Here is a 54,148-nt window from a genome sequence, read left to right as displayed (position 1 = left end):
GGAGCAACAGGAGTAACCGGAGCGACAGGAGTAACAGGAGCGACAGGAGTAACAGGAGCAACCGGAATAACTGGGCCGTTGAGTACAGGGAATAATGCTCAATTTATAACTGCAGTTTCACAACAATTAGCGGATAACGATTATGTTGAGTTAGTTAATTCTGTGATAAATGGTTCTAATATTACCCATGTAAATGGAACAACAGATATAATATTACAAGGAGTTCACACTTACTATGTATCATGGGAGATTATTGCAATTGTGTCAGTTGCAGCAAGTGTATTTGATGGAATACTTGAGCTTAATGATCAAATAATATCAGGTAGTTTAGGTAGCTCAGGTACTATACAGCTTATTGGAAATGAAGGTGCTGCTAGCGGAAGTGCAGTATTTGTAGCTACAAAAGTTGGAGATAATGTGTTGAGATTACAATATATGACATCTGATGGAGGTATCAATACTATTACTTCAGCATCTGTATCAGTTATAGAGTTAGCATAGAAATAAGGGCTATTCACTTTTTTTGAATAGCCTGTTTTTAGATTAATATAAGTTTAAACTTTCTTCGGGAAGTTCCTTTAAAATTCTATTTATTATTTCAATACCGTTTCTAGCATTAAGATTAGGAGGTGACAAAAGCTGTTTAAATAATTTACTTCCTTTTTCACCTAAAAATAAAGATTGTATAGGATTAAGTAGTGCATAGGAGCTGGTGCCTATCAAGAGTTCTTTTTCAACATAGGGTAAGTAAGCTTCTAATATAGATTTTCTAGTGATGTTGCTCGCAATTCCTGTAGAAAGTTCATCAAATTTACTAAGCAAGTAACAATTTTCATAGGATGCTCTACCAATCATAACTCCGTCTACATAAGTCAACTGTTCTTTTATATCAGAAATAGTTTTAAATCCACCATTAATTTCTATATTTAAATAAGGAAAATCTTTTTTTAATTTATGGACTAAAGTATAGTCTAAAGGTGGTATTTCCCTATTTTCTTTAGGACTTAGGCCTTTTAAAATAGCTGAACGAGCATGAATAGTATATCTATCAGGCCTTGCCTTTGAAATAGCTTCTAAAAACTCTAATAAATCTTCATAACCTTCTAAAATTATTTTGCTGTTTTTAGGATTTAAAATGTCCTCACCGTTAATTCCTATTCTATGTTTTATGGTAATAGGTTTTTTAGTAGCTTCTTTCATAGCAATAAGAATTTCAAAAACTAACTTTTTATCAGCCATTAAAGCAGCACCCATTAAATTACCAGATACCCTATCAGATGGACATCCACAATTAAGGTTTATTTCATCATAATCATAATTTTCAGCAATTTTCACAGCTTTAAATGCATCTTCTGGATTACAAGCTGCTATTTGAAGTGCCACAGAACCTTCATCTTTTTTATTAAAAAATAAATGCTTATCAGTATCAGTATTTATTATAGATTGTGCAGAAATCATTTCCGTATATAAAAGGGTGTTTTTTGTAAGTATTCTAGAGAAGGCTCTGAAATGCCTATGAGTTTTATCGACCATAGGAGCTATACTTACTTTTGGAGTTTGTATTTGAGAAATATATTTTTCCATAATTTCTCCTTTCTTTTGTTTTGGCATATGAATGAAAACATTAAATTAAAGATTTCAAGTACAAATCAAAGTAAGTGACTATACTAGATCATTATTTTTTAAATATGCCTTAGATTTAAATATATTATACAAGAGATTAAATAATATATGAAGAGGAACTTTAAAAACTGAAAATGTATAAATATAAAGCAAAACTAAAAAGTGTGCATAAATATAAAATGTTTAAAATAATTAATTTAAAAATAAAATATAATAATTAAAACAATAAAGTAAAGGTTTTTATTTTTCAAATTTATAAAAGTTACAAACTATGTTGTTAAAAATGTAATAATATGCTATATTCATTTCAGTTATAGTTACATAGCTATCCGAATAATTATAATTCTATTTAATAAAACTTCTTATTGGCTAAAGGTGGTCATTAGGGGTTTTTTGTTTTTTAATTTTAAAATAAAAAGGAGTTGTTAAGGTGTGACAGGAGATGTTTTTCTTAGCTTAAAAAATGTTTGTAAAAGTTTTGATGGAAACCTAGTGTTAAAAGGATCTAATTTAGAAATAAGGCAAGGTGAATTCCTAACGCTTTTAGGGCCTAGTGGGTGTGGTAAAACAACAACACTTAGAATGATAGCTGGTTTTGAGATTCCAAGTAGTGGAGAAATAATAATAGATGGTGAGAATGTAACAAATGTTCCAGCCTATGAAAGATGTGTAAATACTGTATTTCAAAATTATGCACTTTTTCCGCATATGAATATTTTTGATAATATTAGCTTTGGACTTAGAATGAAAAAAGTTAGTAAAAATGAAATTTCAAAAAGAGTAACTGAAATTTTAAAAATAGTTCAGTTAGAAGGCTATGAAAGTAGATTACCTTTCCAATTAAGTGGAGGTCAAATGCAACGTGTTGCAATAGGGAGAGCACTTATAAATAACCCAAAGGTATTATTACTTGATGAACCGTTAGGAGCTTTAGATTTAAAACTTCGCAAACAGATGCAACTAGAGCTTAAGCATCTTCAACGAAAGCTTGGTATAACCTTTATTTTTGTAACACATGATCAAGAGGAAGCACTAACTATGTCAGATAGAATAGTAGTTATGAATAAAGGTGAAATAGAACAAGTAGGTACACCTGAAGAAGTATATGAAAGACCAGCTACAAGATTTGTAGCAGATTTTTTAGGTGAAACAAACCTTTTAGAGGGAGAAACTATTAAAATTAAAACTGATGAAGTTCTTTTAAATTTAGAAGAAGAGGATGACATTATAAGAATTCCTAATTTAGATTATAAAATAGGAGATAAATTTTTAGTATCTGTTAGACCTGAAAGGATAAAAATAAAATCCAAAATAGATGAAGGAGATGTATGGCTTACAGCCAGGTTTAAAGAGCGTATTTATGTTGGAGCAATAATAAAAACTGTATTACAACTTAAGAATGGAAAAGATATAATAGTTAATGAAATAATAGATGATAGTTATGATTTTGAAAATTCAGGTGATACAGTATATGTAACTTGGAAATCTAATCATACAGTAGTAATAAAGGGGTAGGAGGGTATAAAAATGATTCAAAAATCCTACGTTAGTAATAATAAAATCACTTTGAAAGCAAGAAATATTAATTATATAAATAATAAGATAAAAAAATTAACAGGACCTGCTGCATTTTTACTACCAGTTTCACTGTGGATGTTAGCTTTTTTCTTAATACCTATTATAATAATATTAATTGTAAGTTTTTGTACAAGAGGAGAATTTGGTGATATAAAATATACACTTACATTTTCAAATTATTTAAGACTTGCGAATCCGCTTTATATTGATATATTTATAAAATCTTTAGGGATAGCAGTATTGACAACAATAATATGTTTAGTATTTGGTTATCCGTTTGCATTTATAATAGCAAAAGCACAAAAAAAGATTAAACCAATACTATTGTTATTAGTAATTTTACCATTTTGGACAAATTCCTTGGTTAGAAGTTATGCTATGATTATTATACTAAGAACAGAAGGATTACTTAATATGTTACTTTTGAAGTTTAATATAATAGCATCACCTATGCATATTATGTATACAGATATTGCAGTCATGATAGGAATGCTTTATATGATGTTTCCATTTATGGTTTTACCCCTTTATGCAGCTATCGAAAAGCTTGATATGAGGATATTAGAAGCTGCTGATGATTTAGGTGCTACGCCTATACAAAAATTTATTAATATTACTTTGCCACTTACAAAATCAGGTATACTTTCAGGTTCATTACTAGTTTTTGTGCCAACATTAGGTTTGTTTTTTATAACAGATTTAATGGGAGGAAGTAAGGTAGTACTTATGAGTAATCTTATAAAAAATCAATTTTTAACAGCTAGAGATTGGCCTTTTGGAGCTGCTATATCCGTAATTTTAATGATTGTAATGATAATATTTATATTAATATATACTAAGCTTGGTGGAAAAACGGATAAAGGAGGCTTAGTATAATTATGAAAAAGGGTGCTAAATATGTATATGCGTTTTTAATATTTATGTTTCTTTATATACCTATAATGGTACTTATAGCTTTTAGTTTTAATAAATCAAAATTAAATGTTATGTGGACTGGTTTTACATTTGATTGGTATAAAAGTTTATTTTCAAATGTAGGTATATTAGAGGCGGTAAAAAATTCATTTGAAGTTGCAGTCATATCTACTATTATATCTGTAATAATAGGAACTTTAGCAGCGATAGGACTTTATAGATATAATTTTAAAGGTAAGAAACTTTTAGATACAGTATTATATTTACCATTAGTTATACCAGAGATAGTTATGGGTATATCTTTGCTAGCCTTTTTTTCACTTATAAATGTGCCGCTTGGAAAAATTTCTTTAGTTATAGCACATGTTACTTTTAGTATAGCTTATGTGATAGCTGTAGTTAAAACAAGGTTAGATGGTTTTGATAAATCAGTGGAAGAAGCAGCTATGGATTTAGGGGCTAATCCTTTTAAAACATTAATTTATGTAACATTACCGATAATAATGCCAGGTGTAATAGCAGGAGGTTTATTAGCATTTACCCTTTCCTTAGATGATGTAATAATAAGTTTCTTTGTATCAGGACCTAATAGTACAACATTACCATTAAAGGTGTTTTCTATGGTTAAGTTTGGAGTTACCCCAGAAATAAATGCTTTATCTACTATAATATTAATATTTACAGTTATAATATTGATATTATCTGCAAAGCTTACTAAAATACATCTAACAATGAAAAGGGTAGGAATTATATTAATAACAATGTTCATTCTAGTTGGTTCTTTAGGTTATGGAATTTTTGGAATGACTAAAGTTCAAGCTAAAACGCAGGAGGAACTTAATGTATTTAATTGGTCAGAATATCTTCCGCCAGAAGTTATAGAAAAGTTTGAAAAAACTTATAACATAAAGGTTAATTATTCTACTTTTTCATCTAATGAAGAAATGCTAGCAAAGCTTATGGCAGGTGGTGGAGACTATGATATTGCTGTTGCTAGTGATTTTATGGTAGAAATTCTTAAAAAACAAGAACTTATACAAGAAATAAATAAAAATGATATAAGTAATATGAGTAATTTAAGTGAAGATTTTTTAAATTTACCATTTGATAAAGGAAACAATTATAGCATTCCATATATGTGGCTTGCTGGCATTATAGGGTATGACAAAACAAAAGTAAAGTTAGGAGAAATAACAGGATACGCTGATTTATGGAAAAGTGATTTTAAAAATTCTATAACATTATTAGATGATGAAAGAGTTATTATAGGTATTACTCTTAAAAAATTAGGATATTCAATAAATGAAACAGATCCTATCGCTTTAGAAAAAGCTAGGGAAGAGCTTAAGAAGTTGCAAACAAATGTAAAGTCTTATGATAGTGATAGTCCCAAAACTAGTCTTATAAATGGAGAGTCTAAAATCATATTTGCTTGGGGGGCAGAGGCAAGTCTTGCAAAAAGAGAAAATAAAAATATAGAATATGTAATACCTAAGGAAGGACTGTTTCTTCAACAAGATAACTTTGTAATACCAAAAGGAGCTAAGAATACAAAGGCAGCAGAAAAATTCATAGATTTTATTTTACAACCAGAGATAAGTGCAGAAATATCTAAAAAATTTCCTTATGGAAATCCTAATAAAGAAGCTTATAAATATATAGATAAAAAGATAATGGAAGATAAAGCTGTTTATCCTGATAATATATATTTAAAAAGAGGAGAATACCTTAAGGATATAGGAGATAAAGTTAAGGATTTTGATGAAATTTGGTCAAAAGTAAAACAATAAATATATACAATTAAAGTCTAGGTATTAGCCTAGACTTTAATTGTTTTGGATTCTATTATTTATATTAAGTAAATGTAACTTTAAGCCGATGTTGAATTTGATTTTGAAGTTTTTCTTTGACATATAGAATTATTAAAATGATCGCAGGTTGTACAATCGTTCTTACATGATTCTAAGTGGATTAGTACTTCAGTATTTGCAAGAGAATTTTGAAGAGCTGTTTCTATATTACAAGCTAAATTATAAGCTTCTTCTACTGTTAAATGTTTTGGCATAACTAGGTGTAAGTCAATATATTTTTTACTACCAGCTTTTCTTGTTCTTAAGTTATGAAAATTACAATAAACTGAATTATAGCTATTTATAAGTTTTTCGATAGCTTCTATTTCTGCATCAGATATTTTAGTGTCTAAAAGGGGAGAAAAAGCATTCATAAATAATTCTATAGATTCTTTAATTATGAAACAGGAAACAAGTATTGCTATTAATGGATCTAAAAATGTTATCTTAGTAAAGAAGATAAGCATTAAACCAAGTGCTACGCCTAAAGAAGTATATACATCTGCCTTTAAGTGTAAAGCATCTGCTTCTAGGGCTATGGAATCATTTTCCTTAGCTACTATATAAAGCTTTCTAGATACTAAAAAGTTTACGAAAGAGGAAATCGCCATAACTAAAAATCCAATACCAGGAGATGATATTTCATGAGGTATAAAAAGTTTCTTAAAAGCTTCTACTATTATCCATATAGCAGGTAGAAGTATTAATAGGGCTTCTATAACTCCAGATATATTTTCATATTTTCCGTGACCATAAGGGTGTTCTTTATCAGCAGGCTTGTCAGAAAACTTAACAGATATAAATGTTATAAGAGAAGCTAGTAAGTCCACTGTGGAATGGATTGCTTCTGAAAAAATACTCATAGAGCCAGTTATTATAGATACTATAACTTTTAATATTATTAATAATGTATTTGAGAATATAGATAAACGAGCAATTTTTATTTTACTATTCAAAATAAGACCTCCATTTTAAAATTAATTAAAAAACTAAATGATAATTAAGATTCAATATCAAATTCTATGCATTCTCAATTAAAACTCAAATGATAATAAAATCATTATAAAATAAAATTTAGAACAATTCAATAAAGAAATGAAAATATATAGTATAAAATTAAGTCAAAATTCGACAAAAAAGAGGTTAGGGAAAAGAGTGTATATTCATGATTTATTTATGAATTTGAATTTTGTAATAAAATATGGTACAATAGCCGAGTGAGAAAAATATTAATCTTAAAGAGCCATAAATTATGGACTCGGATTGTAATTACTTGCTAAATATTATAGTATGAGTTACAATAGCATTAAGTGATTTTGATTTTCCAAAAAATACTAAAGAGTATAACCGGTCAGTGTAAAATCCTTTCTGACAAAAATAAATAAAAGTAAAAGTAGATTGTATCCAAGCAATAAAGTTTAACGGAATAGATAAAAGCTTTATATGAATGGGTAATGAACTAATACTAAGATAAGATTACAGAATTTATCTAAGTGTTAAGTTTCACTTAATCTGATATGCTTTTGCCAGAGAAGGAGGGCGTTAATTAATGCTTAAAAATATTAAAGATAAGCTAACCAAGAGCTTTTCAAGAGGAAAGAAGGCACAATTATTAGGTATAGTAGTAATTGTATCACTAATAGTTACAATATACTGCTTAAGAAAAACAGTAACTGTGAATATAGACGGACAGGAAAGTAAAATAGTAACCTATAAGGGTACTGTACAAGGGGCTTTACACGATAATAACATAGTTTTAGGTAAAAAAGACAAAGTTGAACCGGGTATTGAAAAAGATATTTCTAATAATGGAACTATAAAAATTAAAAGAGCTGTTAATGTAAAAGTTAAAGTTGATGACAAAGAATTAACTATTGAAACAGCAGAGGATAACATCGCTTCAATGTTAAAAGCAGAAGGTATAAATATTAAAGATGAAGATAAGGTTTTACCTTCAAAAGATACAAAGATAAATAAAGATCTTAATGTAGAAATAGTAAGAGTTGAGATTAAAGACGTTATAGATAAAAAGGACTTAGCTTTTGATGTAAATGTAAAGAAAGATGATAGTCTTGCAAATAGCTATTCAAAAGTTATTCAAGAAGGACAGAATGGAGAAAAAGAAATCACCACTAGAATAGTATATGAAAATGGTAAGGAAATTGACAGAAAGACTATTAAAGAAGCTATAACTAAAGAACCGGTAACAAAACAAATGGTTCAAGGAACGCTAAAAACTTTAGCTTTATCTAGAGGTGGAGAATTAACTTATCTGAGGACAGTTTCAGCAAAAGCAACTGCGTATTCAGGTGGAGGCTATACTGCAACTGGAAAATCAGTTTCTAGAAATTCAGAAGGGTATAGCACAATAGCAGTAGATCCTTCAGTAATACCACTAGGAACAAAGGTTTATATACCAGGGTATGGTTATGCTGTAGCTTGTGATACTGGTGGAGCTATAAAAGGAAATAGAATAGATTTATATTTTTCAAGTTCATCTGAGGCCTCTAACTGGGGTGTTAGAAATGTTACTGTATATCTTATAAAATAATTATTTTAGCCAGCAATTTTATTGCTGGTTTTTTTTATTTAATTATAAAGTTTATGATGGTTTTTAATATATATGTTCTAATTGATATTATACATAAAAACAAATTTATTAATAAATAATAACAACTAAATATTTTTAGTTTAAAATAGCTAATTTAGAATTATATATAATCTATTTTATAGTATGTGTTAATTTAAAACTTTCAAACTATGTTGCTTTAAATGCCTGTTGAATTTATTAGACATAATGAAAAAATATATAATTATAATTTTATTATTTAAGTGTAAAATGAGAAAAAGTAATATATCCCTATAAGTAGATGTTATTATATTTTAAGGAATTGAATATCCTAATTATTAGGATGAATAATTAAAGAGGTAATAACTATGTACCTGTCAATACCAGCCGTTTTCTTTGTGCCAGTTTATTATGAGAAGGAAAATATGCTAAATATAATAATAGGAGAATTCAATTTAAATAACGAGTTTTCTGATAGAAAGGATATAACCATAGGAATATCTTTGCCTACTCAAAGAGAAGAGAAGTGGATTAGAGAAAAAGACTATATGGAAGAGTATTCTAAGAATAAAGGTGTTAAAGTCATTATAGAAAATGCTGATACTGATTCAAATAAACAAGCTCTACAAGTAGATAACTTAATTTCACAGGGAATAGATATATTAATATTAGCACCAGTAGATTCAGTAGCTGCAAAGGATATTGTTGAAAAAGCACATAAAGCAGGAATTAAGGTAATAGATTATGATAGGCTTATAAAAAACAGTGATGTAGACTTATTAGTTAATTTTAATAAAACTAGGATTGGAGAGCTTCAAGGTAAATTTGTTACTCAAAATGTTCCTAAGGGAAATTATATTATTATGTCAGGCGATCCAAGAGATGATAATTCTTATTATATTAAGAATGGAGCAATGGCATATATAAAACCTTTAGCAGATAAGGGAGAAATAAACATAATTGCAGATAAGGCAGTTGATAATTGGGAGCCCCAAAATGCCTTTAAGATAGTAGAAGAAGCATTAAGAAATAATAATAATAAGGTTGATGCTATAGTGGCTCCAAATGATGCAACGGCAGGTGCTGCTATTGAAGCATTGAAAAAGCAAGGTTTGGATGGTAAAGTTGTGGTAACAGGACAAGATGGAGATTTAGCTGCAATTCAAAGAATAATCAAAAGGACTCAATCTATGACAGTTTTAAAAGATACTAGAGAAATAGTAGCTGCAGCTATAGATGCTGCCATAAAGTTGGTTAGAGGAGAGGCAGTGGATACAAATGCTAAGGTGAATAATGGTAAAATAGATGTACCTGCTATTATTATTGCACCAATATCTATAGATAAGAATAATTTAAAGAGTGTTCTAATAGATAGTGGATATTTAAAGCAAAATGAAGTTTTTGAAGTTTATAGATAAATCTTTAAAATTTTTGAGTTTAAAGTATTCAGAGGTAGGAATACAAAATAGACAAGGAAAATTTTTCTTTAAGACAAAATTGAAGCGTTGGCTGAGAAATGGTTAGAATAATGGTAGAGAGTTATGAGCAAGGAGTAAAATAATAAAAATAGTTATAAATGCACTAAGATTAATCTTAGTGCATTTATTTTAATACATTTATATATGAAATTTTGAAGTCATAAGATTAGCTCAATTGAGACTTTAAAATTATATTATAATTTTTGTTGTTTTATTATAAATGGAACAGATATAACAGCTATATTTTTTCTCTTAAGTAAAGTTCTTTTCATAAATACTGCTGTTTGATTATGAAGTAAATTTCCCCACCATTTTTCTGTAACAAATTGAGGTATAACCACAGTAATCATATCTTGTTTTTTTGATGCAAATTCTTCAGAATCAATGAATTTTAATAAAGGATTTAAAACATCTCTATACTCATCTTTTTTTATTATAAGAGGTATATCGATATTATGTTTTTCCCATTTTACTTTTAATTTTTCAGTTTCAGCATCATCTGTAGAAATATGAAAAGCTGTTATGTCATTAGAAAGACATTTGGCGTAGTTTATAGTTTTTATAACAGCTTCATTAAGGGAAGCAACAGGAACTATAAATCTTTTAGCTTCAGTTTCATTAAACTGTGGAAAATAATTGTTGTCTAAACTTAATTGGGCAGCAACCTTTTTATAATGTCTATTTATTCTTTTCATTAGAAGAATAACAGCAGGAACTAATATAAATACAATCCAAGCTCCATCTTTGAATTTATTAATAGATACTACTATAGCAGTTACAAAGGTTATTGTTGCTCCAATTCCATTAATCATTGCTTTATGAATCCAACCGTTTGTTTTTTGTTTATACCATTTAACTACCATCCCGCTTTGAGATAATGTGAATGATATAAATACTCCTACTGAATATAGTGGGATTAGAAGGTGGTTTTCGCCTCTAAATATTATTACAAGTACAATAGCTGCAAGTGATAAGAATAGAATTCCATTTGAAAAACTAAGCCTGTCCCCTCTTTTAGCAAATTGTCTTGGTGCATATCCATCTTTTGAAATAAAAGAAAGTAATAATGGAAAATCTGAAAATGCAGTATTAGCAGCCATTATAAGTATTAAAGTAGTTGAAAATTGCATAACCAGAAATAGTAAACTTCCTTTACCAAACACTTGCTCTGCAATTTGAGATACAACTGTTTTATCTAATGTAGGAAATGCATGATATATAGTTGCTAAATATGAAATACCTCCAAATATAATAAAAACTATAAGAAACATTAAATAAAGGACTTGTTTTGCATGCTTTGGTGCTGGATCCTTAAAGTTTGCAACACCATCACTTACAGCTTCTATACCAGTTAATGCTGAACATCCTGATGAGAAGGCTTTTAAAAATAAGAAGATAGTTAAATCCCCAATTTGATGTGTTATTTCAGGATTAGGTACAGGTTGTATACCAAGTATAAAATATTTAAATAATCCAGTACCAACCATGATTATACATATAACTAAAAAGAAATATGTTGGTAAACTAAAAATTTTAGCTGAATCACGAATTCCTCTTAAATTTCCTATTGCCATAGTTAAAATTATAATTATTGTAAGTTCTAATTTAAATCTTAGTAAAATAGGAAATGCAGACGTTATTGCTGCAACTCCAGCTGTAGTGCTTACTGCCACAGTAAGGATATAGTCTATAGTTAGTGAGGCACCAGCAACCAAACTTGGAATTTCACCTAAGTTTTCTTTAGATACTATGTAAGAACCTCCACCTTTTGGATAACTATTTATCGTTTGTCTATAGGAGAATATTAGAATAGATAATAGTCCTAATATGGCCAGAGTAACATATCCTAAATACTTAAAAGATGCTAAACCTATTACAGGTATCAATACCCATAGAATTTCTTCTACTGCGTAGGCTACTGAAGATATAGCATCAGAGGATAAAATAGGTAATCCTCTGAATACACTAAGTTTTTCATGGTGTATATCAGATGATTTTAATGGTTTTCCTACTAAAAATGTTTTTAGCTTTGACATAGTTTTGCATCGTCATCTAATAATGAAATTATATATGATAATATTAGATGACTCCTCCTTAATATTAATTTTTATTTTCAAATCATACCACAAAGTTACATTAAAGTGAATATATTAAATTAAATTTTTTAATGAATTTAATAAGTTGAAAAATTCAATTAATTTTAAAAATTATTTGCAGAAAAAAGTTATTGAATTACTAATATAGATATTTTTAGGAAGGGGAAGAGAAAAGCATTAGAATTAAAATATGAAATCAAATTTAAGCTAGAATTAGATCCAATTTTTAAAATAAGATCTAACCCCTTGATTTTAAACATATTATAAAATATAATAATACTGTAAAATTTCATAGAGACAGTTCGTGAGCCTCCTGTCTTAAAATAAAACTACGGTTATTAGATTTTGTATATTAAAATTCAGTTTTTCTTTTAGTGAGGAATATTAAATTTTTATATGCTTAATTTTGTCTGTAATACCGTAGAGTTTTCTACGGTTTTTTTATTTTGAATTTAACAGGCTTCTATAAAATTACAAAAATAAGGGGAGAAGTTAAAATGAAAAATAACAAGGTTAGAAAATTAGCTTATTCAGGAATTATAGCAGCTTTATATGCTGTATTAACAGTTGCAATAGCACCGTTATCTTATGGTGGTATGCAATTTAGAGTTTCGGAATTACTTGTTTTATTTGCATTTATAGATCCAATATATATAATTGGATTAACACTTGGTTGTTTTATAGCCAATATATTTAGTCCAGGTGGTGTTATGGATATGATATTTGGAACTATGGCTACGTTTTTAAGTGTAGGATGTATAACTCTTACCAGAAATATATTGAAGAATAATTTAAGAAGTTTAATAATAGCTTCATTATGGCCAACTATTTTTAATGCTATTATAGTAGGGTATGAATTACATATGGTATTCGGTGTTCCACTTTTATTAACTATGGGACAGGTTGCTTTTTCGGAATTTGTAATAATAACAATAATAGGAGTGCCTTTATTCAGAGCAATACCTGAAAGCCTAAAACAAAAATTTTCATTAGTTAATTATAAATAATATTAAAGAAATAACTATACCATCAAAGATGGTATAGTTATTTTTATTTTAAAGTATATTAAAATTTTTTCATAGTTTGTAGGGTAAGTTTATTAAGTTGCTGTGATTTGGAGCGATAGTGATGGGGAAAGACTAATAAACTTTACTCTCTTGCAGTACGCTTAATCTAAAGCTTTTCTAATTTTTTAGTGAATGAACAGGTGCCGGAATTCTACCACCTCTATTAACAAACAGAGAAGAATCACCGTCATTTACTTTCATTATAGGGGCAGTACCTAAAAGTCCCCCAAATTCTACACTTTCACCTACATCTTTATTTGGAACAGGAATTATTCTCACAGCTGTAGTTTTAGCGTTTATCATTCCTATGGCAGCTTCATCAGCTATAATTGCAGAAATTGTTTCAGCTGAAGTTTTCCCAGGGATAGCGATCATATCAAGACCAACAGAACATACACAAGTCATAGCTTCAAGCTTTTCTAAGGTTAAAAAACCACCTTTAACAGCTTCTATCATTCCTTCATCTTCAGATACAGGAATAAAAGCACCACTTAAACCTCCAACATAGGAAGATGCCATAAGGCCACCTTTTTTAACAGCATCATTTAAAAGTGCCAAAGCAGCTGTAGTTCCATGAGTACCACAATTAGAAAGACCCATTTCTTCTATTATTCTTGCAACAGAATCACCTACGGCAGGAGTAGGTGCTAAAGAAAGATCTACTATTCCAAAAGGAATATTAAGCCTTCTAGAAGCTTCTTTTGCAACTAGTTGTCCCATTCTAGTTACCTTAAAAGAAGTCTTTTTTATAGTCTCAGCAACTTGTTCAAAGCTTTGGCCTCTGACATCTTCTAAGGCTCTTTTAACTACGCCAGGACCGCTAACACCAACATTTATAACTTTTTCGGCTTCACCTATACCATGAAAAGCACCAGCCATAAAAGGATTATCCTCTACTGCATTACAAAATACAACTAATTTAGCACAACCAAATCCATCTGGAGTAATATTTGCAGTTTTCTTTATAATATCACCCATAAGGCGGACACCGTCCATGTTTATACCATAACGAGTAGAACCTATATTTACAGATGAACAAACAATATCTGTTGTGGATAAAGCTTCAGGTATTGAATTTATAAGAGTTAAATCACTATTTGTAAAGCCTTTTTGAACTAAAGCAGAGAAACCACCTATAAAATTCACACCAACTTCTTTTGCTGCTTTATCTAAGGTTTTAGCTATTTTTACATAAGAATTTGCATTAGTAGGGGCTGCTACTATAGAAATAGGAGTTACGGATATTCTTTTGTTTATTATTGGAATTCCAAATTCCTTCTCTATAGCTTCACCTGTTCGTACTAAATTTTTGGCTGTTTTAGTTATTTTGTCATAAATATTATTACAAAGAATATCGATATCAGGAGAACTACAATCCATTAGGGAAAGCCCTAGAGTTATAGTCCTAACATCTAAATTTTGTTCTTTTATCATAGATAGTGTTTCAAGTATTTCAAAATCAGTTAACATAGTACCTCCTTAAATCTTATGCATAGAATTGAAAATATCTTCGTGCTGTACCTTGACGTCAAGATTAGAATTTTTTGAAAATTTGTCAAAGATGTCTTTAATTTCAGAAATATTTTTAGTTGAATTATCTATTTCAGTAATCATAATCATAGTAAAATAACCATCCATTATAGTTTGGCTTATGTTTATAATATTAATATCACTTTCAGCTAATATTTTAGAAACATCATAGATTATACCAACTCGATCCTTTCCTATTACCGTAACAACTGCTTTCATAAAATACCTCCATAATATAGTAATTATTAAAATTATAGCATAACAAACCATAAAAATGTATAATTATAAGGTAAATGGTATAAAATTTAATCAGTTTATTCTTATAACTTAAATATTATTAAAGACAAAAATAAAGAAAGTTGATATAATAACATAAGAAAACCAAAGTAGGATGAGGTGATTTATGTGAGCGACATCGCTGGAAGTGGATGTGATATTTTAATACCATTTAATGAAAGAAAGCCACTAGCTGATATAGAAAGAAGTTTAGTTAAAACATATAGAAAACGTATTTGGTCAAAATTTATAAAAGCAATTAAGGATTACAAACTTATAGAAGAGGGAGATAAAATAGGTGTTGCTATATCTGGGGGGAAAGACTCTTTAATAATGGCAAAGTTATTTCAAGAATTAAAAAAACATGGACAAATGAATTTTGAACTTGAATTTATAGCCATGGATCCTGGATATCATCCTCAAGTTAAGGAATTGCTTATAGATAATTGTAATTATTTAAATATACCAATACATCTTTATGATTCAGGAATTTTTCAAGTTGTGAATAAAATCGCTAAAGATTACCCATGTTATATGTGTGCTAGAATGAGAAGAGGTTCTTTATATTCAAAAGCAAAGGAACTTGGGTGTAATAAGTTAGCTTTAGGTCATCATTTTAATGATGTTATAGAAACTACTATGCTTAATGTGCTTTACGCAGGTAATTTCAAAACCATGTTACCTAAATTAAAAGCTTCAAATTTTGAAGGAATAGAACTTATAAGACCTTTATATTACATAGAAGAAAAAGATATTAGGCTATTTACTCAAAATGCAGGAATATGGCCACTTAATTGTGCTTGTATGGTTGCAGCTAAAAAGGTTGGAAATACAAGATTTGAGATAAAAGATTTGATAGAGCAGTTTAAAACAAAATTTTCAGATGTTGATAAATCAATATTTAAATCGGCTCAGAATGTTTCAGTTGATTCTATACTGGGCTTTCAAATAGATGGTAAGGATTATTCTTATTTAGATTTTTATGAAGAGGAATCTTTATTAGAAAGCGTAGCAGAATTAAAACAGCAAAAACTTGCAAAAGAAGCAGCTATGATAGAAAAGAAAAAGATAGCTGCAGCACTTTTAGATGTTTTAGAATTAGAGGTAATAGCTGAAAAGACAGGTTTATCAGTAGATGAAGTAAAGTCATTAAAGTCGTAATTATGGGAGGGGTACAATATGTTTTTAAATGAATTAAACAGAGATGAATCATTAGCTTTTATAAATTTGGTTACAGAGCTTGCTTTAGCTAATGATGTTTTAGAAAAAGAACAAGAGGAATTAATGGAAAGTTTTTGTGATGAAATGGGACTTGGAACTGAAGATATTAAAGAAATGAATTATGAAACAGCTTTAGAAATAATAAAGAAATCTTCTAAGAGAATAATAAATATAATGTATTTTGAAATGATAAGAGTTGGTCTTGTAGATGGAGAATGTGAATTTGAAGAAATAGAATTCTTAGAAAAAGTAGAAGATGAACTTAATATATCAAGAGCAGAAAGAATAAAGTTTGCTAACTATTTTTATAATTTTCCAGAGATAACACCTGAAAATGAAGAAGAAGCAAGAGAAGTTGCAAAAGTTTTATTATAATTAAATATAGTTTTTTATAAAGATGTCTTCCTACGAATTTCGTAGAAAGACATTTTTTATTTATAGGTAGAAGTTGCAGTAATAATTTTTATAAGAATAAATAAAGAAAAAAATAAAATTTAAAAGTAAACAATTACAAAATTCATCTTTTCTAAATAAAATGTATATATTATGGTATGGATATCATTTGAAGGTACTTTCACTTATGAAATGCATAGGTGACTGTACCTTAAACTTAAGTAAGCATCCAAATCTTAGATTTGGCTAATGCGAACTTACTCATACGAACGATAGTGAGTAGGAGTTTCATATACTCATCCAAATCTTAGATTTGGCTAATGCGAACTTACTCATACGAACGATAGTGAGTAGGAGTTTCATATATAAACTCAATAAATAGATACAAAACTGTACTAGTACAGTTTGCATATATTCTGATTGAAACCGTTTCTTTCTATAACTTATAATTAAGACATAGAAAGAAATTTTTTTATTTGGGAGGTAATTTTCTATGAAAGGTTTAAAAATTGTTACTATAGGTGGAGGTTCAAGTTATACTCCAGAATTAATTGAAGGATTTATTAAAAGACATGATGAATTACCTGTAAGAGAAATATGGCTTGTTGATATAGAGGCAGGAAGAGAAAAACTTGAGATAAATACAGCGCTTGCAAAAAGAATGGTAGAAAAAGCAGGTGTTCCTATGGAGGTTCATTCAACTTTAGATAGACGTGAAGCTCTTAAGGATGCAGACTTTGTTACAACACAATTTAGAGTAGGATTACTTGATGCAAGAGTAAAAGATGAAAGAATTCCTCTTAGTCATGGATATATTGGACAAGAAACAAATGGAGCTGGAGGAATGTTTAAAGCATTAAGAACAATTCCAGTAATTTTAGATATTGATAAAGATATGAGTGAACTTTGCCCTAATGCTTGGTTAATAAACTTTACAAATCCGGCAGGAATAATTACAGAAACTCTTTTAAGATATGGTAAAAATAAAAAGGTTATTGGATTATGTAATGTTCCTATAGGAATGGAAAGAGCTATTTCAAAAATGTTAGAAGTAGAACCAAGTAGAGTTAGGATTGATTTTGCAGGATTAAATCATATGGTTTTTGGACTTAATATATATTTAGATGGTAAAAATATAACACAAGAAGTTTTAAATGGTATAGCTGAAGGTAAAATGGGTGGCATAGTTAAAAATATTAAAGACTTCGATTGGGCAGCAGAATTCATAAAAGGTCTAGGTGTAATGCCTTGTCCATATCATAGATATTATTTTAAGAAAGTAGAAGCACTTAAAGAAGAGTTAGAGGAATTTGCAAAGGGAGAAACCAGAGCTGAAGTAGTTAAGAAAACAGAGGCAGAATTATTTGAACTTTATAAGGATCCTAATTTAAGCATAAAACCACCTCAACTTGAAAAAAGAGGAGGAGCTTATTATAGTGATGCAGCATGCAGATTAATAAGTTCAATTTACAATGATAGAAGAGATATACAACCAGTGAATACTAGAAATAATGGTGCTATTTTAGGAATACCAAATGAATCAGCAGTTGAGATTAGTTGTTTAATAACAAAAGATGGTCCAAAGCCACTAGCAGTAGGGGAACTACCTATAGAGGTAAATGGTTTAGTTCAACAGATGAAAGCTTTTGAAAGGGTGGTAGTTGAAGCTGCAATTTCTGGAGATTACAATAAGGCACTTGTAGCAATGACAATAAATCCACTAGTTCAATCAGAAAAGGATGCAAAGATATTATTGGATGAGTTATTAGAAGCGCATAAAGATTATTTACCACAATTTAAACATTTATTTGAAAATAAATAATAAATATGTATCATAAGCTAAAAAGGTTCTCTTTTGAGAACCTTTTTATTATAAATTAATTTATTACATAATCCTTATTAATTTTTGCATTTAATATAACGTAAATTATAAGTGGAACGATACCTAAAGCATTAGTTATAAGTGAAGTAGTAGAATTCATTGATGCAAGGCCAAAAAATATATATAATACTCCAACAAATATAGCTAACTTACTTTGTTTTTTATTATATTCTATTTTGTCTTTTAACTTTTTTGTGGTAAGGCTTACTTTGTTTAATTTGATGAAAACACCAAACACTACAAAAACTAAGCCAGATGACATAAATAGTAAAAATAATAGATTGTTCATAATATGGTCCTTTCTGTTTTTTTATTACCTAGAGAGAGTATAATTGCTATTTTAGAATAATTTCTCAAAGGTTTTACTGTTTCTTAGTATAGCATATTTTTATAAACCTTTACAGAGATGAGTAATTTTAAAATTACTAGTTTTTTATAGAACTAGTCAGACTGTATATTAGTTTGAAAAGATGGTATAATTTAAGATATTGTAGCCATAAATACAGTTAGAGGAGTGAAAAAACTATGGAAGTTCAAGTATTTATTAATGGACAGAATGAAGCTTTAGTTTATAAGGCTGATAGAATAGAAGTATTAGATTTTGAAATGACTGGAATTAAATATAAGCAAATAAGATGTTTTAAAAATGGAAGTTCTACTTCAGAGCTTATAAAAAGTGATTTAGTTGATAAAATATTTGAAAAAAATTAATAAAGTTTAAAAATGAAATTTCTACTCATTATCGTTCGTAGGAGTAAGTTTGAGACACAAAATTAAAATTTTGATTCTCACTTAAATGAAGAAGCAAAAGCTTTTGAAATGATGGAGACAAAAGTAGAGGAAAATAAAATAACATTTAAGACACCTCACTTCTCAAAATACGTAGTATACGTAATAGTTGAAAAGCAAAATGGAGAATCTAAATTGCTTGTTACAGGAAGTAACGTTAATACTAATAGATTATTAATATTAGCTTCATTAATGGGAGTTGCAGGAGTTTTTATCAGAAAAAGATAATATTGATAATTATAAGGTAAAATAGAGCAGAATTTTCTGCTCTATTTTCGTGCTTTTAATAAGTTATAAATAGATTAAAACTAGAATGTAAATGTGATAATTTTGTAAAATAATGAATAAAGATGTAAAAACAACAGTTTAGTAATTTGAGGCTTTATTTATTATTATTGTGAAAAAAAAGCGTAGTTACAATTAGGAGAAACGAAAAAATAAAGGTTTTAATATTGATAAAGTATAAAAAACATAAATTGAATAAAGTTAGAACTTAATATAAAATCATAAATGATTTTCAAATAATACCATAATAAGGGGGACAAGAGATGAAAAAATTGAAAAGAATACTAAGTTTAGGTATGGCTTATTTATTTACAGTCACTTTATTACCAGCAAACTTAGTTGCACATGCAGAAGGTTCAGTACCTAAGTATTTAGAAACACAAGAAGGTTACTTAAGACACATGTATCAATATAAGGATATTTCTGTAGTTGAGAAATCTGATAAGGTTCATGAGAATGTTGTAAGTGTAATTAAAGCGGGAAAAGAAATAAGCAAATATGATAACACTTATTTTGATGCGAAGGATAATGAAATAGACCTTATCAAAATAAGAGAAGGAAATGAAAAAGTTTTAAACTTAGATAATAATCAATTTAGTGATGATACTTCTAATTTTCAAATAAGTATAGAAAAAAATAGTGTTTATACAGAATATATAGAAGAATCAAGACCAGTTTTCTCATTTAAACCAACAGAAGAAGGAGAACAGTATACTATAGTACCAAGTGATAACTTTAATAATGCAGTTGCATATAAAGAATTTTATTATGCAGGTTACGATGTAAATAATGATACATATATTCTTCAAAGTAATATACACAAAGACAAAAAATCAAATGTAAGTTTAGATTTATATAAAATTAAGGGTGATAAATTAGTATTTGAAAAAAATTTAGCAACAAAAGAATTTAATGATAACAGGGCTGCTCAGCATATAGGTGTATATAAGGATAAAAACGGAGTTATATGGAAAGTGCAAGATGGTTATGTAAGCAAATTTGAAAATAATTCATTTAAAGAAGTTTATCAAGTAGATAAAAAAATGACTGAACTATCTGTATATGATGAAAATCATATGATAGTTAGTTCATGGGCATTTACAGATGATTATATGACTGGTCAATATACTATAATAAATAGAGATGAAAATCAAAATAATAATGATAATAAACCAGAAGTTAAACCTGAAATTAAACCAGAGGTTAAGCCTGTAGATTCAAATGGAAACCAAACAATAGTAATAGATAAATTACAAAATAAAGATGATGTAAATAAAATTGAAGTTAAATTTGATGAAAAAACTAAGGAAGCTACTTTAGAACTTCAAGATATAAATGCAATAAAAGAAGGTAAAGGTAGTATAGTAGCAGATTTAGGAACAACAACTGTAAATTTACCTTTTGAAGCAATAGATAAGTCTTTACTTGTTGATGGAGCTAAGGTTTTATTAAGGGCAAAAGTAGAAGAAAATTCAGATATAACTAGCAAGTTAAAGGGTGTAAAAAAAGTGTACAACTTTGATTTAATAGTTAAAAATGGAGATAAAGAAACTAGCATACATCAATTCAAGAACGGACAAGCAGAAGTTACAATAAATGTATCTGATGCTGACTTAGAAGGATTAAATAGAGATAGACTAGCAGTTTTCTATTATAATGAAGAAACAAAAGCTTTTGAGATAATGGAAACAAAAGTAGAGGGAAATAAAATAACATTTAAAACACCTCACTTCTCAAAATATGTAATAGCTGAAAGACAAGATGGAGATTCTAAATTACCTCAATCTAAAGTGACTGAATCTAAGATGCCTGTTACAGGAAGTAATATTAATACTACTAATGTTTTATTAGGTGCTTTAGTGTTAATAGTATTAGGTGGAGTTTTATTAAGAAGAAGACATCACGCATAATAGTATGATATAATGGGGCAGGATATATTCCTGCTCTATTTTTCTTAAGATTTATAAGTTTAGAAAAGAATATATATGTGATAGCTTAAAATGAAATTTTGAGAGCTTATAATAGTTTATTAGGAAAATGTTAGAAGTAGAAAAAATTAATTTTCAATTTTTAATTCTTGGATATGCTAAAAATAAGAAAGTACTAACATATAAATAGACAATTTTTTAGGAAGAAGGTGTTATTATATTAGAGTTAATACTATTAATAATTCCATTTATATTACCAATTACAATAACAGGTGAGTTTTTTGGAAATGGATTAATCAATTTAGTAGGAATAATATATATTTTAAAAAGAAGAGAAAGTTTAAAAATTAATAAAGGTTTTATACTTATACTTGCTTTAAATGTAATAGCTATTTTAAGTTTTTGTTTATCTAATCGGTATTTTGTATCTTTTCAAGGCCTGAATACATATTTAACCTTCTTTATTTATTACATTATATATTCAAATATTGATTTTCAAGAAAATCTTAAATTAATAAATATAATAGTATATTCAATAACAGCTTTATGTATCTGTAATATAGCATATCAAGGTATTTATTATGGCGTTAGAGTATATGGAAATATTGGATATGCAAATAGTTATGCACTAATGCTTTTAGTAACTATATATTTAACTAAATATATTAAAGAAAGTCTTCAAATACCTATAAATGTGATTTTAACTATTGGTATTTTATACACTGGTTCTAGAAGTACACTTGTATATTTAGTTATGTTTATAATTTTTTATATCTTCTTTAAAAAAGATGAAACCAAACAACAATTTAAAGATAAGAATAATGAAAATATAGTTTTCAGCTTTATATTAGGTATAGTTTTATATGTAGTGTTTGAAAGTTTAGGTTTTGTTGGGTTAGTGATAGCTCCTATTATTATAGCGGTTATATATTATACAAGAAGCTTTTTAAATAAGTTTATAATAAGCAAAATAAAAAATAAGAATATATTATACATATTACCTGTAATATGTATAATTGTTATAGTAACATTATCATCACAAAATACTTTCCAAAGGATAAAAAACATATCGTTTAAAAATGGATCTTTTCAAGAAAGGCTTATAATTTACGGTGATGTAATAAGAGAGGTTTTAAAACATCCTTTTGGAAATGGTATAAATATGTTTGAATTTAAGCAATCAGCTATTCAATCAGCGTTTTATGATTTAAGATATGTTCATAATTCAGTACTTCAAATAAGTTATGATATTGGTTTAGTAGGTGGGATAGCGTTTTTTAGTATATTGATATATTTCTTATACATATTAATTAAAAATAAGGATATACATACTACTTTAATATTTATAATTATCATTTTACATAGCTTATTAGACTTTGACTTTTCCTATTCTACGATAATAGTTTTAATGATGCTTGTATTTAATTTAAACAGTAAAAATAGAGAAGTAGATAAAAGCTCTTATGATATTAAATTTTTATATAGTAGCTTTGTGTATGGAATTATAGCTTTGTTTTTAGTAGTGACTTTATATAGTGAAGGTACATTAGCTTTATCAAAGTATTTAATAAATTCAAACAGTGAAGAGACTGCTTTAAATATATTAAATAACACTAAAACTTTTAATGATTGGCGAGTATTTGACCTTCAAGGAAGAATATATAAAGCTAAGTATGATGAAAATCAAAGCAAGGAAGCTTTAATAGAAAATAAATATGTCTTAGAAAAAGGTTTAGCTATTTATAAAGACAATAATAATTTAAAATGGAATTTAGCTTATATATATGGAAAGCTAGGAGATGAAAATAAGGCAATAAAGTTAAGGGATGAACTTTTAGTAGATGAGAGATTTTATTTTGATGTTTATAAAGAGTATTATAAATTCTTAAAAGAATTAGAAGCTAAAAATACGAACTCTATATATGAAGAAAAACTTAAGGTGCTTCAAGAAACTTATTATAAAAATAAAGAAGAATTAAATCCTAGAAGCAAATATATAAAAAATCAACTTCAAGGTAGCTTTGAGGATTGTTTAAAACAAGAAAGAAAAAATTAATTTTAAATAACATAAAAACTAGTATTTTGAACTGCCCCCTGTGTGTTTCACAGGGGGCAGTTCATATAACCAGATACTAGTTTTTTTATTATTTAAGTGAGAATCTAAGTTTTAATTTAGTTATTTGGATTTAATCAGTAAGAGTACTTTTATGAGATAACTTTTTTAATTTAAATGAGCTAAAAATTTTCCAAGTACTACACCACCAAGACTTAAAAACAGATTTAAACATATATTTAAAAAGCCTAATATATAACTACCACTGCATAAAAGGGATATAGTTTCATAACTAAAAGTAGAAAAAGTAGTAAGTCCGCCCATTATACCTGTAGTTAAAAAGAGTTTAAGGTTTGGAGAGATTAAGTTAGTAGTCAAACTAATTTCCATAATAAGTCCTATCAAAATTCCACCAAGAATATTTACAATTAAGGTACCATAAGGAAGATTATTTCCGAAAATTTTAGGAGCTGCTAGTGATATTAGATAACGGAGACTCGCTCCTATAAAGCCACCTATACCAACATAAAGTAGTTTTTGCATAAAGAATTACCTCTCTAAATTAATTGTAATTAAATAAAAGTGTCCTAAAATATTATAATACAAAAAAATAAATTATTAACAAAAAATTAAGAGTTTTTAAAAAAACTTAAAGATTTATTACAAATTGTATCTAATTATAGTAATGAAATAAAAAGTATGCTAACATAAATTTATTAACTTGAAAAAAATGGGTAAGGGGTGTAAAAATGAATTTAAAAAATAAGAATTTAATGGTACGTAGAAGTTTACCTATAAAAATTTTTTTAGGATTAATTTTTATAATGACAATACTACCAGTAAGATACACAGTAGAGGCTACAGAAAATGTGAATATGTCTGTGGAATATGGTATTGATGGAAAGTATAAAACAGGAAGAAATATACCACTTAACATAAGTTTGGACAATTTAGGAGAGAATTTAGATGGAACTTTAGAAATTAAAGTTCCTGATTCTAATGGAAAGTACATTTTATATAGTCAAAGTATTAATCTTCCAAAGGTAAGTAAAAAGGCTGTAAGTATGGCAGTACCGTTAGGTAATAATTCTAATTCTGTAAAGGTAGAATTAAAGACAAGTAATAAAACTGTAGTTGAAAAAGAATTAACAGTATCGAATGGAAGAGTTAATGCAAATAAACTTTTGACAGGTGTTCTTACGGATGATTTTAATGGATTAAGTTATTTTGGAAATATTAAAATTGATGGAAAAAATCAAAAAGGACCTATAAATGAAATAAGTTTAGTGAAGCTTAATGAGAAAAATATTGGAGAAAATGAAAAAACGTTAGAATGTTTAGATGCTATTATAATTGATAATTATGATACTTCTAAAATATCTAAGGAAAAATATGAAGTTTTAAAAGCCTGGGTTAATAATGGTGGATATCTTATTTTAGGAACAGGTAGTAATTATGAAAAAACTTTAAAGCTTTTTAAGGATGATTTTTTAAATGGAACAATTGGAAGTCTAGAGAAAATGAGCACTTTAAGTTTAGGTATCAAAGCTAAGGTAAAGGACAATACTCCTTTAAATCTAGAAGTTCTTAATTTGACTCTTAATGATAGTAAAAGTTATGTATCTGAAAATGGTAAAAACTTAATAAATATAGTAAAAAAGGAAAAAGGAACAGTAATAATTACAAACTTTGATCTTGCTACGGAGCCTATTTCAAGTTTTTCAGGTAATACTGATCTTTGGGCAGGGGTAATAATAGATACTATAAATAATGATTCTAGGTCTGGCAAGTTTGATAAAGGTTTTTTAACTTATAAATTAAATGATATGTTAAGAGGTGTGCCAGGTATGAAAATGCCTAGCGTTAAAACACTAAGTATAATATTTGTAATCTATGTATTATTAGTTGGTCCCATAGGATATTTTGTGCTTAGAAAATTAAACAAAAGGCAATATTTGTGGGGGGGAATACCTGCATTAGCTATTATTTTTGCAGTAGTAATTTATTTTACTGGTGCTCCAACAAGAATAAATGAAATAATAAGTAACAAGGTCAATTTTGTATATATTGATGAAGATGGAAATGGGAAAGTAAAAAGTTATATAGGGGTGATGGCTCCTAGAAAATCAAATTTAAAAATAGAAGAACCTAAAGGAGTTGTATTAAGTTCGATTAATGATATGGATAATTATGGGCCTAGATCTCTTAGAGGATTAAGTGGTAATGAAATAAGTCAAAAGGTTATTTATGAAGGAAATAAAACTTACTTTGAATTAAATGATTTAGCGCCATTTACACCGGAAATTTTTGAAACAAATGAGAGTGTAGGTAAGTTTGGAAAAATAGAAAGTAACCTTAACTTTAGTGAGGGCAAATTATATGGAACTATAAAGAATAATACTGGATATGATATTGAAAATATATTAGTTATGACAGGTAAAGGGGTTTGGAGGATAGGAAAACTTTCGGCTACAGAAACTAAAGAAATAAAAGGAGATAGTGAATACCATAGAGGAACAGGTTATTTTATGCAACAAGTTTATTCTAAGAAGCCTAATGAAGTAACAGATGAGGAATGGAAGCTTGCCGATTTCATGGAGTTTAATAGAAACAATGTTATAGATAAGGATAAGGTTAATATATTAGCAATAACTAATATGCCTTCAGGGTATTCGCTTTTAGTAAATGGAAAGGCTGCTAAAGAATATGATTCTACTTTAATTACCACAAGTGCAAAGCTTAACTTTAAAAGTAAGGATGGAATTGTAGAGTATCCTTATGACTATTTTGCACCAGCTATAGTAAGAGAAGATGGTCAAGGTGGATATGATGAGTATTCAGGTACACTTTATGGAAGTATAGATATGGAGTTTGAGTATAGTATTGATAGCAATATAAATGTGGATAGTCTAAATATTAAAGATTCAGCTGATAAATATGTTGGAGATAAATTTAAGGGTGAATACGAAATATATAATTATAAAGAAAAGAAATTTGAAAAAATAGATTTAACACAAAGTGAGATTATCTTAAAGGATGTATCAAAGTATTTAAACAATAATAAATTGAAAATTAGGGTAAAGACAACTGATAATGATAAAAGACAGAATCTTCCTATGATAGGTGTGAAAGGGAGGACTAAATAATATGTTAGTTATTAAAGACCTACATAAGTCTTATGGAAAGTTTAAGGCTGTAAATGGATTAAATTTAGAGATAGAAAAAGGAGAAATATTTGGATTTATAGGTCCAAATGGAGCTGGGAAGTCAACTACTATGAAAATAGTAGCTGGTCTTTTATCAGCAGATTCAGGGGAAGTTTATGTAGATTCTATAAATGCTCTAAAAAACAATAAGAGGCTTAAAGAAAAAATAGGCTATATGCCAGATTTTTTTGGTGTATATGATAATTTAAAGGCAATTGAATATATGGAATTTTATGCCTCTATATATGGTATTTTAGGAAAGGAAGCTAAAACTTTAAGTATGGATTTGCTAGAGCTTGTAAATCTTCAAGATAAAGCTGATAGTTATGTAGATGGCCTGTCAAGAGGGATGAAGCAAAGACTTTGCTTAGCTAGAAGTCTTGTTCATAATCCAGAGCTTTTAATATTAGATGAACCAGCTTCGGGAATGGATCCTAGAGCTAGATTTGAAATGAAAGGTATACTTAAGAATCTTAAGGCTATGGATAAGACCATAATAGTAAGTTCACATATATTACCTGAGCTTGCTGAAATTTGTGGAGTTATAGGAATAATAGAAAAAGGACAAATGGTTATTACTGGTTCTGTTGATGATATAATGTTTAATGTGAGTGGACAGAATCCTATCAAAATTAGAGTTAAAGATAAAGTTGAAGATTCAGTTAAAATACTTAAGGAAATACCTTATGTAACCAAAACTCTTATAAATGAAAATAATCTAACAGTATCTTTTAAAGGTGGAGAAGATGAGGTAGCTACAATACTTCATAACTTAGTAAGACAAAATATTAAGGTATTATCTTATACACAAACGGCAGGTAATCTTGAAGATGTATTTATGAAAATAACAGAGCATGTGGAAGAATAGGAGGTTAGTGGTATGAAAATCAATCCAGTACTTAGAAAAGAATTAAAGCTTACAGTAAGGAGCTTTAGAACAGCCTTAATGGTAATGATATATACAGCTGCTGTAGCCTTCGTAACTATGGCTATGTTTTATGGAACAAGTTTTACGGGAAGGGGTAGAGGGGTTAATTTACAAAATTACATTTATATCTATATAGCAATAGCTTGTTTAGAATCAGGATTATTATTATTTATAGTACCATCATTAACAGCATCTACTATATCAGGAGAGAGAGAAAGACAAACTTTAGATATTTTACTATCTACAAAACTTAGTCCATTTTCAATTATTTTAGGAAAACTTATGGCATCTTTGAGTAAGGTAATACTTCTTATAATATCAACTATACCTATGTTTTCAATAATATTTATTTATGGTGGAGTAAGTATAGGGGATGTTTTGAAAATAGTATCTTTTCTTATAGTAACAACAATATTTGTAGGTTCTATAGGTGTTTTAATATCTACGTTTTTTAAAAGTACTAAGGGGTCAACAGCTATGACTTATGCATTAGTTTTTTTTATAGTACTTGGGACACTTATTATAGCTGCAGTTTATATTAGTTACATTTTTAGTACTACAATGAGTAACAAGTCTCCAGAAATACCATTTTGGTTATATATAAATCCAGCCATAGGATTTTTATCAATATTATACAATCAAGTAGGTGATTTACCTTTTATCTTAGGTGCTACAAATGGTTTAATAGGTATAAAAAATGCTTGGATTTATAATATTATAGTTCAAGGGGTGTTATCAGTAGTATTTCTATATTTAGCATCAATAAGATTAAATCCTTTAAATAGCAAAAGATTTATAGGCAAAAATATAAAAAATGTTGAAAATAGTGATATTTATAATAAGAAAGAAAAGTTAAATAAATTTAATAGTAGAAGGTCTAAAAATGAGTAAGTTAGATTTAGAAATAAAAAATTTTTTAAAGAAAACTGGGCTAAGAATAAAAGTGAATTTAGGATTAAATTATGTGCTAGTGGGACTTATAGTTTCACTAGCCTTAGCATCTGTTCTTATGATAAGTTCCCTTTTTATGCCTTTTTATGAGGCAAAATATATCTCTATATTTTTTATAATATCTTCAATAATAATATCAATTATAATTTCTATAATAAAAAGACCTAATATTAAAGAAATAGCGATATTATCAGATTCTAAAGGGTTAGAAGAAAGATTAATTACATCTTTAGAGCTTTTGGAAAAGACAGAGAATTTAGCAATACTTCAAAAAGAGGATACTGTAAAAAGGATAAAAAAATATGATATTAAAAAAAATCTACCAATTAGATTTAATAAAAGTTTGCTTGTAGTTTTATGTATTTTACTTGCTATTTTTTCAGTTGGAGCTTTTGTAAAAACAGATGCAAAGCAGATAGCTTTTGAAAAAAATCAACTTAAAAAATATGAAGAGAAGAAGATTAAAAAATTAGATGAAGAAAAAAAGAAGGTTGAAAATAATAAGAATCTAAAAGAGGAAGAGAAAAAAGAGTTAGAAGCTGAGATAGAAAAAGCTAAAAAGGAAATAAAGACAGCAGAAACTAAGAAAGAATTAGAAAAAGCTCTAGAAAAACTAGACAAAAAGTTAGAAAAACTAGAGCAAGGAGTTAAGGATAAAGAAGCAAAAAAAGATTTAGCGAAAATGAGGGAGGATATTTTAGAAAGCTCCAGAGAAAAAAGAAGTGCAGTGGCTTTAAAGGAACTAAATAAAATATCAACTGAGCTAAATAAAAATAAAGATGCAAAGGAACTTTCTAAAGCTTTAGATAGTAAGGATAAAGAGAAAATAGCTGAAGCATTGAAGAATCTAAATGAAAAACTTAAAAATATGAGTGAAGCTGACAAAAGTAGTCTTAGTAAAGCTCTTAAGAATGCAGCTTTAAATGCAGATAATGACAAACTTAAAGAAGCATTAGAGAAAGCTAGTGAGATGACTAAGAATGGTGAGCTCAATGAAAGTGATCTTAATCAAGACCTTTCAGACTTAAGTGAAATGGCATCATTGAGTAGTGGGGAACAAAATTCAGGTAGTGGACTTAATAGTGATAAAGAAAATGGAAAGAATAACGGTTCTGGAGAGGGAGAAGGCTCTGGAAATGGTTCAGGTAATGGATCAGGAAATGGTTCTGGCAATGCCTTAGGAAGTGGCGGTTCAGGAGGCCAAGGGCAAGGCAATGGCTGGAACAAAGGTAGTAAAGAGGGACTTAATAAAGATGGTGCATCTCAAACAAAACCAAAAGAAGAAGTATTCATAAAAGGAAGAAATAATGGTAAGGACGGAAATTTAAAGGGGAATAAAAATGAAAGTGGAAATTCACAAACGACAGAAACAGATTCAGGAATAAATCAAAGAGGCGAATCTGTAAACTATGATTCAGTTATAGGTGATTATAGTAAAGAGGCTTATGATGGATTAGAGAGTTCATCATTACCAGAAGGAATGAAGGATGCTATAAAGAGTTATTTTGAAGGATTACAATAGGTTATGATGTGATTTATAAAAAAGTGGAATATTAGCGAAATGGTTCAAAAATGAGGTGAGCTAAATGGAAAGATTAATAACTGAAAGATTAATATTAAGAGAATGGAAAGAAACTGACAGTAAAGATTTATATGAATATGCTAAAAGCGAATTAGTAGGTCCTAATGCTGGTTGGCCACCACATAAAAATGAGGAAGAAAGTAAAGAAATCATAAAAATGTTTATTAGAAATAATGTTACCTATGCTATTGTTTTAAAATCAGAAAATAAAGTTATTGGTAGTATAGGGTTACATGATAGAAAACCAGATGATAGACTTATTGAATTAAAGCAGAAAGAAATAGGGTATGTGTTAAATCCTAAATATTGGGGAAGAGGAATTGTTCCAGAGGCAGTAAATTGTTTAATCAAATATGGTTTTAATGAACTAAATTTAGATTTAATTTGGTGTGGGCATTTTGACTTTAATAATAAATCAAAAAGAGTAAATGAAAAGTGTGGATTTAAATATAGATTTCACAAAGATGAAAAATTGCAATTATTAGATGATAAAGAAGTTACTACTTTATATTATTGTATGTTTAAGGATGATTATATTAAACATAACCAATAAGTTAATCATTACAATATAATATCTTTGAATTGTGTACTAAAACTAAAGCTAGGTATTTTTGAGAGGTGGACATAATGAACTGTAATATTAATTCATTATATTTATGTGTTAATGATATGGAGAGAGCAGTTAAATTTTATGAAGATTTTTTTGAGAAGTGTGTAACTGAAAAAGATGACATATACAGTGTTTTTGATATAGAAGGTTTTAGATTAGGTTTATTTGCTTATGAACAGATGAATGAAAAACATACATTTGGAAGTAATTGTTTACCAAGTATATCTGTTGAAAACATTAATGTATTAAAAGGTAAGATTGCAAATTTAGAGATTTATTTTCCACTAACGAAGATAGGGCATAACTGGGTTGCTGAATTTGTAGATACTGAGGGAAATCATATAGAGATCACAACTCCTGTGGGATAATCTAATAAAATAAGTATTAATCATAAGATAGTTTAATCTGTTAGCGGAAGCTATACAAGATATTAAAGAAAGGAATTTGGTTATGGAAATAAATGAGGCTATAATAAGTAAAATAGTAGAGAAGGTAAAACTTTGTGAAGAGGAAATAGGTAAGGGAATAATAGGACAGAAGGATATAATAAGACAAGTTATTATGGGAATATTATCTGGAGGAAATATGCTTTTAGAAGGTGTGCCAGGGCTGGGTAAGACTCAACTTGTTAAGACTATTTCTAAGGTTTTTGATATGAGTTTTTCAAGAATTCAGTTTACACCAGATCTTATGCCAGCAGACGTAGTTGGTACGAATTTAGTTATAAAGCAAGGTGATAAAAGTGTTTTTGAATTTGAAAAGGGCCCTATATTTGCAAACTTAGTCTTAGCAGATGAAATAAATAGAGCTACACCTAAAACTCAGTCAGCACTTTTAGAGGCCATGCAAGAAAAAACTGTTACAGTAGGTAAAAGTACTTATATTCTTCCTCAACCATTTATGGTTTTAGCAACTCAAAACCCTATTGAGATGGAAGGAACTTATCCTCTTCCAGAAGCACAATTAGATAGATTTTTATTTAAATTAGATGTTAAGTTTCCAAATCTAAATGAGCTTATGGATATTATGGATATTACAGTTATTAATAAGAAGGTTGAGCTAAACAGAGTAGTTACAGGTGAAGAGGTTATTGAGATGAGGAATGTTATTAAGGAAATACCTATTGCTGAGCCTGTTAAGGAATACGCTTTAAAGGTTCTTCTTGCAACTCATCCAGAGCTTGAAGATTCACCAGAGGTTACTAAAAAGTATGTTAATGTAGGAGCTAGCCCAAGAGGTGCCCAAGCTATTTTTAATACTGCAAGAGTTAGAGCTATCATGGAGGGAAGATTTAATGTTAGCTTTGATGATATAAAGGCAGTAGCTTATCCAGCTTTAAGGCATAGAATATTCTTGAATTTTGAGGGTATTACCGAGGGGATAACTTCAGATATGGTTATTTCAAGGATATTAGAAGAAATAAAGGTTGTGTAGTTTATGTTTAGTTTTGATAGTGATTTTTTTAATAAATTAAATAATATAAATCTCAAGGTAAGACTTAGACTATCAAACGGAGCTCAAGGCGGCAGAAAATCACAAGCAAAAGGTGTTTCTGTTGAGTTTTCAGACTTTAGGGAGTATGTTCCAGGAGATGATTTTAGAAGAATAGATTGGAATGCTTATGGTCGTTTTGATAAGCTTTTTGTTAAGCTTTTTATGGAAGAAAGGGAAGCTATATTTAATATCTTTTTAGATACAAGTAAGTCTATGGATTATGGTGAGGCTAATAAAAGTCATATGGCACTTAAAATAGCTGCCTCACTATCTTATGTAGTACTTAATAATTTAGATAGGGTTTATGTAAATATATTAAACACTAAAATAGAAACAACTAAAGCAGCCTCAGGAAAGCTAGCATTTCAAAGGCTTTTAAAGGAACTTAGTCAAACTGAGTTTAATGGAGCTACAGATTTAAGTTCGGCTATTTTGAAAAAGAATATTAAAGGTAGAGGAGTTAGTATAGTTATATCTGACTTTTTCACACAAGGTTCTTTAGAAAAGATAGAAGAAGCTGTTAAATATCTTAGTTATAAAAAACAGTCCATAATACTTGTGCAAATACTTTCTAAAGAAGAAAGAGAACCAGAGCTTTATGGAGTTTTAAATCTAATAGATTCTGAAACTAATGAAGGGGTTAAGGTTTCAGTAACTCCAAAGCTATTAAAGAATTATGAAGAAGCCTTGAAAAAATACACTAGAGATTTAGAAGAGTTAGCTAAAAAATATGGTGGTAGCTTTGTTCAGGTTAATTCAGAGGATGAGATAGATAAGGTTATACTTAAAAATTTTACAGAGAAAGATTTAATATATTAAGGAGGGAGAATACAGATGAGACTTTGGCCATTAGGATTTTTGATACTTATTCCCCTGCTTATAATACTTTATATATTAAAACAAAAATCGGAAAATCAAGTGGTTTCTTCAAATTTACTTTGGAAGGAAGCCTATAAGAATATAGAGGCTACAACGCCTTGGGAAAAGTTTAGAAAGAATATAATGTTTTTCTTGCAGCTTGTAGCGCTTTTAGCCTTAATAATAGCTTTAACTAATCCGTTTATAAAATGGGGAGGTAAAAGTTATCAAAACTTAATTCTAGTCATAGACAATACAGGAAGTATGAACTCAAAGTATGAAGGAGAGACAAGAATTAAAAAAGCAAAAGAATTAGGACTTGATTATATAAAAAGCTTAAAATCTGGAGGGCAAATAACAGTAATATCCTGTGGAAAAGTAGCAAAGGTTGAAATTGCTTCAACTAAGGATAAAAGCATAGCAGAAGAAAAACTAAAAAACATAGATACTAAAATAGTATCAGGGGATATTAAAGACAGTCTATCAATTATAAGGTCTATTGGAAAACAACTTGAAAGCTATGAAGCTTTAGTTATAACTGATAAAGAGATAGATTTAAGTGATATAAATGGACGAGTTATAAGCCTAGGTACTAAAGGCAAAAATGCTGGTATTGACTTAGTAGCGCATAAAAATGTAGATAATTTATCTAAGGTTATGGTTAAGGTAACTAATAGAGGCGATTCTGATTACAGTAGCGATGTAAGTCTTTATGGAGATGACAAGCTTGTAGATGTTAAACAGGTTTCATTAAAACCTAAAGAAAGCACAAGTCTTTATTTTGATGTTAAGGACTTTAAAGGTACTTACTTCAAGGCAGAATTATCAGAAAAGGATGATTTAATAAGCGATAACTCAGCTTATGATATAGTAAAGGCTAATAATTCTAAAAAGGTACTCTTAGTTACAGAGAAAAATGTGTTTTTAGAGAAAGCTTTTCAAACTATAGATGGTATAGAAGTTATGAAAGCAAACAGTTTAGACAATGTTAATTCAAATGATAAATATGATTTGTATGTTTATGATGGAGTAGTTCCTAAAGAAATGCCTAGCTCCGGAAATGTGATGTTTATAAATCCTAGTGACAATCCTTGGTTTAAGGTTTCTGAAAGCTTAAAGGGTGGAGAGGTAAATATAGTTACAGATAACCTAGAAATTTCAAATAAAGCTGGATTAGGAAAAGAACCGTTCTCAGTAGAAAGCTACAGAAGGCTTAATCTAACAGGAAAAGCTAAACCATTTCTTAAGTATAAGGATGAAGTTCTAGGTTTTGAAGGAAGTTACGATGGTAGAGAAATTTGTGCTATAGGCTTTGATCTTCATAAAAGTGACTTAGGTTTAAAGGCTGATTTTCCTATTTTAATTCATAATCTAAGTAGTAAGCTTTTAGATCAGGGAATGCTACCTAAAAATAATTATTATGGTGGTGAAGACGTTGAGATTAAAGCAAGTTCCATAGGTTCTGATGTAACAATAAAAACTCCAAGTGGAAAGACAGTAAAACTACTATTAAAAACACCATTAAAGCCGTTTGGAGAAACTTATGAGCAAGGAATATATGAAGTAAGTCAAACTGTTAATTCAGAGGTCAAAAAAGAAAAGTTTACGGTTAATATTAAAGCTTCTGAAGAAGGAGATATGAGTAGTGAAAGTCAGGGTGAGATAGATAAAAGAGATAAAGCCATAAAAGATATAAGAGGTGGCTTAGAGCTTGAACCATATTTACTCTTACTTGCAGTTATTATAATAGGTGCAGAATGGTTTTACTATAAAAAGGGCTATTAGAAGGGGAGGATAAAAATGAGTATTGAAGTTACAAGATTATATGCATTATTACTTTTACCTCTTCTAATTGGATTTTTATATTATACAACTAGAAAGTACAAGGTAAAAAATAAAAAAGGAAAATCTGTATTAATAACAAGAATAATTATATTTTTACTTCTAACATTAGCTCTTTGCGATATAAGTTTAAAGATTAACCTTAAAGAGAATTCAACAATATATCTTTTAGACTTATCAGATAGTGCTAAGGAGTTTAAAGGGGAAGGAGAAAAACTTATAAGTGAAGCTATAGAAAATTCTCCTAGAGGAGATAAGTCAGCAGTTATAGCTTTTGGAGAAAATACTGCCGTAGAACAATTTTTAACTAAAAATAGAAACTTTAAAGATGCTACAGCAATACCAACAAAGACAGCTACAAATATAGAAAATGCATTAAATACAGCACTTGGAATCTTTGATAATCAGGGTGGAAAAAGAATAGTGCTTATAACTGATGGTGAAGAAAATGAAGGAGACATGATAAAAGCAGTTCCTTCATTAAAAGAGCAAAATGTAGCTTTAAAGGTATATAAGATAAATAAACAAAAACAGGATGAAGTATATGTAGAAGATTTGAAAATTCCTGAAAATATTAACCTCGGGGAAGAATTCTCCATAGTTGTTAAGATTCAATCTAATGTTAAAACTTCAGGGAAGTTATCATTATTCTCAGGAAGAGAGAAAAAAGGAGAACAGCAGGTTGAAATAGAAAGAGGTACTAATACTTTTGTGTTTAAGGATAAGCAGTTAAGTGGAGGTTTTAAGGACTATAAAGTAAGTCTTTCAGCAGATAAAGATACAGAAACTAAAAACAATGAATATATAGCTTATACTAATGTTAGAGCAAAATCTAAGGTTTTATTAATTGAAGGGAAACCAGGTGATGCTGGAGGTTTAGAAAGTTTACTTAAAGCAAGCTATGTTGATTATAAGAAGATAACACCAATATCAGCACCAAGAAGTTTAAATGAACTTAATGAATATAAGGCAGTAATAACTTGTAATGTTCATAAAGAAGACTTAAGTAAAGAATTCTTAGATAATATAGAACCTTATGTTAAAGATTATGCAGGAGGATTTATAGCAACAGGCGGAGAAGATGCTTATGCACTTGGAGAATATAAGGACACAGCCTTAGAAAAAATACTTCCTGTAAATATGGATATGAAGGGAAAGAAGGAAATACCTGAAATATCTATAGTAATGGTTATAGATCATTCAGGAAGTATGAGTGCTGGAGATGGAATTAGTAAATTAAATCTTGCTAAAGAAGCTGCAACTAAGGCTATAGATAACCTAAGAACAACAGATGATGTAGGTGTAATAGCTTTTGATGATAGTTATGATTTTGTAGTAAAGATGCAAAAGGCAAATGATAAGAATGCCATAAAAAAGTCCATAGGTTCAATTGGAGATGGTGGAGGTACATCCATATATCCAGCTTTAGAAGAGGCTTATAAGGCTCAAAAGGAAAGCAAGGCAAAAATAAAACATATTATCTTATTAACTGATGGACAAGATGAGTTTCATGAATATGATGATTTAGTAAAAAAATTAAATGATGATAAGATAACTTTATCTACAGTAGCAGTAGGGGAAGATTCAGATAGAAGAATGTTAGGTATTTTAGCAGAGGATAGTAAGGGTAGAAGTTATTATACTGATACTAACACTGATATTCCAAGAATATTTGCAAAGGAAATCTTTTTATCAACTAAGGTTTACTTAAATAATAGAACTTTTGTGCCAAAGATTACAGGTAATCATTCAGTTCTTAAAAATGTTGTAGAGGATGGAAAAATGCCAAACCTGTTTGGATATGTAGGAACCTCTAAAAAGGATAAAGCTATAAATGTACTAAGTTCAGATGAGGATGACCCTATTTTAAGCTTGTGGCAATATGGCTTAGGTAAAACAGTAGCTTGGACTTCAGATATGTCAGGGAAATGGAGTGGAGAATTTCTAACTTGGAACAAAAATCTTCAGCTTTGGAGAAATATTGTAGACTATGCAATAACGAATTATGATGGTGACAATTCGCTTAAAATAACTCAAGAAGGTAACTATGCTAAGATAGAATATACACTAAAAGATGGTGAAAAAGCTGGAAAGGTTACAGGTGTTTACAATAGTTCACAAGGAGAAAAAGGAGACTTTAACTTAGATGAGGTAGAGCCAGGTAAATATGAAACAAAGGTTAAACTAAAGGATTTTGATTTCTATAATTTCAATGTGCGTAAAGAAGTAAATGGTAGTGTTGAAAGTAGTAAAAGTTCAGCCCTAGCTATGCAGTATTCAAAAGAATATAAAATACTTCAAAACAATGAAAACCTTGAAGGGTTAGTAAATGATGCTGAGGGTAGTTTTATAAAGTCAGCTGAAGATATTTTTAAAGGCAAGATAAAGAATGAAGCATCAAAAACTAACTTAACTACTTTATTTACTATACTAGCTATGTTATTATTTTTAATAGATGTAGCTTATAGAAGACTTAATATTGATTTAAGTAAAGTTTTTAAGAAACTTGGATTAGTTAAGCTTAAAAGTAAATTTAGAAAACGTAGTGAAAAACAATTTGAATTAAAAAAGGCTAAGAATAAGGGAAAGCCAACTAATGAAAATTCAAAAAAGATTATTAATAAAGCTAAAGTAAACCTAGAAAGTGATAATAGACAAGATTCTAAGGAAGATAGTATGAAGAAAGAAAGTATCGAGGTAAATAAGGAACAGAAGAAGATAGTTAAAAAAGAAAGTTCTAAGAGCAAAAATACTTTAGATACAAAAGCTTTACTAAAGAAAAAACAAGATAGAAATGGGAGGGAAGTTTAATTTTGAAATTTGATATTAAAAAAGTTTTACCATGGTTTATACTTACTGCTTTAGTATTTGGGTTTATAGGATATAAGATAACTGTAGATAAAAGAGGTATAAATGTGGCTATAGGGAATGAAACTAATAAAAAAATAGAAGGGTTAAAGCTTATGTATGAAAATATAACAGAAGATATAAGTATACCTGGTATAGAACCAAATGTACAAAATAATATTAAACTTGAACCTAAAGAAGATTTTAAAGAAAATCAATTGAAGATTTACTATTTAGACAAAAGTGGAGTTGTGCATGATGAAGTTATAGTACCTTCTTTTAAAAAAAGTGAAAATATGACTGTTTATGTTAGAATAAAAGAAATAAATGAAAATGGGGTTATTGATTTTGAGGTGAAAGTAGATAAGTAAAAAATATATAGATTATAAAATAGGTTGTGTTAGTACAACCTATTTTATAATCATAATTTTGTAGTTAAAGAAATTTAATAAAACTGTGATAAGAGTGAAGAATTTAAGAAACGATAAAAATTTGACTATAAAGAAGTAACCTAGTAAAATTAACAGATAAAAAATTAATCGCAAAGGGAGAAAGATGCAATGAATTTACTATCACCAATATCTGAATTTGTAGGAACAGTAAAATATGGAGATACAATAGGTCTTGTTATAGCAAATGTGGATAGTGTTTTGCGAGATAAAATGGGATTAGATAATTGCGATCGAGCAATAGGAATTATAAGCAATAGGAGTGGAGCTGGTTCTCAAGTTATGGCTGCTGATGAAGCTGTAAAAGCTACTAATACGAAAGTAGTAAGTGTTGAGCTTCCAAGAGATACAAAAGGGGGAGCTGGACATGGTTGTTTAATCATACTTGCATCAGAGGATGTATCTGATGTAAGAAGAGCAGTAGAAATTACTCTCAATAATACGGAAAAAAATTTTGGAGAGGTTTATGGATTTGATGCAGGACATGTAGAATTTCACTATACTGCAAGGGCAAGTCTTGCTTTAAATAAAGGGTTTAATGCTCCTATAGGAAAAGCTTTTGGAATAATTGTAGGGGCGCCAGCAGGCATTGGAGTAGTAATGGCAGATACTGCACTTAAAACTGCAAACATTGAACTTATAAGTTATTCAAGTCCAAGTCAAGGAACCTCATACTCAAATGAGGTTATTATAACTATAACAGGAGACTCAGATGCTGTAAGACAATCGGTAATTGCTGCTAGAGAAGTGGGATTATCTATTGCTAAATCAATGGGAGAAAATCCTATATCAACTACAGGTAAAACTTATATTTAATATAGTGTTTATGATGATTTTAAAAAGTATAATAATATCTATATCTTTAAAAACATAGAAGTTAATGGGAGAAGGTAAAATTAATGTTGAACAAGGTGAAAGAATATTACATATAAATGCAGATTTTTTATCTTTTGAAAAAAATAAGATGAAAAATGAATTACTATACTTCTAAAATAGTTCATAATATAAGCATAGCAAGAGTGCTACCTAATTTGTTTTAGGTGGCTTATTTTTGTTTATTAATTAAATATTAGGTTGTTTTAATAAAAACTCTAATGCTATTATGTAAATAATCATAGAAAAAATTGTTTAATAATAGAAAGGGATGAAGTGATTATCCCTTCAAATTGAAAGGAAATTTTTATGTTTAAGGATATTTATATTGAGACTGAAAGGTTAATTATTAAGCCATATTGTATACAAGATATTGATTATTTGTACAAAATATACAGTGATGAAAAAGTGATGGCATATATACCTGAGGGCGTTATGTCGTATCAATGGGTAGAAGATTTGATAAAATGGATGGTTGAATATTGTTATGAAAAAAATACACCAGATAATATAATAAAGTTTGGTGTCTCTGTAGCAGATAAAAAGAGTAATAGGTTGGTGTGGATTAGGTTCACTTGATTGTAAGCCAGAAGATGTTGAGATATTTTATGGATTAGCCAGTGAATATTGGGGCCAAGGATTAGCAACTGAAGCTGCTAAAGCAATGCTTCATTATGGATTTGACATGATGGGACTAAAGCGGATTATTGCGGTAGTAAAACCTGATAATATAGCTTTAAGAAAAATAATTGAAAAGATAGGGATGAAATTTGAAAAAATACTTAAGATGGATGATATTCACTACAGCGGATATGATGGTGAATTATATTATGCTCTAACAAAGGATGAATATAGTGCTAACTTTAAACAATGACTAAGAGTCTACGTTTTATATAAATAAAGATAATTCATTTGAAGATATTTACCCGAGGTGAATAGAAATGTATAATTATCTTAAGATGATCAGTTAAAATAAATTAGTTGAGAAATATACTTAAACTTGGAATAGAACCTATAATATATACATCTTCTTAAAGTAAGTTAAATTAAGAAAAAGTTTAATGCATAAACTAAGATTTAACTTGAAAACTTTATAGAAGATATAAAGCTTATAACAATGTAAAGGTTTAATGAGTATTTAATATAAGCATAAATTTTTGATTTTATGATGTATTTTTAAATTAGTGGGTAGGGGAGTTAAGATGAAGATAGCAATAGTTTCAGATATTCATGGAAATTTAGTAGCGTTAAATAGATTTTTAAAGGTAATAGATGAAGAGAAAATAGAAACTATACTTAATTTAGGGGATTTTATAGGTGGATTATATCCTATAGAGGTTTTAAATATCATAAAGGATGATAAAAGATTTATAAGTGTTTTAGGTAATCATGATGAATTGCATAGAGATTATATATTAGAAGAAGCAGGAATAGAAGCAGTAAAATTTATAAACTCAATACCCTTAAATAGAATAATTGAAATTTGTAATAAAAAAATACTTATGGTACATTCTTCAGAAAAGAGTAATATGGATATTCCAGTATTATTTACTGGGAAATCCTTAGAAGAATTTGTAGAATCTTATGATAAAAATGTTGATATTGTTCTTTTTGGACATACTCATTTACAATGTTTTATAACTTATTATGGAGATAGGATTATTATTAATCCTGGTTCATTAGGCCTTAGCTATGATGGAAATGAGAGCTTTTTAATAATAGATTTTAAAGAAGGTGGAGTAGATTATATATTTAAAAAGTTAAATATATAAATTTAAGAATCTAAACAAAATATTTTAAATTTATGTGGATGGTTAATGTTAAATGGGAAAAATGTAATTTTATATAGTTACAAGGAATATATAAAATTATTATTGTCTATAATTAAAGCATGAACTTAACAAAAAAAGGAAGTGCTTAAAATGATAAAAGGAAAATTTTTAATAGCAACAGCCTTAGTAATGGCTTTAACAGTACCAACAGTAGCTTATGCAGCTACAGATAATACAAATACTAAAACTACAAAAACAGCAGTAACTCAGAAAAAAACTACAAATAAAAAAGTAAATAAAGATAAAAAGAACACTAAGAAGAAACAAGGGACTTATTATGATAATATAAAAGGTCTTGATGCAGAAACTAAAAAGGCAATAGATAATGCTCTGAAAAATGAAACTGCTATTTATAAAGAAATAGCAAAGGCTACAGGAGAGAAAAAACATAATAAAGAAACTACAGATAAAGAATTAAAGGATAAGATAAAGGCTATTGGAGCTAAGGTTAAATCAAAAGCAATTACAAAAGCAGAAGGTAAAAAGGAAATAAATGATTTAAAGCTTCAAAATAATGCTTATTATAAAAAGTTAAATGACGAAGTTAAAGCTGCATTAAAGGATGTTGAAACAAAATTAACAGCAAATAATGCAAGTAAAAAAAAGGCTAATGAAGAACTTAAAAAGGCTGTGGCTTCAAAAGATAGTAAGGCTATAAATGATAAAGCTAAGACTTTAGAAAAGGTAATTGCAGAAAAAAATAGTTTGTTAAAAAATAAGCTTGATATACTTAATAAATATTTAAAATAGAAGTTAATAAATAGAGAAGTGCTAGTTCTAGATAAAAATAGAACTGGTATTTTTTTGTCTAAATTTGTTGAATGTTTTTTGTTTACAGTAATATTAATACTAGTGTACTATTGAAATAGAACACTAGTATTAATAAGGAGAAATTTTATAAAAAAGTTAATACTTTAAAATTTTAAAAAAGAATTAGTTTTTGAGATAACACTTTTGATGCTTTTTTTCTTAATTATTATAACTGCTATGTACACATTAGCTATAGCTATAGGTTTTATTAATAATAGTTTATTTTTAGAGAAGATAATTGGAAATGCTAGCGGTTATAAAATTGATGAAAATTCCTTAAAGATATTATTTGTTTGGATTTTAATTGGAGATTTAATCTTTTTTATATTTACTATGCTTTTCTTTTTAAAGTTAAACCTAGAAAATAGAAAAGCATTTAATGGAATTGGTGAAGTAATAATTGCAATGGTTATGTATATTGTTATGAAGTTTATGAGTGCTTGTTTAGACTTTTTATTTAGTCCAATAGCTATTACTATTTGTAAATTAAAAGATGTTGATTATAATCTGTGTTCTTTAAATCCTTTCTTTATAATAAGTTCTGATGGAGTTAAACTTAGTTATGTTTCTATATTCATAATGATATTTTTAACCTTAAGATTATTAAAGAATACTAGAAAGATTGCAACCGGGTTAGATGTAAGCTAAAAAATAGGTGAGAGTTTAAAGTGGAGAAATGAAAGCGGGGAGTTTGAGTGCTTTATATAAGTTTCTGTTCAACTTTCAATTCTTAACTATCAATTTTAATAATTAATTGTGATTGGCAAGTGTACTGATTAATTAATCAAAAGAAAATAGAAGTAGGTGATATTGTGAGTGTGGTATTTAATGAAAAGCTACCAATATATATTCAGATAATAAATTATATAAAACAGAGGATAATCTCAAAGGAAATAGCTTTAGGAGAAAAGTTACCTTCGGTTAGGGATTTGTCAAATGAACTTAAGGTTAATCCAAACACTATTCAAAAGGTTTATGCAGAGCTTGAAAGGCAAGGAATAACCTATTCTAAGAGAGGAATGGGGACTTTTATAGTAGAGGATGAGACTCTTATATCTAGTCTTAAAAATGAACTTGCGTTAGATAGTATGAATGATTTTGTGATAAGTATGAAATCTTTAGGTTTTACTAAAGAAGAGGTAAAGGCATTTTTTGATAAAAAATGGGATGACTTTAATTAAGGGATGAGAGGAGTAATAAAATGAATGTATTAGAGATTAAAGATGTAAATAAAAGCTTTAGAGAGAAGAAGGTTTTGAAGGATATATCTATAGATTTAGAAAGTGGGAGTATACTTGGGCTTTTAGGTCCTAATGGTAGTGGAAAAACTACTATATTAAAATCTATTGCAGGACTTTATGAGATAAATAGTGGAAGTATACTTGTTGATGGAAAAACTGTTGGTAAGGAAACAAAAGGTATAGTTTCATTCTTGCCAGATAAGCCTATCATACCTAGTAATATGAAGGTTTCAGAAGCTATAAACTATTTCAAAAACTTCTTTGAAGATTTTAATGAAGAAAAAGCTATCAATATACTTACAAGATTTTATATTCCTTTGTATACAAAGCTTGATAGATTATCAAAAGGTGATAATGAGAAAGTTCATTTAGCGTTAACCTTAGCTAGAGAAGCAAAGCTTTATTTGTTAGATGAACCATTAGTTGGTTTAGATCCTAAAGCTAGAGAAGAAATGGTAGAGGTTATTTTGGAGAATTTTAATGAAGGAAGTTCTGTTATAGTATCTACTCATTTAGTGAGAGATGTAGAAAGATTATTTGATAAAGTATGTTTTATAAAGAATGGCGAAGTTTTTATGCTAGAAGATGCGGAAGACATTAGATATAGAAATAATATGTCTATTGAAGAATTTTTTAAAGAGGTGTATTAAACTATGAAGAAATTAATAAAATATGATTTGAAAAATTACTGTGTAGTGGGCGCTATATGTATTTTAGTATTAATACTAAATTTATGGTTAAATTATGCAACAGAAAATGGAGGAGCTAATTTAACCATAATGGGGTTTATAATAATATTATTTTATTCTGTATCAAAAATTAGTAAAGAAGCAATAAATACATGTGGATATACGATTAATTACTTATTGCCGTATAGTAAAAATGAAATTTTATTATCAAAAATAATAAGTTTTATAATAATAAGTTCTTTATATACACTTATAGCAATTATATTGTTTTGGGGAAGCGAAAAAAATATTAAATGTTTGATGGGGTTTTTGCATAATGAATTTGATGCACCTATGATATCATTAAATATAAGTCTTATTTGGAGTTTGTTTTGTACTAATATCTCTAATATAGCATTGTTAATTATAGTTGTTTATACAGATATAAAATTCAAATTAAGAGTAAAAAATTCTGTTTTTAATAATATTACTAAAGTTATAGTGATTTGTGCATTATTATTTATTATTTTAGCAGGTACATTAAATTTAGGTGATAGTTTTAATTTAGGAATTAATATAGCTGATATTAATAGAAGTACAATATCTAAGCTTCAAGGACCTTTTGTGACAGTTACTAATAAATTTATACAGATTAATTTTACTAGTTTATTAATATATATTGGACTAGGCTTGTATTGTTTTAAAGGTATTCTTAAAAGTTATAGGTTTATTGATGTTAGATAAATATAGTATAATAGAAAAAAGTTTTAGAATATACAAATTTAAAGATAAAAGAAAGAGAGTGTATGAGGATGAATGAATTAAATAAAGTAGATATAGAAAATAGAGAGCAAAATTATAAGTATATGGTTTATGCAATAAAAGATCAATTTGAAAATGAAAAAGACCTAATAGCTAATCTTTCAAATGCATCTGCTATAATCAAGTTTTACATTGATGATTGTAATTGGGCAGGTTTTTATTTAAATAAGGAAGATACTTTAGTACTTGGACCATTTCAAGGCTTACCAGCTTGTATAAGAATACCAAGTGGAAGAGGGGTATGTGGTACAGCTTTTAAAGAAAAGAAAGTTCATAGGGTTTTTAATGTTCATGAATTTGAAGGACATATAGCTTGTGATGGGGCTTCTAATTCTGAGATAGTATTACCTATAATAGATAAAAATTCAAATGTTTTTGGTGTACTTGATATAGATAGTCCATCTATAGGTAGATTTACAGAGCTTGAAGAGAAATATTTAATACAAGTAGTTAAGGTTATTGAAGAAAATTTATAAATAAGACATATGAAAGAAAATAAGACAGCATACTGGTATATTAATTTTTTTATTATGATTAATATGAAAAAAGTCGTTGATTTTATCAACGACTTTTTCAGCAAAATCACAAGAAGAGGTGTGATTTCCGCCGCTAAGGTGTAGTAAGATAACAGAGTGTATTTAAGAACTACACTCATAATAATATTATATAATTAATTTATATAAATGTTACAACGATAGTAAAGTAAGTAAGTATAGGGATTTCCTTGTGAAAAAATTGTTAAAGTATGTTGAAACTTTGATAAAATGTTTGACATGACAGAGCTATATTGATATACTTTTATTAAAGTGCAAACGATTGCAAAATATAATTTTATAAACCAATTAATATTCTATGTAAAAGAAACATCTTATAAATATTAAAAAAAGGAGCTTAAATATTTAACAAACTGTATTATTATTACCTTATAAAAATGTTATAATTACAAGGTAAACTTATAGGGTATATTACTAGAAATAATAGATTAATAAATTTATTATTAATCTTTTATTTTTGTTTCATAAACTTAAGAGAGAATTAGATTTAGTTTTTAAGTTAGGATGTGATTTTAATGTCAGTTACAATAAGAGAAGTAGCCAAGGAAGCAGGAGTATCTCCTTCCACGGTATCAAGGGTTATAGCAAATAATCCTAAAATAAGTGATGAAACTAAGGAAAGAGTTTTAGAAGTAATAAAGAGACTTGATTATCATCCAAATGCAATAGCAAGAAGTCTAGCGAAAAGCTTTACAAGTACTATAGGTATAGTTTTGCCTAGAGAAGCAGAGGATCTTTTTAAAAATCCATTTTTTGTTCAAGCTATGACGGGAATAAATGTATATGCCCAAAAAAAAGGTTATTACATAATGTATTCATTTACTAAAACAGAAGAGGAAGAAGTTGAGCTTATAAACAGATTTATATCAAGTAACATAGTAGATGGTGTCATTCTACTTATTGCAAGAAGTAAGGATAAATGTATTAAACTTTTAAAAGAAAAGGAGTTCCCATTTACTGTTGTTGGAAGACCGGATGAAACAGAAGGAGTTCTTTGGGTTGATAACGATAACTTTCAAGCTGCATATAATGCAACTAATTATCTTTTTGCTAGAGGATATAATAATCTTGCGTTTATTGGTGGAACAGGGGAATGGAATGTATCTAAGGATAGGTTAAATGGATATATACAAGCTCATACAATAAATGGTATGACAATTGATGATAATATGATTGTACAAATGGAAGATTTTAAAGAAAAATATGGTTATGAAGCGATTAATAAAATATTAGAATATAAAAAACCAGATGCTGTTTTAGCTACAGATGATTTGCTTGCATTTGGAGTCTTAAAAGCACTTCAAGATAATAATACTGATGATATAAAGGTATTAGGGTTTAATAACACCCCTCTTGCAGAATATCAAGTTCCACCATTAACATCAATTGATATTAATGCTGAAAAATTAGGATATTATGCAGCTAAGCTTTTAATAGGTAAGTTAAAGGATGAAAATATGAAAAAGAAACATTATATTATAGAAACAAATTTAGTAGAAAGAATGTCCACAATTAAGTGAATATCTAAATTTTAATTTTGATTATTTAAAATTATTCTTAATAATTTTAATTCATAAGATTTCAATAAGCTACAACGGATATATTATAGATAATATTTAAGAATTAGAGTGGCAAGTTATAGTTGTTGATAAGTAATTTGCTTATTTAGGATAATAAATATTAAAAGTTGAAAGCTTGCAGTTTTTAAAACATTAACATTAAGTAATTGTAAAAAGATTTTTATAGGTGTATAATGATGTGAACAATAATTATCTTTAGTTAAGGGGGACCTATATGGGAATAAAAATAATTTGTGATAGTACATCCTATATACCTAAAAATTTACTTGAAAAACATGATATTTCTATAATACCGTTAAGCGTTATTTTTAAGACAGAAAGTTTTAAAGAAACTGAAATAGATAATGTAAGGTTTTATGAAAAAATGGAGGAAGAAGATACTATACCTACATCTTCTCAACCTAGTATAGATGAACTTTATAATATGTTTGAGGAATTTGTTAAAGCTGGTCATTCAATCCTTGGAATATTTATGTCTTCAGAATTAAGTGGAACATTTTCAAGTGTAAATTTGGTGAAGAATATGATACTTGAAAATTATCATAATGCAATTATTGAAGTTATAGACAGTAAAAATACAGCTATGCCTATGGGATTTGCAGTTTTAGAAGCTATAAAAGCTGTTGAACTTAATAAGACATTCTCTGAAGTTATGGCAGCAGCTAAAAGGGTGATTGATAATTGTAGATTTTTATTCATTCCAGATTCTTTAACCTACTTAAAGAAAGGCGGAAGAATAGGTGGTGCAGCTGCACTTCTAGGAAACATATTACAAATAAAGCCTGTACTAACTGTAGTAGATGGTAAAACTACAATATTTGATAAGGTTAGAACAAAGAAAAAGGCTATAGATAGAATGATTGAAAAGTTTATGTCTGATGTTGAAGAGAAAGGTTTAGGTGATGTAGTAGTACATCATATAAATACATTAGAAGAAGGTTTAGAATTAGCAAAAAGAATAGAAGAAAAGACTAATATTAAAGTACAAGTGTGTGATATAGGACCAGTAGTAGGTGTTCATGTAGGACCAAAGAGTATTGGTATAGCATATTACACTAATCCATAGATTATAAATAAACTAAAAATTCTAAGTAGAATTTTTAGTTTATTTTCAATTTATGCAGAATTTAATGTGCATAAATAATAAAAAAATATTGACTTATTATAGATTTTAGTGAATAATATACATTATAAAGTTAATAACTAAGGTAGAGGTGCAAAGATTAAGAGTATCATAGTTGAGGTAAGCACAATGACACTATGAGAAAGGAAAATTTGCCGAAGTGAGTAAGCTAACGCTTTAAAGCTACTTGCTGGTTTTGATTAGAATATAAGCAAAACTGTCACAATTTAAAGTTTGTGGAGAGCTATCATTCAAGTAAGTATTTGATATGTATTATTATACATTTTAATACCCTGAGTGTAATGCTTGGGGTATTATTTTTTTGTATGAAAAATATAAGATTAGATATACTTTTAATGTTTTTTTATCTTGGTTAATGCTTTATGGGATGTTCTAAATTTAGGGACAACTTATCTTTAGAATAAAAATTATATTCAATACAAATAATTTAATAATAGCCCATAAGGAGGAACAAAAAATGAGTACGAATGAAAATTCAGGAGAATTAAAAAGGGGTTTAAAAGCTAGACACTTAAATATGATTGCTATGGGAGGGGCTATAGGAACAGGAATATTTTTAGCTATGGGGGATACAATTCACCAAGCTGGACCAGGCGGAGCTATGGTAGCTTATGCTGTAATAGGGGTTATGGTATATTTCTTAATGACAAGTCTTGGAGAAATGGCTACATATATGCCTATATCAGGTTCCTTTGGAGCATATGCAACAAAATTTGTAGATCCAGCATTAGGTTTTGCGTTAGGTTGGAATTATTGGTACAACTGGGCTATAACAATAGCAGCAGAAATGGTAGCCGGTTCTATTATAATGGGACATTGGTTTCCAAATGTTAAGCCAGTTTATTTTAGTATATTATTTCTTGTGATAATAGTAGGATTAAATCTTTTATCAGCAAAGGCTTATGGAGAGTCTGAATATTGGTTTGCTGGTATAAAAATATTTACAGTTATTGTTTTTTTAGTAATAGGAGTAGCAACTATATTAGGGATAATGGGTGGAGAAGCTATAGGACTTAAAAATTTCACTTCAAATGGAGGACCGTTTATAGGTGGATTTAAATCAATATTTGCTATATTCTTAATTGCAGGTTTTTCATTTCAAGGAACAGAGCTTGTAGGAATAGCAGCAGGAGAAAGTGAAAATCCAGAAAAAAATATACCAAAGGCTATAAATACTATATTTTGGAGAATAATAATATTTTATTTAGGAACAATTTTTGTAATAGGAGCAGTGCTTCCATTTTCAGAAGCAGGAGTTTCACAAAGTGCATTTACAATGATATTCGAAAAAGCAGGAATAGCTACAGCTGCATCTATAATGAATGGAGTTATATTAACTTCAGTACTTTCAGCAGGTAATTCAGGTATGTATGCTTCAAGTAGAATGTTATATGCTATGGCTAAAGATGGAATGGCACCCAAAATATTTGCAAAGGTAAATAAAAAAGGTGTTCCCGTAAATTCATTAATTTTAACCACTATAGTGGCATCAGCTTGTTTTTTGACTGGAATATTTGCTCAAGATACAGTATATGTATGGCTTGTAGCAGCATCAGGTTTAGCTGGGTTTATAGCCTGGGTAGGGATAGCAATTTGTCATTATAGATTTCGTAGAGCATATAAAGCACAAGGGCACCATTTAAATAATTTAGTATATAAGGCTAGATTATTTCCAATAGGACCAATAATAGCTTTGCTTTTATGTATAGTTGTAATCTTAGGTCAAGGATTTGCTTATATAAATAACGGACAAGTCGATTGGAATGGATTAACAGCAGCATATATAGGACTACCAATATTCTTTATACCATGGGTTTCCTATAAAGTTAGACATAAAACTAAGCTAATACCTTTAATGGAAGTTGATTTAACAACAGGACAATCTGCTTTAAATAATAAAGAAGATAAAGTAGGATAATATGATTTTTGGAAATAGAAACAAAACACTTAGGTGGATTGTTTCTATTTTATTTAAGATATATTTTTGAAAGTAATAAGCTAGTATTTGCATAAATATGATTTATTATTTTTATGTATAAAACTACTATTAATTAAATAAAAAATAAAAGTTTATTAATAAATTTAGTGGTATAATTACTATGAAAATAATTTTTTATAAAGGAGCGATAAAAATGAATCAAGTACTTGAAAATATATTAACAAGAAGAAGTACCAGAGCTTTTAAAAATGAGCAATTAAAAGATGAAGAAGTTGAAGTTATAGTAAAAGCTGGACTTCATGCGCCTAGTGGTATGAATAGGCAAACATGGCAGTTTACTGTAGTTCAAAATCCAGAAACTATAGAAGAACTTGCTAAAGTTATAAGAAAATTATTGAATAAAAATGAAAGTTATAATTTTTATGGAGCACCTACACTTGTTATGGTATCTAATGATATAGATAATACTAATGGACTTGCTGATTCTTCTTGTGCTTTAGAAAACATGTTTTTAATGGCAAATTCATTGAATATAGGTTCTTGTTGGATAAACCAACTTAAAACAATTTGTGATAATGAGGAAGTAAGATGTATTCTAAACAGCCTTGAAATTCCACAAAATCATATTGTTTGGGGAATTGCGGCATTAGGATATAAAGCTACTGAAAATAATAAAGAAAATAAAATAACTGGAGTAGTTAAATATTTTAAATAGGATATAAAGATTATTAAAGAAATTTGTATTTAAATAACTTTGATTATGAATTAGTTTATAAGTTTAATTTCAAGTTATATTATTAAATTACTTAAAAACATAAAGCTATTGGTAAATTAAAAAACAAACTGTTAATTGTCAACTAGACAGGCAGAAGTTTAAGTTACCAATAGCTTATTTTAATTTGTGTTGTAAGGTGGTAGATTGAATATAGCTATAAGCATTTTACATTTTTTAAAGTGAAAATGTTGATAGAATACCTAATCAACATTAATTAGCCTAGTAAAGTAAAAAATTGATTTAAGGGTGAATATTAAAAAGGGTGAATATGTAAAAAAAATCAGATAATACATAGTATAAAGAAGTTTTTTTATGCAAACATTATCATTGTGAACAAAATTTTAATAAATAAATTACTTAGTTGACTAATTAATTTGTCGCTAGTATAATAAATTTTAGTTAGTAGACTAATTAATTTTGGAGGTAGTTTATGAAGTGTTTTAATGATGATTCGTTGTACAGTGTTTTTTATCGCGTAATCAAATTACATTATAGAACAATGCACGGTATGCTAGATAAGATAGGTATTTATCCTGGGCAACCACCTGTGCTTTTTTCACTTTATTTTAAAGATGGACAAAGTCAAAAAGAGTTAGCCGACAAAATAAAAGTAAAACCAGCTACAATTACAGTTATGCTTTCAAGAATGGAAAAAGCAGAGCTTGTAACTAGAAAGCCAGACAAAGATGATCAGAGGGTTTCTAGGGTGTTTATTACTGATAAAGGAAGAGAAACTTGTGAAAAAGTAAAGGAAATAACTAAAGAAGCACAAGAAATATGTTTTAAAAACTTTACTCAAGAAGAACTTATAATAATTAGGCGTCTATTTATGCAAATGAAAGACAATCTTTTAGAAGTAGTAGATGAAGATATAAAGTTTTAACTTTACATACATTAAAAATATTAGACTAAGGAGTTGATTGTTAAATTGAGCAAACTACTAAAACATCTTAAACCATTTGTTTCATTAATATTTCTTGCAATAATACTACTATTTATTCAAGCAATGTGTGATCTATCATTACCAGATTACATGTCTAATATTGTAAACGTAGGAATTCAACAAGGAGGAGTTGAAAACTCAGTTCCAAAGGCAGTAAGAGAAGGTGAAATGAATAAACTTTCGATTTTCATGAATCCTGATGAAAAAAAAGAGATATTAAGTGATTATACGTTAATTACAAAGGAAAGTTCTGAGTATTCAAAATATGTTAAAGATTATCCAGCATTAGAAAAGGAAAATATTTTTGTACTAAATGATATTAGTAAATCAGAAATTGATAAAATAAATATACCTTTAGGAAAGGCATTTTTAGCTGTTTCTGGTGTGGAAAATTTAAAATCTCAAGCTAAAGATGGAATGATAGATCTAAATGGTAGAAAGGTTCCAGAAAAGACCGATTTATTTATGATTTTTTCTAAACTTCCAGAAGCTGAACGCTCAAAAATTACAGATGATATGAATAAAAAGTTTGTATCTTTAGGCGATACTATGATTACTCAAGCTGCATCTAAGTCTGTTAAAGCAGAATATTCAGCTTTAGGTATGGATACATCTAAAATAGAAAGAGATTATATTATCCATACTGGCTTAATAATGTTGGGTATTTCACTATTTGGTGCAGTTTGTACCGTAATAGTTGGACTTTTAGCTTCAAGAACAGCAGCAGGATTAGCTAGCAATTTACGTAAATATGTTTTTACTAAAGTAGAAAGCTTTTCAAATAATGAATTTGATAAATTCTCTACAGCTTCATTATTAACAAGAACTACTAATGATATTACGCAAATACAAACACTTGTTGTAATGGCTATAAGAATGATAATATATGCTCCAATTTTAGGTATAGGTGGAGTGATAAAAGCTATTCATAAAAGCCCATCTATGTCATGGATTATTGCGTTAGCTGTTGTTATTCTTTTAGGATTAATTGTAACAGTATTTTCAATTGCTATTCCTAAATTTAAAGTTATTCAAAAACTTGTTGATAAACTTAACCTAGTTACTAGAGAAAATCTATCAGGAATGATGGTAATAAGAGCATTTAATACTCAAAAGTTTGAGGAAAACAGATTTGATGAAGTAAATAAAGATCTTACTAATACAAATTTATTTGTGAATCGTATCATGATAGTATTATTCCCAGTTATGATGCTTGTAATGAATGGTGCAACTATTCTTATTATATGGGTTGGTGCTCATAAAATAGCTGATTCAAGTATGCAAGTTGGTGATATGATGGCATTTATGCAATATGCTATGCAAATTATTTTTGCATTTCTTATGATGTCATTCATGTTTATAATGATTCCAAGAGCTTCTGTTTCGGGACAAAGAATTTCAGAAGTTTTAGATACTGAAATTACTATTTTAGATCCTGTTAATCCACAAACTTTTACAAAGCCAGTTAAAGGAGGCATAGAGTTTAAAGATGTTTGCTTTAAATATCCTGGTGCTGAAGGAAATGCACTTGATAATATAAGTTTTAAAGCATTATCTGGTCAAACTACAGCATTTATAGGTTCTACAGGCTGTGGTAAGTCTACTTTAGTAAATTTAATTCCAAGATTTTATGATATAACTTCTGGAGAAATACTAATAGATGGAGTAGATATTAAAACTGTAACACAACATGATTTACGCGAACAAATAGGTTATGTTCCTCAAAAGGGTTCACTATTCCAAGGAACCATTGAATCTAATATAAAATATGGTGATAAAAATGCAAGTGCTGAAGATATAAAGAATGCAGCTAAGATAGCTCAAGCAATGCAATTTATAGACGAAAAACCAGAAGGTTTTGAAAGTGATATTTCCCAAGGAGGAAGTAATGTTTCGGGAGGACAAAAGCAAAGATTATCTATTGCGCGTGCTCTTGTAAAGAAAGCTCCTATATATATATTTGATGATAGTTTTTCAGCTCTTGATTTTAAAACAGATTCAGCTTTAAGAAAAGCTCTTAAAGAAACAGTTTCTTCTAGCACATTTTTAATAGTTGCTCAACGTATTTCTACTATTATGAATGCTGAACAAATAGTAGTTCTTGATGAAGGAAAGATAGTTGGTATTGGTACACACGATGAACTTATGGAAAACTGTAAAACTTATCAAGAAATTGCTCTATCTCAGTTGTCAAAGGAGGAATTATCATGAGTTCAAAAGAGAATATGAAAGGACCTAAAAGACAAGGGAAAATGGGTGGACCCGGTGGTCCTATGATGCAAGGTGGAGAAAAAGCACGTGACTTTAAAGGAACAATGAAAAAGCTTATTTCTTATTTAAGTGTATATAAATATTCAATGTTTATAGTATTTGTATTTGCAATAGCAAGCACTATTTTCTCTATTGCTGGTCCTAAAATAATGGGAAAAGCAACAACAAAGCTTTTTGAAGGAATAATGGGTAAAATTTCGAATACTGGTGATATTGATTTTGATTATATAAAAAACATAGTATTACTACTTATAGCTTTATACGTGATAAGTTCAGTATTTAGTTATATTCAAGGATGGATAATGTCTAGTGTTTCTATGAAGGTAAGTTATAACTTTAGAAAAAGTATTTCTGAAAAAATTAATCGTATGCCACTTAAATATTTTGATGGAACAA

The 54,148-nt window shown here is 28.4% G+C and carries 46 protein-coding genes, 3 pseudogenes and 1 riboswitch (1 of these 50 cut by a window edge); of the genes and pseudogenes, 42 read left to right on the top strand and 7 right to left on the bottom strand.

The features are described from left to right. Nucleotides 1–501: pseudogene (locus BUB01_RS23420) on the top strand (hypothetical protein); the annotation flags it as partial. Between the two features lie 42 nt (nucleotides 502–543). On the opposite strand, the gene dusA reads toward BUB01_RS23420, so the two are convergent. Further along, on the bottom strand, nucleotides 544–1,584 hold the full coding sequence (gene dusA / locus BUB01_RS03050) for a tRNA dihydrouridine(20/20a) synthase DusA (protein WP_072985192.1): 1,041 nt from the start codon (nucleotides 1,582–1,584) through the stop codon (nucleotides 544–546). A gap of 471 nt (nucleotides 1,585–2,055) precedes the next feature. Here dusA and BUB01_RS03045 point away from each other — a divergent pair, with 471 nt between their 5' ends. Genes BUB01_RS03045 through BUB01_RS03035 form a run of 3 tightly spaced genes read left to right on the top strand, consistent with a single transcriptional unit; the run spans nucleotide 2,056 to nucleotide 5,906 of the window. Beyond that, entirely contained in the window at nucleotides 2,056–3,138 is a 1,083-nt protein-coding gene (locus tag BUB01_RS03045) for an ABC transporter ATP-binding protein (RefSeq protein ID WP_072985190.1), read from the top strand. A 12-nt stretch (nucleotides 3,139–3,150) separates the two neighbouring features. Then, complete coding sequence (locus BUB01_RS03040) at nucleotides 3,151–4,077, top strand: ABC transporter permease (RefSeq protein WP_084108235.1); 927 nt, start codon at nucleotides 3,151–3,153, stop codon at nucleotides 4,075–4,077. 2 nt (nucleotides 4,078–4,079) lie between these two features. Next, on the top strand, nucleotides 4,080–5,906 hold the full coding sequence (locus BUB01_RS03035; protein WP_143152441.1) for an extracellular solute-binding protein: 1,827 nt from the start codon (nucleotides 4,080–4,082) through the stop codon (nucleotides 5,904–5,906). Nucleotides 5,907–5,986: 80 nt separating this feature from the next. Here BUB01_RS03035 and BUB01_RS03030 read toward each other — a convergent pair whose 3' ends face one another. Continuing rightward, nucleotides 5,987–6,922 (bottom strand): cation diffusion facilitator family transporter, encoded by a 936-nt coding sequence (locus tag BUB01_RS03030; protein WP_072985186.1) that lies wholly within the window; start codon nucleotides 6,920–6,922, stop codon nucleotides 5,987–5,989. Between the two features lie 593 nt (nucleotides 6,923–7,515). On the opposite strand from BUB01_RS03030, the gene BUB01_RS03025 reads away from it, so the two are divergent. Further along, nucleotides 7,516–8,517 (top strand): 3D domain-containing protein, encoded by a 1,002-nt coding sequence (locus tag BUB01_RS03025; RefSeq protein ID WP_072985184.1) that lies wholly within the window; start codon nucleotides 7,516–7,518, stop codon nucleotides 8,515–8,517. Nucleotides 8,518–8,903: 386 nt separating this feature from the next. Then, nucleotides 8,904–9,953, top strand: a complete 1,050-nt coding sequence (locus tag BUB01_RS03020; protein ID WP_072985182.1) for a sugar ABC transporter substrate-binding protein — start codon at nucleotides 8,904–8,906, stop codon at nucleotides 9,951–9,953. A 254-nt stretch (nucleotides 9,954–10,207) separates the two neighbouring features. Here BUB01_RS03020 and BUB01_RS03015 read toward each other — a convergent pair whose 3' ends face one another. Beyond that, a complete protein-coding gene (locus BUB01_RS03015) occupies nucleotides 10,208–12,049 on the bottom strand; it encodes an APC family permease (protein ID WP_072985180.1) in 1,842 nt (613 codons plus the stop codon). Between the two features lie 557 nt (nucleotides 12,050–12,606). On the opposite strand from BUB01_RS03015, the gene BUB01_RS03010 reads away from it, so the two are divergent. Then, entirely contained in the window at nucleotides 12,607–13,116 is a 510-nt protein-coding gene (locus tag BUB01_RS03010) for a QueT transporter family protein (protein ID WP_072985177.1), read from the top strand. Nucleotides 13,117–13,293: 177 nt separating this feature from the next. On the opposite strand, the gene BUB01_RS03005 is transcribed toward BUB01_RS03010, so the two are convergent. Further along, entirely contained in the window at nucleotides 13,294–14,646 is a 1,353-nt protein-coding gene (locus BUB01_RS03005) for a PFL family protein (RefSeq protein ID WP_072985175.1), read from the bottom strand. A gap of 9 nt (nucleotides 14,647–14,655) precedes the next feature. After that, nucleotides 14,656–14,925 (bottom strand): ACT domain-containing protein, encoded by a 270-nt coding sequence (locus BUB01_RS03000; RefSeq protein WP_072985173.1) that lies wholly within the window; start codon nucleotides 14,923–14,925, stop codon nucleotides 14,656–14,658. Nucleotides 14,926–15,111: 186 nt separating this feature from the next. Between BUB01_RS03000 and BUB01_RS02995 the strand changes: the two are divergent. From BUB01_RS02995 to BUB01_RS02985, 3 genes and pseudogenes are all read left to right on the top strand, one after another. Continuing rightward, nucleotides 15,112–15,975: pseudogene (locus BUB01_RS02995) on the top strand (tRNA 2-thiocytidine biosynthesis TtcA family protein); the annotation flags it as partial. Between the two features lie 186 nt (nucleotides 15,976–16,161). After that, nucleotides 16,162–16,578, top strand: a complete 417-nt coding sequence (locus BUB01_RS02990; RefSeq protein ID WP_072985169.1) for a hypothetical protein — start codon at nucleotides 16,162–16,164, stop codon at nucleotides 16,576–16,578. A 511-nt stretch (nucleotides 16,579–17,089) separates the two neighbouring features. Further along, nucleotides 17,090–18,418 (top strand): 6-phospho-beta-glucosidase, encoded by a 1,329-nt coding sequence (locus BUB01_RS02985; protein WP_072985167.1) that lies wholly within the window; start codon nucleotides 17,090–17,092, stop codon nucleotides 18,416–18,418. Nucleotides 18,419–18,473: 55 nt separating this feature from the next. On the opposite strand, the gene BUB01_RS02980 is transcribed toward BUB01_RS02985, so the two are convergent. Continuing rightward, entirely contained in the window at nucleotides 18,474–18,767 is a 294-nt protein-coding gene (locus BUB01_RS02980) for a hypothetical protein (protein WP_072985165.1), read from the bottom strand. Between the two features lie 236 nt (nucleotides 18,768–19,003). Between BUB01_RS02980 and BUB01_RS02975 the strand changes: the two genes are divergently transcribed. From BUB01_RS02975 to BUB01_RS02960, 4 genes are all read left to right on the top strand, one after another. Then, entirely contained in the window at nucleotides 19,004–19,189 is a 186-nt protein-coding gene (locus tag BUB01_RS02975) for a hypothetical protein (protein WP_072985163.1), read from the top strand. 111 nt (nucleotides 19,190–19,300) lie between these two features. Next, nucleotides 19,301–19,495, top strand: coding sequence for a hypothetical protein (locus BUB01_RS02970; protein WP_207649973.1), 195 nt, complete (start codon nucleotides 19,301–19,303; stop codon nucleotides 19,493–19,495). Between the two features lie 320 nt (nucleotides 19,496–19,815). Then, entirely contained in the window at nucleotides 19,816–21,462 is a 1,647-nt protein-coding gene (locus BUB01_RS02965) for an LPXTG cell wall anchor domain-containing protein (RefSeq protein WP_072985158.1), read from the top strand. A 649-nt stretch (nucleotides 21,463–22,111) separates the two neighbouring features. Continuing rightward, the gene (locus BUB01_RS02960; RefSeq protein WP_072985156.1) at nucleotides 22,112–23,536 is read left to right on the top strand and encodes an O-antigen ligase family protein; all 1,425 of its coding nucleotides are present in this window, start codon (nucleotides 22,112–22,114) and stop codon (nucleotides 23,534–23,536) included. A 165-nt stretch (nucleotides 23,537–23,701) separates the two neighbouring features. Here the strand turns inward: BUB01_RS02960 and crcB are convergent, their stop codons facing one another. Continuing rightward, on the bottom strand, nucleotides 23,702–24,076 hold the full coding sequence (crcB, locus tag BUB01_RS02955) for a fluoride efflux transporter CrcB (protein ID WP_072985154.1): 375 nt from the start codon (nucleotides 24,074–24,076) through the stop codon (nucleotides 23,702–23,704). 206 nt (nucleotides 24,077–24,282) lie between these two features. Between crcB and BUB01_RS02950 the strand changes: the two genes are divergently transcribed. From BUB01_RS02950 to BUB01_RS02820, 28 genes and pseudogenes are all read left to right on the top strand, one after another. Next, on the top strand, nucleotides 24,283–26,679 hold the full coding sequence (locus BUB01_RS02950) for a tripartite tricarboxylate transporter TctB family protein (RefSeq protein WP_072985152.1): 2,397 nt from the start codon (nucleotides 24,283–24,285) through the stop codon (nucleotides 26,677–26,679). Nucleotide 26,680: 1 nt separating this feature from the next. Next, nucleotides 26,681–27,607, top strand: a complete 927-nt coding sequence (locus tag BUB01_RS02945) for an ABC transporter ATP-binding protein (RefSeq protein WP_072985149.1) — start codon at nucleotides 26,681–26,683, stop codon at nucleotides 27,605–27,607. A gap of 12 nt (nucleotides 27,608–27,619) precedes the next feature. Next, entirely contained in the window at nucleotides 27,620–28,558 is a 939-nt protein-coding gene (locus BUB01_RS02940; protein WP_072985146.1) for an ABC transporter permease, read from the top strand. After that, nucleotides 28,551–30,140 carry a hypothetical protein gene (locus BUB01_RS02935; protein WP_072985144.1) on the top strand — a complete coding sequence of 530 codons (1,590 nt, stop codon included), beginning with the start codon at nucleotides 28,551–28,553 and terminating at the stop codon, nucleotides 30,138–30,140. The genes BUB01_RS02940 and BUB01_RS02935 overlap by 8 nt, the downstream gene beginning before the upstream one ends. A gap of 64 nt (nucleotides 30,141–30,204) precedes the next feature. Continuing rightward, nucleotides 30,205–30,753, top strand: coding sequence for a GNAT family N-acetyltransferase (locus BUB01_RS02930; RefSeq protein ID WP_072985142.1), 549 nt, complete (start codon nucleotides 30,205–30,207; stop codon nucleotides 30,751–30,753). 74 nt (nucleotides 30,754–30,827) lie between these two features. Next, nucleotides 30,828–31,178: a VOC family protein gene (locus tag BUB01_RS02925; RefSeq protein WP_072985140.1), complete on the top strand. Its 351-nt coding sequence runs from the start codon at nucleotides 30,828–30,830 to the stop codon at nucleotides 31,176–31,178. 61 nt (nucleotides 31,179–31,239) lie between these two features. Continuing rightward, nucleotides 31,240–32,244, top strand: coding sequence for an AAA family ATPase (locus BUB01_RS02920; protein WP_278337108.1), 1,005 nt, complete (start codon nucleotides 31,240–31,242; stop codon nucleotides 32,242–32,244). 3 nt (nucleotides 32,245–32,247) lie between these two features. Continuing rightward, nucleotides 32,248–33,123: a DUF58 domain-containing protein gene (locus BUB01_RS02915; protein ID WP_072985135.1), complete on the top strand. Its 876-nt coding sequence runs from the start codon at nucleotides 32,248–32,250 to the stop codon at nucleotides 33,121–33,123. Nucleotides 33,124–33,138: 15 nt separating this feature from the next. Further along, entirely contained in the window at nucleotides 33,139–34,947 is a 1,809-nt protein-coding gene (locus BUB01_RS02910; protein ID WP_072985133.1) for a vWA domain-containing protein, read from the top strand. Between the two features lie 15 nt (nucleotides 34,948–34,962). Further along, nucleotides 34,963–37,815, top strand: a complete 2,853-nt coding sequence (locus tag BUB01_RS02905) for a VWA domain-containing protein (RefSeq protein ID WP_072985131.1) — start codon at nucleotides 34,963–34,965, stop codon at nucleotides 37,813–37,815. Between the two features lie 2 nt (nucleotides 37,816–37,817). After that, a complete protein-coding gene (locus BUB01_RS02900) occupies nucleotides 37,818–38,222 on the top strand; it encodes a hypothetical protein (RefSeq protein ID WP_072985129.1) in 405 nt (134 codons plus the stop codon). Nucleotides 38,223–38,408: 186 nt separating this feature from the next. After that, nucleotides 38,409–39,116, top strand: a pseudogene (gene pduB, locus BUB01_RS02895) (propanediol utilization microcompartment protein PduB); the annotation flags it as partial. A gap of 366 nt (nucleotides 39,117–39,482) precedes the next feature. Then, nucleotides 39,483–39,752: a GNAT family N-acetyltransferase gene (locus BUB01_RS22675; protein WP_084108232.1), complete on the top strand. Its 270-nt coding sequence runs from the start codon at nucleotides 39,483–39,485 to the stop codon at nucleotides 39,750–39,752. Continuing rightward, entirely contained in the window at nucleotides 39,712–40,047 is a 336-nt protein-coding gene (locus tag BUB01_RS22670; RefSeq protein ID WP_084108229.1) for a GNAT family N-acetyltransferase, read from the top strand. The genes BUB01_RS22675 and BUB01_RS22670 overlap by 41 nt, the downstream gene beginning before the upstream one ends. Nucleotides 40,048–40,375: 328 nt before the next feature. Further along, entirely contained in the window at nucleotides 40,376–40,945 is a 570-nt protein-coding gene (locus tag BUB01_RS02885) for a metallophosphoesterase family protein (protein ID WP_072985125.1), read from the top strand. 150 nt (nucleotides 40,946–41,095) lie between these two features. Beyond that, complete coding sequence (locus BUB01_RS02880) at nucleotides 41,096–41,755, top strand: hypothetical protein (RefSeq protein ID WP_072985123.1); 660 nt, start codon at nucleotides 41,096–41,098, stop codon at nucleotides 41,753–41,755. Between the two features lie 237 nt (nucleotides 41,756–41,992). Then, nucleotides 41,993–42,463, top strand: coding sequence for a hypothetical protein (locus BUB01_RS02875; RefSeq protein WP_207649971.1), 471 nt, complete (start codon nucleotides 41,993–41,995; stop codon nucleotides 42,461–42,463). Nucleotides 42,464–42,627: 164 nt separating this feature from the next. Further along, complete coding sequence (locus BUB01_RS02870; protein WP_200802829.1) at nucleotides 42,628–42,996, top strand: GntR family transcriptional regulator; 369 nt, start codon at nucleotides 42,628–42,630, stop codon at nucleotides 42,994–42,996. A 20-nt stretch (nucleotides 42,997–43,016) separates the two neighbouring features. Beyond that, nucleotides 43,017–43,706 (top strand): ABC transporter ATP-binding protein, encoded by a 690-nt coding sequence (locus tag BUB01_RS02865; RefSeq protein WP_072985116.1) that lies wholly within the window; start codon nucleotides 43,017–43,019, stop codon nucleotides 43,704–43,706. Between the two features lie 3 nt (nucleotides 43,707–43,709). Continuing rightward, the gene (locus BUB01_RS02860) at nucleotides 43,710–44,468 is read left to right on the top strand and encodes a hypothetical protein (protein WP_072985113.1); all 759 of its coding nucleotides are present in this window, start codon (nucleotides 43,710–43,712) and stop codon (nucleotides 44,466–44,468) included. A 68-nt stretch (nucleotides 44,469–44,536) separates the two neighbouring features. After that, nucleotides 44,537–45,022: a GAF domain-containing protein gene (locus tag BUB01_RS02855; protein WP_072985111.1), complete on the top strand. Its 486-nt coding sequence runs from the start codon at nucleotides 44,537–44,539 to the stop codon at nucleotides 45,020–45,022. A gap of 593 nt (nucleotides 45,023–45,615) precedes the next feature. Beyond that, nucleotides 45,616–46,620, top strand: coding sequence for a LacI family DNA-binding transcriptional regulator (locus BUB01_RS02850; RefSeq protein WP_072985109.1), 1,005 nt, complete (start codon nucleotides 45,616–45,618; stop codon nucleotides 46,618–46,620). A 274-nt stretch (nucleotides 46,621–46,894) separates the two neighbouring features. Continuing rightward, nucleotides 46,895–47,746, top strand: a complete 852-nt coding sequence (locus BUB01_RS02845; protein WP_072985107.1) for a DegV family protein — start codon at nucleotides 46,895–46,897, stop codon at nucleotides 47,744–47,746. A gap of 135 nt (nucleotides 47,747–47,881) precedes the next feature. Next, a riboswitch (Lysine riboswitch) is annotated at nucleotides 47,882–48,058 on the top strand. Nucleotides 48,059–48,281: 223 nt separating this feature from the next. Beyond that, nucleotides 48,282–49,742 (top strand): amino acid permease, encoded by a 1,461-nt coding sequence (locus tag BUB01_RS02840; RefSeq protein WP_072985105.1) that lies wholly within the window; start codon nucleotides 48,282–48,284, stop codon nucleotides 49,740–49,742. 214 nt (nucleotides 49,743–49,956) lie between these two features. Then, nucleotides 49,957–50,478, top strand: coding sequence for a nitroreductase family protein (locus BUB01_RS02835; protein WP_072985103.1), 522 nt, complete (start codon nucleotides 49,957–49,959; stop codon nucleotides 50,476–50,478). Between the two features lie 490 nt (nucleotides 50,479–50,968). After that, nucleotides 50,969–51,421 carry a MarR family winged helix-turn-helix transcriptional regulator gene (locus BUB01_RS02830; RefSeq protein WP_072985101.1) on the top strand — a complete coding sequence of 151 codons (453 nt, stop codon included), beginning with the start codon at nucleotides 50,969–50,971 and terminating at the stop codon, nucleotides 51,419–51,421. A gap of 45 nt (nucleotides 51,422–51,466) precedes the next feature. Next, nucleotides 51,467–53,692 (top strand): ABC transporter ATP-binding protein, encoded by a 2,226-nt coding sequence (locus tag BUB01_RS02825; protein ID WP_072985098.1) that lies wholly within the window; start codon nucleotides 51,467–51,469, stop codon nucleotides 53,690–53,692. Continuing rightward, nucleotides 53,689–54,148 carry the beginning of an ABC transporter ATP-binding protein gene (locus BUB01_RS02820; protein WP_072985096.1) on the top strand. It continues 1,403 nt past the right edge of the window, so the window shows 460 of its 1,863 coding nt (coding positions 1–460); its start codon is at nucleotides 53,689–53,691; its stop codon lies off the right edge, out of view. The genes BUB01_RS02825 and BUB01_RS02820 overlap by 4 nt, the downstream gene beginning before the upstream one ends.

Source organism: Clostridium cavendishii DSM 21758 (genome assembly GCF_900141845.1).
Taxonomy (GTDB): domain Bacteria; phylum Bacillota; class Clostridia; order Clostridiales; family Clostridiaceae; genus Clostridium_AG; species Clostridium_AG cavendishii.
Note: the sequence above shows the minus strand (reverse complement) of the source record. Positions and strands in the feature narration are given on the sequence as shown.

Bases quoted from the DNA above. Each gene is read 5' to 3' on its own strand.
- BUB01_RS02945 (WP_072985149.1), top strand. From the start codon at position 26,681: ATGTTAGTTATTAAAGACCTACATAAGTCTTATGGAAAGTTTAAGGCT.
- BUB01_RS02975 (WP_072985163.1), top strand. From the start codon at position 19,004: ATGGAAGTTCAAGTATTTATTAATGGACAGAATGAAGCTTTAGTTTAT.
- BUB01_RS02980 (WP_072985165.1), bottom strand. From the start codon at position 18,767: ATGAACAATCTATTATTTTTACTATTTATGTCATCTGGCTTAGTTTTT.
- dusA (WP_072985192.1), bottom strand. From the start codon at position 1,584: ATGGAAAAATATATTTCTCAAATACAAACTCCAAAAGTAAGTATAGCT.
- BUB01_RS03005 (WP_072985175.1), bottom strand. From the start codon at position 14,646: ATGTTAACTGATTTTGAAATACTTGAAACACTATCTATGATAAAAGAA.
- BUB01_RS03020 (WP_072985182.1), top strand. From the start codon at position 8,904: ATGTACCTGTCAATACCAGCCGTTTTCTTTGTGCCAGTTTATTATGAG.
- BUB01_RS02830 (WP_072985101.1), top strand. From the start codon at position 50,969: ATGAAGTGTTTTAATGATGATTCGTTGTACAGTGTTTTTTATCGCGTA.
- BUB01_RS02865 (WP_072985116.1), top strand. From the start codon at position 43,017: ATGAATGTATTAGAGATTAAAGATGTAAATAAAAGCTTTAGAGAGAAG.
- BUB01_RS02885 (WP_072985125.1), top strand. From the start codon at position 40,376: ATGAAGATAGCAATAGTTTCAGATATTCATGGAAATTTAGTAGCGTTA.
- BUB01_RS02930 (WP_072985142.1), top strand. From the start codon at position 30,205: ATGGAAAGATTAATAACTGAAAGATTAATATTAAGAGAATGGAAAGAA.
- BUB01_RS02910 (WP_072985133.1), top strand. From the start codon at position 33,139: ATGAGACTTTGGCCATTAGGATTTTTGATACTTATTCCCCTGCTTATA.
- BUB01_RS03025 (WP_072985184.1), top strand. From the start codon at position 7,516: ATGCTTAAAAATATTAAAGATAAGCTAACCAAGAGCTTTTCAAGAGGA.
- BUB01_RS02905 (WP_072985131.1), top strand. From the start codon at position 34,963: ATGAGTATTGAAGTTACAAGATTATATGCATTATTACTTTTACCTCTT.
- BUB01_RS02835 (WP_072985103.1), top strand. From the start codon at position 49,957: ATGAATCAAGTACTTGAAAATATATTAACAAGAAGAAGTACCAGAGCT.
- crcB (WP_072985154.1), bottom strand. From the start codon at position 24,076: ATGCAAAAACTACTTTATGTTGGTATAGGTGGCTTTATAGGAGCGAGT.
- BUB01_RS02860 (WP_072985113.1), top strand. From the start codon at position 43,710: ATGAAGAAATTAATAAAATATGATTTGAAAAATTACTGTGTAGTGGGC.
- BUB01_RS02845 (WP_072985107.1), top strand. From the start codon at position 46,895: ATGGGAATAAAAATAATTTGTGATAGTACATCCTATATACCTAAAAAT.
- BUB01_RS03015 (WP_072985180.1), bottom strand. From the start codon at position 12,049: ATGTCAAAGCTAAAAACATTTTTAGTAGGAAAACCATTAAAATCATCT.
- BUB01_RS03010 (WP_072985177.1), top strand. From the start codon at position 12,607: ATGAAAAATAACAAGGTTAGAAAATTAGCTTATTCAGGAATTATAGCA.
- BUB01_RS02915 (WP_072985135.1), top strand. From the start codon at position 32,248: ATGTTTAGTTTTGATAGTGATTTTTTTAATAAATTAAATAATATAAAT.
- BUB01_RS22675 (WP_084108232.1), top strand. From the start codon at position 39,483: ATGTTTAAGGATATTTATATTGAGACTGAAAGGTTAATTATTAAGCCA.
- BUB01_RS02850 (WP_072985109.1), top strand. From the start codon at position 45,616: ATGTCAGTTACAATAAGAGAAGTAGCCAAGGAAGCAGGAGTATCTCCT.
- BUB01_RS02950 (WP_072985152.1), top strand. From the start codon at position 24,283: ATGAATTTAAAAAATAAGAATTTAATGGTACGTAGAAGTTTACCTATA.
- BUB01_RS02880 (WP_072985123.1), top strand. From the start codon at position 41,096: ATGATAAAAGGAAAATTTTTAATAGCAACAGCCTTAGTAATGGCTTTA.
- BUB01_RS02940 (WP_072985146.1), top strand. From the start codon at position 27,620: ATGAAAATCAATCCAGTACTTAGAAAAGAATTAAAGCTTACAGTAAGG.
- BUB01_RS03035 (WP_143152441.1), top strand. From the start codon at position 4,080: ATGAAAAAGGGTGCTAAATATGTATATGCGTTTTTAATATTTATGTTT.
- BUB01_RS02935 (WP_072985144.1), top strand. From the start codon at position 28,551: ATGAGTAAGTTAGATTTAGAAATAAAAAATTTTTTAAAGAAAACTGGG.
- BUB01_RS02965 (WP_072985158.1), top strand. From the start codon at position 19,816: ATGAAAAAATTGAAAAGAATACTAAGTTTAGGTATGGCTTATTTATTT.
- BUB01_RS03000 (WP_072985173.1), bottom strand. From the start codon at position 14,925: ATGAAAGCAGTTGTTACGGTAATAGGAAAGGATCGAGTTGGTATAATC.
- BUB01_RS03040 (WP_084108235.1), top strand. From the start codon at position 3,151: ATGATTCAAAAATCCTACGTTAGTAATAATAAAATCACTTTGAAAGCA.
- BUB01_RS02875 (WP_207649971.1), top strand. From the start codon at position 41,993: ATGTACACATTAGCTATAGCTATAGGTTTTATTAATAATAGTTTATTT.
- BUB01_RS02925 (WP_072985140.1), top strand. From the start codon at position 30,828: ATGAACTGTAATATTAATTCATTATATTTATGTGTTAATGATATGGAG.
- BUB01_RS02960 (WP_072985156.1), top strand. From the start codon at position 22,112: ATGCTTTTAGTAACTATATATTTAACTAAATATATTAAAGAAAGTCTT.
- BUB01_RS02855 (WP_072985111.1), top strand. From the start codon at position 44,537: ATGAATGAATTAAATAAAGTAGATATAGAAAATAGAGAGCAAAATTAT.
- BUB01_RS02990 (WP_072985169.1), top strand. From the start codon at position 16,162: ATGTTTTTAAATGAATTAAACAGAGATGAATCATTAGCTTTTATAAAT.
- BUB01_RS02970 (WP_207649973.1), top strand. From the start codon at position 19,301: ATGGAGACAAAAGTAGAGGAAAATAAAATAACATTTAAGACACCTCAC.
- BUB01_RS02840 (WP_072985105.1), top strand. From the start codon at position 48,282: ATGAGTACGAATGAAAATTCAGGAGAATTAAAAAGGGGTTTAAAAGCT.
- BUB01_RS02985 (WP_072985167.1), top strand. From the start codon at position 17,090: ATGAAAGGTTTAAAAATTGTTACTATAGGTGGAGGTTCAAGTTATACT.